The following is a 55,564-nucleotide window of genomic DNA, read 5'->3' on the forward strand; positions in this document are numbered from 1 at the left end:
ATGTCGAGACTTTGCTCTCGCCCGCGCTGCAGCCCGAAACCCGATTAGCTGCAAAGCTTTTAGCGAGTGGTCTGCCGGCATGTCCGGGTGTGGTATCTGGTAAGGCCTACACCGACGTCGACGAGGCCCTTGACGCCGCCGACGAGGGGGAAGACGTCATCTTGGTACGAGTGGCGACGAATCCCGATGACGTACAGGGGATGTTGGCCGCCCGAGGGATTGTCACCGAGATCGGCGGAGCGACGTCGCATGCCGCGGTAGTGAGCCGCGAGATAGGTCGACCGGCTGTGGTGGGGTGTGGTGCCGGTGTGGCCGCAGCCCTGGCGGGCAAGCTGATCACCGTCGACGGTGACGAAGGGGAAGTGCGCGAGGGCGTCCTGGAACGCACCGCCTGGTCCGAGACGGACTCACCCGATCTGGCCGAGCTCGCCGAGATTGCCCGGGGTATCAGCCCGATCCGTGCCCACGCGAGTGGCGACCTCCCGATCCTCGCCGACGCGTCCGCCGCGGCGGTCGCCGACGCTCTCGCCGCCGGGCAGGTGGATGTCGTGTCGCCCCACCCGCTGACCACCATGCTGATTGCGCTGCGAATGAACGAGGACAAGAAGGGTCTGGCGAATGTCTGAATTGACTGTGTTGCAGGCAGTCCGGCTCAAGGGCCGGATCGGAGAAGAGGATCTGATCGCCACTCTGGACGAAGACCCCTCCGACGTGGCGTCGACGCTAACGCAGTTGACCGAGGCTGGGCTACTGCTTGCGGCCAAGACGCTCCGGGTCAGTCCCGAGGGGCGCGAGCGGCTCAATCTGCTTCTGGCAGAAGAGCGCTCGAATATCGACCAAGACGTATTGGCCAGGTCGTACGACGATTTCCGAACCGTCAACAACGAGTTCAAAGCTCTCGTGTCGGACTGGCAGATCAAGGATGGCCAACCCAACCCGCACGACGATGCCGACTACGACGCCGCGGTGCTGGACCGCCTCGACGACGTGCACGCTCAGGTGTCGCCCATCGTCGACGCCGTCACCACGCTGGTGCCCAGGCTCGGTGCGTACGGCAAGAAGCTGACAGCGGCCCTCGGCAAGGTCAAGGCCGGCGACACGGCTTGGCTGGCCCGGCCGATCATCGACTCCTACCACACGGTCTGGTTCGAACTGCACGAAGAGCTGATCGCTGCCTCGGGTCTTACTCGGGAAGACGAAGCCAGGGCAGGGCACGCGAGTTAGCCAGGACCCCAACGCTTGATGTCCAGGCCAAGAGTTTAATCTAGAATAAAATCTTTGGTTGAGAGGTGATGGACGTGAGCTCTAGGTTGACCGACGAAGAGACCCTGCTGGTCGAGACGGTCCGTGCCTTCATCGATCGCGACGTCAAACCGACGGTCCGCGATGTCGAACACGCCAACGAGTATCCCGAAAAGTGGATCGAGCAGATGAAGCAGATCGGGATCTACGGTCTGGCCGTCCCCGAGGAGTACGGCGGCTCGCCGGTGTCGATGGGCTGCTATGTGTTGGTGACCCAGGAATTGGCGCGCGGCTGGATGAGCCTGGCCGGCGCGATGGGTGGGCACACCGTGGTGGCCAAATTGCTGACGCTGTTCGGGACCGACGAGCAGAAGAACGCCTATCTCCCGGCGATGGCGTCCGGCGAACTTCGCGCGACCATGGCGCTCACCGAGCCCGGTGGCGGCTCGGACCTGCAGAACATGACGACCACCGCGGTTGCCGACGGTGACGACCTGGTGATCACCGGCGCAAAGACCTGGATCTCGAATGCGCGCCGCTCGGGACTGATTGCCCTGCTGTGCAAGACGGACCCAAAGGCCACGCCGAAGCATGCCGGCATCTCCATTGTGTTGGCGGAACACGGCCCCGGCCTGACGGTTTCGCGCGATCTGCCCAAGCTGGGCTACAAGGGTGTGGAGAGTTGCGAGTTGTCCTTCGATGAGTACCGCATCGGCAAATCGGCGATTCTGGGCGGCTCGCCAGGCAAGGGATTTGCGCAGATGATGAAGGGCCTGGAGACCGGTCGGATCCAGGTCGCTTCGCGGGCGCTCGGTGTGGCGACCGCGGCCCTGGAGGATGCGCTTGCCTATGCGCAACAGCGGGAGAGCTTTGGTAAGCCGATCTGGAAGCACCAAGCGGTAGGCAACTACTTGGCGGAGATGGCTACCAAGCTCACGGCGGCCCGCCAGCTCACCCTGTACGCCGCCGAGCGCTATGACAGCGGCGAACGTTCGGACATGGAAGCCGGTATGGCCAAGCTCTTCTCCTCGGAGGTCGCGATGGAGATCGCGCTGGATGCGGTGCGGATCCACGGAGGGTACGGCTATTCCACAGAGTTCGACGTCGAACGCTACTTCCGTGATGCGCCATTGATGATCGTCGGTGAAGGCACCAACGAGATTCAGCGCAACGTGATCGCCGGCCAGCTCGTCGCCCGTGGTGGCATCTGAGGAGTTGGCAGTCCGGCGCCAAAAATTTTGGAATTTGGCGTCTCATAACCACTTGAATCCCCAGGGCCGGTCGATATCATTTGATGTGGTGACTGGTTTGAACCAACGTTTGCTTCGTCGGGGTGTGCTCATTGGTCGCACCTGACGTAGCCAAGACATCGCATAGACGCACGATTCAGAAGGCGTGTGTCTGGGCCGGCCCGGCCATGGGCGCACTGTTTGTCGTCGGTTTCGTGGTTGCGGGCTTCTTCCCGCCCCCGTCGCCGAACCAGAGCGCTGTGCAGGTGGCGGCCATGATCGATGCGCATCGCACCGCGATCCGCGTCGGCATCGTGATCTGCCTGGCATCGTGTCCGTTACTGATGCCGTTCCTGGCGTCCTTCACGATGCAGATGCTGCGGATCGAGGGGCTACGCCCCGTCCTGGCGTATACACAACTGGCGTTGGGGGCATTGGCGACCGTCGAATTCGTTATCCCCTACGTCTTTATGCTCGTATCGACCTACCGGGCCGACCAGCACCCAGACGTCACCCGGGCCCTGTATGACATCAGCTGGTTTTTCTTTCTCGGTGTCGTTTCGACGTTTGTGCTGCAGCTGGCGATCTTCGGTATCGCCGTCCTGATCGACCAACGATCGAAGCCGATCTTCCCGCGTTGGCTCGGGTACGTAAACCTCTGGCTGGCCCTCACCTTCACACCTGCCAGCTTCCTCGTGTTCTTCAAGACGGGTCCCTTGGCGTGGAACGGGCTCCTAGTGTGGTGGCTCCCCGTGTGCTCTTTTCTGCTGTGGTTCCTGCCCAACTTCGTTTTCCTGCTGCGCGCCATCGACGCCGATGACGACGATGACGAGACGCGATTGCAGCGACTAGACCGCCAGGTGGCCAGCCTCTGCGAGCGCCTCGACGCGCTTTCGCCCGGTATCCGAACCGGGCCCTAGCTCAGGCACCAGGTTTTCACCGCCCGGCACCCAGGGCCTTGAGACCGGCCCGTGCGCGCTCTGCGGCGGTAGCGGTGAGGAAGGCGGGCTGTCGGTTGGCTTGGCGTGCGCGTTGGCCTGCTCCGCGAACTCGGTGGCCACGACGTCGAACCAGATGCCGTGCCTATCGCGGAGCTCGGAGGCCGATTCCTGACGACGCCCCGGTGATCGATATCGACGAATTAGGTTTGGGTGCAGTAATACTCGGCGAAAGTAGGGACGTGTCGACGTCGCTGTCGTCATGACGCTTCGATTGCGGCACTAGCGTATGCGGTACGCGGCAGGTGTGGTGCGTTGCCACGATTCAAGAAAACGGTACTACGGCGCGGCACGCTCGTGATAGATTTTAATTTTAGTAAAAAAATTGCCGATCAGCCCACTGGCGGGAGGAGCAGCAAGGCGATGACCGTTATCGACATCACCGAAGCTTGGGGGCCGTTGGCTGAACCCATTCATTCGGACGCTGCGGGACCGACAGATCCGGTTTGGAAAGACAACGCCTACCTATCCTTCTGGGACATCGGAAACGAGGTGTTCGGCAGCTTCCACGTTTCGACCTCACCGAATGGCACCGGTGCGCGACGTGCCCGGTGCAGTATCTCGGTCCCGGGCAATGCCTTGGAGATCATCGAGGACCTGCCACCCGGCAGCTTCGCGAGTGAGTCGATCGACTTTGGGCTGAGCGGCGTGATCTCGGTGCGTCACCCCCGGTTGCGGGCCGATTTGGTCAACACCCCGCTGTTTGTCGCGGCCGATTACGCGGTGGGCGGGGTAGTCCTCGAGTTGGTTCCCGGTAAACCGTTGCAACATTTTCAACAGGCCTGCGAGTTGAGGGGCACGCTGATGCTGGACGGAACCGAGTCGCCCGTGCAGGCGCGCGGTATGCGGGATCGAACCTGGGGCTTCCGTGACGAATCCGCCCAATGGATCGAATACGCCGGTCTGGTGGCGGTCATCGACGACACCTTCATCACGGTGATGAAGTTTCTGGGTGCCGATGGCACACTGCGATCCGACGGATTCGTGATCGACGCGGACCGATCCCGTACGATCTCCGACGTCACCTTTGGGCGCAATGCCGCCGGACAGTTCCGGCTGGCCCGTCTGCGCGACAGTGAGGGGGCGCCCGGCTGGTCACGCTCTCGTCACGGCTGGCCGGATTCTTCGTTCCGATGGGCGCCGACTCCGAGGGACCCTCGTTTGGCACCTATGACGACTTTATGGTGCTGGACAGCGAGAACAGTTCGGGCGCTGGCTTTTTCGAGCAGGGCATCCTGCATCGGGTGTTCTGATCGCTAGCCGATGAGTAGCCGACGAGTCGTTGCACAGCAACTAGATAATCCCGAGATCGATCCGTCGCTGACTTGGACCACTGGTAATGTCGCCGAGGCCTTCCCCGGTGTGTTCACCACGTGGGGTTACACGTTCATCGAAGAGCCGATGGAGATGGCATTCCGGAAGATGTTCGTCCGGTTGGGCGTGTACAAAGCCGAAGAAATCTATCTCCCCGATCGTGCGGACGACATGTGCTGGACGTTGTTCGACGGCCGAGCCGCCGCGAACATCAACAAGTTTCGTGACATTGCGGGTCTGCTCCCGGGAACCTCGGCGTCCGCGACCGAACAGCAGCTATTCGGTTACGTACGCCCCGATACCGTCGACAACAATTCACGCAGCCGGTACCCGGCGATCGCCGCGAAGGCGCCGCTGCTGGTGGCCACGCTGCCGCGCAGCCACGACAGAATGGTCGCAGCCCTGCGCACTTGGCGGCTCGACGCGCTCGCACGCCTGGACGGACTCGACCGGCCGGGATGTCTGGCATTGGTCGACGATGCGCGGCACCGGTTCGAAAAGATCATGATCCTGCACTTGGTGGTGGCATTGGTCAGTTCGGGGCTGGCCGAGCGGGTGAAGGCGACGCTGGACAGGCTCGGTCTGTCCGAACTAGAGGCCGCGGTGCTATCCGGAGTCGGCGCTGACGAGAATCAAGTCGCGGCCGACCTATGGGCGCTGGCGTACGACCGGATTACGTTGCGCGGCTTCACGGATCGACATGGCTATCACGGACGCGACGAGGGCCAGCTGGCCGGCGTCTCGTGGCGCGAGGACCCGTCTCCGGTCTTGGCGCGGCTGGATGATTACCGATCGATCGACGCCAACCATCCGCGGGCCCCACACCAGCGCAGCGCTCAACAGTTGGCGGCGCGGCAGCAGGCGATGGCGCGAGTCAGGGCCACCCAGAACCCACCGGCCTACGCAAGATGCGCCGTTATCCACCCACAGAGCGCCTCGCAGATGCGGCAGTAGGTGTGCGCATGCGTCACGGTCATGGTGCGCCTCCGGATCCTAGATCAATTACGAGACTTGGGGCTTCTTATTGACACTTCTTCGGTCTCCGTTTCGTGTGGCCAGGAACTTCAATGCCAAATCGTTGAACTGGTCCGGTAATTCGACCATCGGGCTATGCCCCGAGCCGGAGAAAACAGCGAGTTCGCAGTCGCGCAGCTTATCGTGCATTTGGTGCGCGGACGAAGGAGGCACAACGACGTCGTGCCCGCCCCATACGAGTAGTACCGGGCAGGTGATCGATTCGGGCACCGTGGTGTGCACCGAGCGCGCGGCGGCGGGGATGGCGTCGACCGAGCCCGGCCCACCGAATACCGGCATGGTGACGGCCGCCAGCTCCGGCGACATCACCCGGGGATCGCGGAAGGCCGCGCCAAGTGCTACCCGCCGAACCCACATCTTGGTGGCCAACGCCCGGCGAACGAAGCGTCGTCGCAAGATCGCCGAGCACAGCCGCAGCACCACGAGAATCACGGCCAGCCGTTGCTCCGACATTGGCACACCGCCGGAGTCGACCAGAATCAGGCTGCACGTGCGCCTTGGGTCGGCTTTGAACATTTCTATCGCGACCAGACCACCCATCGAATGCCCTGAGACCGTTGCTGATTCGATGCCGAGATCGATGAGTAGATCGAGCACCGTGCGCGCATGCGTGGCCATTTCGGCCGGCGCCGGCAACGGCTCGGATTCGCCGAAGCCAGGTAGGTCGACGGCGATCACTCGATGCCGTTGTGATAGTGCAGGAATGTTCTCGAGCCACCATTGCCAACTTGAAGCCATGCCGTGTAACAGAACTACGGCCGGCCCGGTGCCGTAGTCGAGGTATTGCAACCGCAGGCCGTTGATCACGCGATTCGCGATCGACGGAGTCCAGTCGATGTCGGTCCAGTGCGGGACACCCATCTCCCGGCTGGCCGGTGACGACGTCACCACCGCAGCCTGTTCCGGCGGCGCCCACTAAACCTCATGGCGCTAGGTTAACTCATGCCGGGTTCTTCGAACAGGGTTCAGTGTCGATCGGTGGTCGGATGACGGCGACGAACCACCTGGATGCCCACCATCGTCATCACCAGGTCGCCGTGTTGATCCACCATCTCGTACCGGCAGTGCACGTCGGCCTTGCGAGGACCCATTTTGACTTCGAGGACCTGCAGCGATCCGGTCAGTACCGAGCCGGGACGGACCGGATGTGGCAGCCGCATCCGGTCGAACCCCTTGCCCGCTACCAACGCGAGCCGGGCCATGAATTTGGGCGACGAGATACTCGCGAACAACGACAGGGTGTGCATGCCGCTGGCGATCACGTCCCCGAACGGGGATTCGGTTCCGTCGACATGGATCGGAAGCGGGTCGAATTGACTTGCGAATTCGATGATTTCATCGCGACTTACTTCGACGTGACCCAGGTCCATCCAGTCTCCGACCGCGAGATCTTCCGCGTAGAGCGTCTGATGGGGCGTCATGGACGCAAGATCGCGGCCCTCGTGGCGCGGCAAGCTCATCCGATCAGGGTAGAGGGTGGTGTAACAGATCGTTCGCGCGACTCTGGCCCGTCGCCGGCTTCAACGGCAGCTGGAAATCCTGCCAATTTAGTACCAAACATTGTTAGGATAGCGGCACCGCAGTCCACCGAAAGGACCGTCGATGACGACGCAGACCGATTTGGGCGTGAGCGACTCGCTTCGCGGACCCGGCTTCATCGAAGTCCGCTGTCCCGCCGATGGACGGGTGGTCGGCACCGTGCCGGACATGACGTGGGCGCAGGTGCACGAAATCGCTCGGCAACTGCGGGCCGCGCAACCGGAATGGGAGGATCTGGGACCGCACGGTCGGGCCAAACATGTTCTGCGGCTTCTGGACTGGGTTTTCGACAACGAGAAATGGTTGCTCGGCCTAATGCAGGAAGAGACAGGCAAGTCGTGGGGTGACGCCCAGGTCGAGACCGCCGTGGTGGTCGACGCGGTCAACTACTTCACGAAGCATGCGGCGGAATTCCTCGCTGACCGCACCGTAGCGCGTTCGGGCGCCATGGCGTTGACCAAGAACCTGCGCGTCTTCCATCGCCCACACCAGCTCGTGGGTGTGATCACCCCGTGGAACGGCCCGCTGGCCACCCCAGCCATCGATGGCATCCCGGCGTTGATGGCCGGTGCGGCCGTGATGTTCAAGCCGTCCGAGGTGACGCCGCTGACCTGGGCCGAGGTGACCCGCGGCTGGCTGGAAGAGATCAAAGGGCCGCCGGTGCTGGCGTGCGTGACGGGCGGCGGCGCCGCCGGAGCAGCGGTAGTCGACGAGGTGGACATGATCCAGTTCACCGGATCGACGGCCACCGGCCGCAAGATCGCCGCAAGAGCGGGGGAGCGGCTGATCCCGTGCGGCCTGGAACTCGGCGGCAAGGACGCGATGATCGTCCTCGACGATGCCGATATCGACCGCGCGACGAGCGGCGCGGTGTGGGGCGGTCTGTGGAACTGCGGCCAGATCTGCGTGTCGGTCGAGCGAATCTACGTGCAGGACAAGGTCTACGACGAATTCATGGCCAAGCTGACCGAGAAAGTCGCCGCACTGCGCCAGGGCATGGATCGTGACGGCAGCTTCGAGACCGACATCGGGGCGATGGCCACCGAGAACCAGGTGCGCATCGTCGAGCGTCATGCCGCCGATGCGCTGCGGGCCGGCGCGCGCCGTGACCGGCGGTATGCGGGGTAACGGCGGGACGTTCTTCCAGCCCACGGTGCTAACAGACGTCGACCATTCGATGGCGTGCATGCGCGAGGAAACGTTCGGTCCGACGCTGCCGGTGATGCGGGTGCGGGACGACGACGAGGCGATTCGGCTCGCCAACGACTCGCCGTACGGCCTGGCCGCCAGCGTGTTCAGCGGGAACAAGGAACGGGCCGACCGGGTCGCGCGCCGGCTGGAAACCGGCGCGGTCAACATCAACAGCGTGCTGACCGCGACGATGCTGCTGACCCTGCCGATGGGCGGGTGGAAATCGTCTGGGATGGGCGGTCGCAACGGCGGTGCCGCGGGACTGCTCAAGTTCTGCCGGCAGCAGGCGGTCGTGACCGAGCGATTCAATCTGCGATCCGAACCGCATTGGTATCCGTATCTGCCGCGGATGAGCCGACTTCAGGCCCGGTTGGTGCGGATCACCGGCGCGCACGACTGGCGGCGACGGCTGGGCCGCAAGGGCAAGAACAGCAAGAGGTGAATGACGTTGTCTCGGGTGACCATCGACCCGGCGAAATGCCAGGGCCACGGTCGGTGCGTGCTCATCGCGCCGACGTACTTCGACATGGATGACGCCGGCTTTGGGACGGTAGCGCGTGACGATGTCGAGGAGGCGGACATGGCCGACATCGACGAGGCGGTGCTGAGCTGCCCGGAGCACGCGATCACTTCGAGTGAGTAGCGGTGTCTAGCCAGACGCTGCGACGGTCCGATCGGCGATCAATGAATTGACTTCATCGTCGCTGAAGCCCGACTCCCGCAGCACATCTCGGGTGTCCGCACCCGTTGCTCGGGGGGCCGGGCCGGTGCGTCCCGGGGTACGGGATAGCCGCGGGGCGGGGCACGCGGTCACCGAACCATCCGGCGCGGCGACGATTGTGGAGCGTGCCCGCAGGTGAGGGTCGTCGGCGAGTTCGTCGAGTTCGAGCACCGGTGCTCCGCACCCGTCGACATCGGCGAACACCGCGGTCCAGTGGGCTCGCGGCTTGGTCGCGAAAACCGCCGCGATTCTTTCGCGCAATTGGGGCCAGTGCGCCGGATCAAGCTGAGCGGTGATATCGACGTCGTCGATCCCAAGGGCGCCAAGGAAATTCGCGTAGAACTTGGGCTCGATGGCGCTGACCGTGAAGAACCGCCGTCGGCGCAGGGATAGGGGCCGTAGAACGGCGCGGATCCGGGCAGGATGTGGCGGCCGCGGCCGGCCCAGATGCCCGCGTTGAATTCGGCGAGGTTGGTGAGGTTGAGCAGCGCCGAACCGTCAGCGATCGACGCATCGATGACCTGGCCCCGGCCGGTGACGGTGCGCTCGTAGATCGCCATCACTATTCCCAGCGCGGCGAACAGCGAGCCGCCGGCGAGATCGCCCAGCATGGCCAACGGCGGTATCGGACGGTCGTCCCCGATCACTCCGAGGGTGCCCGCGATCGCCGCGTAGTTGATGTCGTGTCCGGCTCTGTCGCGGTAGGGACCGTCTTGTCCCCAGCCGGTCAGCCGCGTGTAGATGAGCCTCGGATTGCGTTCGCACAGCACGTCCGGGCCCAGGCCGCGGCGTTCCATCGTGCCGGGGCGGTTGCTCTCCAGCAGGACATCGGCGGCGTCGGCAAGTCGCGCGATGACCTCGGCCCCGCCCGGCGCCCGCAGATCCACCACGACCGACCGTTTACCCCGCGAGAGCGACTTGGCCGGATCGAAGGGGTGTGGCGGGGCCGGCCGCTCGACCGCAATCACGTCGGCCCCGAAGTCGGCAAGCAGCATCGAACAGAAGGGGCCGGGACCCAACGCGCTCAGGTCCAGCACGCGCACACCGGTCAGCGGCGGCACACCGGTTTCCGTGCCGCTCGACGATAGAAGCTGGACCACCCGGTCAAGATACCAAACATAGTTTGTTTACGGCACCGTAATTGGCGGTTCCTGACGACGTATCGCCACGCAGCCAGGCCAGCTATGGGCATGCCATTCAGCGGATCCGATCGAACAGGCGAACGACGATGAGAGGAGATGATTAAACCAAATGATGATCGTCAAATACTGAATGATGTCCTATGCTGACAGCCATGACCATGCAAACCTTGATCCAGCTCAGCAAGGGCAAGACGAGCAGACAGGCCCACCGCAATCTGCCCGGCACGGGTACCAACGGCGAACTCCTCAAGGACGACGAGCTCACCCGGCGGGGCTTCGACGGCCGCGAGGCGGTGTTGTACCGCTCCAATGACCCGACGGTCTTCCGCACCGAGGGCCGGTTCAAGTCGACCAGCGCGATGCTTGGCGATATCAAGCCGGACGACCTCACCGATCCTCGCGGCAATCCGCAACGGCTTTACTACAACGCCGACGCCACCATCTGGCTGTCGCGCCGGGCCGAGCCCATGCCGTTCTACCGGCGCAACGTCGACGGCGACGAATGCTGGTTTGTCCATCGGGGATCCGGAACGGTTGAAACGGAATTCGGCCCGATCAGTTACGGCCAGGGCGATTACGTCGTCATTCCCAAGGCAATCACGCACCGATTCGTGGTCGACGCCGGCGAGACCATGTTGTTCGGTATCGAGACGGTTGGCGAACTGCGGGCACCCAACTACGTGGGGTTGGGGCGCCATGCTCCCTTCGACCCCGACGTCATCCGCGTGCCCGAACCCGCCGACATCGTCTCGGATCGGGACGAATACGAGATCAGGGTCAAATACGACCACGAGTACTCGTCGATCTATGTCGATCATCACCCCTGCGACGTGCAGGGCTGGAAGGGCGACTACTTTCCGTTCGCGTTCAACATCGCCGACTGGAACGTGATCATGTCGGACAGCCTGCACCTGCCGCCGTCGATGCACTGCTTTTTGGTTGCCGACGGCATCAACATCATCAACTTGCTTCCGCGCCCGTCCGAGGGAGTCCAGGGAGTCGAGCGCATCCCGTGGTTCCACCGCAATGCCGACTATGACGAGATCGCCTTGATCCACGGCGGAAAATCACTCGGACGCCCGCTCAAATCTGGCCTGGTGAGCCACGATCCGCAAGGAATCCACCACGGCTTCCCCGATCGCGCGCGCATCAAATCCCGTCGCGAATGGGACGAACACTCGAGGATCGAGTGGGAGATCATCATGGTTGAGGCGGCGCGGCCGCTGAAGTTGGACCCCGTCCTGCAGGCCTGAGGGCAGGGGCCATACCAGCGTTGCGTAGGTCGGGTCGGGTGTTGGACGTGATCCACTTCATATGGCATGCTGGCCAATTAAATACCAAACACTGTTTGATAACCTATGCCCCGAGATTCTGGAGCCGTCTCGATGACCTCTTCCGCCGTTGACCGCACCCTCGCCGCGCTGCTCCCCACGTTCGACCTCTTCGACCCCGAACACGAGAACTGGAAGTACGACGCGTTTGCCTACGCCCGCGAACACTGCCCGGTCGTGCGCACCGAGACCGAATTGACCGGTCCGATGTGGATGGTTACCCGGTACGCCGACGTTCGCCAAGTTCTCGAGGATCCGGAAACGTTCTCCTCGCAGGGAGGTTCGCCCGCACCCACCCCGATCGGCCTGGGCCCGCTGGATTCGGATCCGCCGCTGCACACCGGATTTCGCAAGCTGCTCAACCCTTACCTGTCCCGCAAGTACGCACTGACGTTCGAGAGCGAGATGCGCGCCGTCGCGCGCGAGCTGATCGGCGGGTTCGTCGACAAGGGCAAGGTGGAACTCCTCGGCGAGTTCGCCGGACCTTTCGTGTCTCGGGTGCTGGCGTCGGTGGTCTTCAAGGAAACCGACATGGCGAAAATGGAGCGGGCCAAAGAGGTCGTCTTCGCCGTGACCGAGGACGGCACCGAACAAGATTTCATGAACCTCGGCATGCTCGCCGCTGAATACCTGGGCGCGGCCACCGAGAATCCACCCGAGGAAGACGGAATCCTGCGGTCGCTGGTCACCGGCACGGTTGACGGCAAGCCGCTGGAAACACACGAGGCGCTCGGTGCCATCTGCGTCCTGTTCCTCGGTGGGCTGGACACCACGCGCTCCGCGATCGGCACCATCGCAATGAACATCGCTCTGCAGCCCGAACTTGAAGCCCGCGTGCGAGATCCGCGTTGGGTGCGCAACGACATGGACGAGTTCATCCGGCATGCTTCCCCGGTGGCCAGCTTCGGGCGCACTGTCACCCGCGACACCGAGGTCGGCGGCTGCCCCATGCGCAAGGGCGACCGGGTGCTGGTGCGGTTCGACTCGGCCAACCGGGACGAAGAGAAGTTCCCCGGCGCCGACCAGCTCCAGTTCGACCCGCCGCGCGGCGGAAACGCAGGCTTCGGTCTGGGCATCCACCGATGCGTCGGTATGCACCTGGCCCGGGTCGAGATCGCCATCGCGTTCGAAGAACTGCTGGCTCGCATCACCAACCTGAAATTCGACGGAGATCCGGCCGACCTCAAGTGGGCTCCCGGTATCGCCAACTGTCCCGACCGCGTCCCGCTGACCTTCGAAAAGGTCTGAGCGGTAGCTTATTTCGGCGGCTCTCGATTGGAGAAATAGATGACCGGACGGGTAGCCGGCAAGGTTGCGTTGATCACCGGTGCGGCGCGCGGGCAGGGGCGTAGCCATGCGCTGCGTCTTGCCGCGGAGGGCGCCGACATCATCGCGCTCGATATCTGCAGACAGATCGAGTCCGTGCCTTATTCGCTGGCGACGCCCGAGGATCTCGAGGAGACCGGCCGCCAGGTCAAAGAGCTCGGCCAGAACGTGGTGACCCGAGAGGTCGACGTCCGAGACGGTGAGGCGCTGACCTCGGCGGTGAACGACGGTGTGAGCCAACTCGGGCGACTCGACATTGTGGTGGCCAACGCCGGCATCATGTCAATCGGTCCGTCGTTCGAATTGTCTGAGCAGACCTGGTCGCAGGTGGTCGACATCAACCTGTCCGGGGTGTGGCGAACGACGAAAGCCGCGGTGCCGCACCTGATTGCCGGAGGCAACGGTGGATCGATCGTGCTCACCAGCAGCATCGCCGGGTTAATCGGGCAGCCTGGACTCGCGCATTATGTCGCGGCCAAGCACGGGGTGGTCGGGTTGATGAAGACGCTGGCACTCGAGCTGGCCCCGTTGAGCATCCGGGTCAACACCGTCAACCCGACGTGTGTCGATACCGACATGATCATGAACGAAGCGACTTATCGGATCTTCTTGCCCGACGATCCGCATCCGACGCGGGACAAGTTCGCCGTTCCGGCCGGGGAGATGAACGCCTTGCCGGTGCCGTGGATCGAAAGCGGCGACGTGAGCAACGCGGTGTTATTCCTAGCCAGCGACGAGGCCCGCTACATCACCGGCATCTCGTTGCCTGTCGATGCCGGCGCGGTGGCCAAGTGATACGCGATGGCGCTCGATGTGACCGCAAAGGGGTTGAAGGACAGCGTGTCTCACAGAGTTGACGGAGTCTTTGACGTATTGGTGATCGGCGCGGGAGCCGGTGGAATGGCGGCCGCGGCGCGCCTGAACCGCCTTGGGTATCGGACCCTGCTTGCGGAGAGCCGGGATCGAGTCGGAGGCCGCGCCTCCACGGTCGAGATCGAGGGGTTCCGGGTCAACACCGGTGCGTTGATCATCGAGACTGGTGGCGAGAACGGGAAGCTGTTCGAGGACCTGGGGCTGTCGATGGGGACCAGGTTGCCTACGCAGCCGCTTGTGTTGCGCCTTGGCAAACGAGACGTCCCGGTGATGAACGGAATCCCTGGCGCGGTATTGCAGACGTCGGTATCGCTGCTGGGCATCACCGCCCGCCGATTTCCCCGGCTGCGACCTGCGCCGCACCGCACCCTCGCGGACGTGACGGCCCGCCGCGGCCCGTTCGTTCGTGGCCTGCTGCGCAATCTGACCAGCGCCTTGTTCGCGGCCGAGCCCACCGACGTGGAAGCCGCATTGCTATTCGACTACCTCACCAAGCCGAAGGCCTTGGACACCTACGCGATGCACCCCGAAGGCAGCATCGGCCCGTGGCGGGTGTTGGCCGATGACTTCGAGCGCACCGGCGGGGTGCTGTGGCTGAATGCTGAGGTCAGACAGCTGACATTCGATGACGCCGGTCGGGTCGACGGCGCAATCGTGCGTCGCGACAACGCCGACGTGTCCGTCGCGGTGCGCGCAGTCGTCAGCAATGCCGGCCCCGTCGCGACCGTGCGCATGTGTGGTGAGGACAACCTGCCCCCCGGCTACGCGGACCGGATCCGCGCGCAGTCGGCACCGAGCACCCTGATCACGGTGAATTTCGCCAGCAGGCGACCGCTTACCACGGTGCCAGGCGTGGTGTTCTTCGGTCCGACCCGGCGACTGGCCTACGCGGCGAATCTGACCGAGACGTGTCCCGAGATGGCGCCACCGGGATGGCATCTGTACGCGGGCGCCAGCACGCCGCACCCCGCTACCGGCGCCTTTGACGAAGCCGCCGAGATTGACATGTTGAAAGCCGATCTCGCCGAACACTTCCCGGGCTTCGAAACGGCGAAGATTCTGTCGATACAAATCTGTGCGGGGGAGGACTGGCCGGCCCAGCGGGCCATCGCCGGTCGTGACCTCCCGCAGACCACCCCGATTCCCAACCTGTTCAACGTCGGCGACGGAGTGCGGGAATGGGCAACGGCGGGCCAGAGTGGTTGCGTGCACTCGGCCCGGTTGGTCGTCGAACGCGTTGCGTCGCTGGTCCCGGTGCTGGCTAAGCGGGTCGACGGTGTGGTTTGATGGCAAGAACCAATTACTGTTTGGTTAATCGATCGCGAGTGGAGAGGCGATGAAGACCCTGGTCATCGGTGGCAGCGGATCCACGGGTGTGCCGGTGCTGGAGGGTCTGCTGCGTCGGGGACACGACGTGACGATGCTGCATCGCGGCGTGCACGAACCCGACGGATTGCCCGATGTCCCGCACATCCACGCGGACCCGCACTTCCCCGAATCCCTGACCGAGGCGACCGGTGAAGCGCGCTACGACCTGGTGCTGGCGATGTACGGGCGGGTCGCGACCATCGCCGAGGTGTTCGCCGGCCGGTGTGGTCACCTGATCAGCGTCGGCGGCGTACCGGCCTATCGTGGCTGCTTACAGGCTGCGCGGGTACACCCCTACGGCATGGCGCTCAACGCCCGCGAGGACGGGCCGCTGTCCGATAGCGTTGAGCCGGTTCCGAAGTTCGCCAAGTTGATTCGAGCCGCCGAACGTGCCGTGCTCGACCGGGCCGAAGCCGGCGCGTACCGGGGCACGGTGATCCGCTATCCGGCGATCTATGGCCCCCGCAACCTGGTGCCCTGGGAGTGGTCGGTGATGCGCCGGGTGCGTGACGGCAGGCGCCGGATGATCTTGCCCGACAACGGATTGTGGATCATCTCGCGGTGCGCGGGCCGCAACGCCGCCGAAGTGGTGCTTAGCGCGGTGGACCATCCCGACATGGCGAACGGGCAGGCCTACAACGCCGCTGATGACGACCAGTTCACCGTGCGGCAGTGGGCCGAGACCGTAGCCGACATCATGGGGGCCGACATCGAATTCGTCGGGGTCCCGCGAGAGATGGCGCCGTCCGCGCTCATCGAGCTGCTGCCGCCGAGCGGCGATCCGCACATTCTGCTGGACAACAACAAGGCCAAGCGGGAGCTCGGCTATGCCCAGGCGGTACCCGCCCGGGTCGCAATGGTCGAGGCGGTCGAGTGGCTCAGCGCCAATCCGGTGACGCCCGTGGACTATCCGCTGTATCCGGCGCGCTTCGACTACGACGCCGAAGACCGGCTCATCGATGCGTATCTGCAGGCGGTGCGATGGGTGCGAGAACAGGCTCCGGACGAAGCGCCCGAGGTACGACACCCGATGCCGCATCCCAAGACCGTGTCCGTCGGCCGCGATGCAGCCGGTCGGTGAAGCAATGATCAGCAGGCCTTAGGAGGGCATGGTGAGCCGTATGTGGCGCCGATTCCAAGATCTGGTTGGTGTCGAGTACCCCGTCATGCAGGACGGCATGGGCCCCTCGCCCGCGACGCACCTCGCGGCCGCGGTGTCGGCGGCAGGCGGCCTGGGCACGGTGAGTTGTCCTAGCATCGTCAACACCTCAGAAGAATTCCTGCGCAAAGGCTTTCGTGGCGCCATCGAGTACGTCGCCGCGCACACCGATCGGCCTTTTGCGGTCAACGTCCCCGTCGGGCGCACTCCCGACGGAGAGCTACTGCTGGTTAGCCGGACCTGTATCGACGAGGCGATATCGGTCAAGCGGGACGGCGGCCGGGTAGGCGAGCAGTTGCGCGCGATCGTGACGTCGGCGGGTTTCGCCGGCGAATTCGGCTCCGCCATCCGCGAATCCGGTCTCGTGCACATGGCCAAGGTCGGCTCGGTGCGACACGCACTGAAGGCCGCCGAGTACGGCGCGAACGTCATCATCGCATCGGGCTACGAGATGGGCGGGCATACCCACGCCAAGGGTGTGCACACAATGGTGTTGGCACCACAGGTGATTGGTGCCCTCGATATCCCGGTCGTTGTCTCCGGCGGCATCTGCGACGGGCGCGGGTTGGCCGCGGTGTTGGCGATGGGAGCGGCCGCGGCGGCAATGGGAACCCGCTTCATCGCCACCCAGGAGCACCAATGGCATCAGGCCTATAAGCAACGCATCGTCGACGCGAAAGAGTGGGACGACGTTGTCTACGGCGGCATCTACGCGCCGATCCGCGGACTGCGCAACGACGCGATTGCCGCGCTGGACAAGGCGCGAGAGACGCTGTCACCCCAGGAGTTTCAGGCTTGGGAAGAGGAACAGATCCGCGTGGCCCAGCGCGATGGGGATGTCGAGCCCGGCCTTCTGGTTGCCGGGCAGGTGTCCGCCGCGATCGACGACATCCCCACCGTCGCCGAGCTGGTCACCCGCATCGTCGCCGAGGCACACGAACTGCTGGCCGCTTCGGCGTCGGTCCTGGAAGAGCCGGCGTGTCCATAACCGAGACCGTCGATGCCGACGGGGTCGCCGAGCTGGTGGTGGACCACCCGCCCGCCAATGCCTACACCATCGGCGATCTGGCCCGGCTCACCGAGTTGCTGTGCAGCTATGAGCATCGCGAAGAGGTGCGAGTTGTCATGTTACGGGCCGAGGGCAACGGGTTCTGCGCGGGTGGTGATCTCAAGGAAGTCCAGTCCCTGCCAGGGTTTGGGGGAATCCTCGGCCAAGCCAGGGGCTCGCAGGATTCCAGCCTGGCCATCGCCGAGTGCGCGGTACCCGTGATCGGCTGCATCCATGGTTACTGCGTGGGCGTGGGCGTGTTGCTGGCCGGGACTTGTGACGTCCTCATTGGCTGTGCTGCAACAAAATTCGTTCTCGCCGAGCTAGACAATGGAGCCACCACCGGGGGTGTGCAGGCGCTCGGCCTGCTACCCGAGAAGCGAATTCGCACCGCGATGTTCACCTGCGAACCGGTCGACATCTCCGAGCTTTACGCCTACGGCAGCGTCTACCACGTGGAACCGACCGTGGCCGCGACGGTGGACAGGGCTAGGGAGATCGCCGCGACGATTGCGAAAAAGACGCCTCGGGTGGTGCGGGCGTTGAAACGGTCGCTGAACAACACCGCCGCTCGTGACCTACGCACGCTGTATCGACAGGAGCTCAGCTACACCTTCGAACTCAATATGCTCGGCGACGCTTCGGCTGCCCGGCAGACCTTCCTGGATCGGACTCGCGCGGGCTATCTGGACGGCGACTAAACAATCGCAGGATCAGGCCGTTGCCGCCGGTTCCAGCCGGACCGGTAGCGCCGCGGCGAAACCGGCGAGCACGCGCGAGCCCGGAGTGAACGTGGCGGGCATCGCCAGATAACCGTTGACCAGTGGGATTGTCGGATACCGGCGGACTTGCTCACGGTCGATCACGTAATCGGGCATCCGCGCAAGGACCTCGCCGAGCAGAACAGTCAGCTCCATCGGCGCCAGGAACGATCCGAGGCAGCGATGCACGCCGAACCCGAACGACAAGTGCTTGCCACTGTTCTCGCGGTCCAGCAGCACCTCATCGGGGTGCGCAAAGACGGCGGGATCCAGGTTGGCGCCACCGATTGCGCAATACACTCGATCACCCGGCGTGAATTGATGGCCCTGGATCTCAACGGGTTTGGCGACCGTGCGCGCTACCCCGGTACCAGGCGGGAAGTAGCGCAGCATTTCGTCGATCGCCGTCGGAATCCGGGCGGGGTCGGCGATCAGCGTCTCGCGGTCGCTGGGATGTTCGCCCAGGTAACCGAACATGTGCGCGATGAGCGCGGTCGAGGTGTCGATACCGCCGTTGAGCAGCATGAACAACAGTTCGGTCACCATGTCGTCGTCGAGCGGCTCGCCGTCGACCTCACCGGTCAGCAACGCGTCGACCAGATCGCCGCGTTCGCCTGCGATCGCTCGCCGCTCGACCACGGTGGCTCGCACGTCCTCGACGAGCGCCACCAGGTCGCGCGCCGAACCCTTCTCCCGGTACACGGCTTTGTGCAAGGTCGTGGCGTATTGCTCCCACTTGTCCAGTGACAGGCCGAAGTAGTCGAGCGATACCATCGCGGGCAGTGGATTCGCGATCTGGTCCACGAAATCGACACTGCCGGAGCCGATGACGCGGTCGATCGTCCAGGACACGATCTCCTGCATCCGCGGGCGGTAGGCGTCGATCGCCTTGCGCGACAACAGCGGGGCCAGCAACTTGCGGTAGGCCTGGGATACCGGCGGGTCCATCTCCATCATTCCCATGCGAACGGGGTTGGTAGGCACCGTCGCACCGCCCCTCACGACGTCGTCGGCGAAGGGCAGGTCGCGACCGCTGACAAATGTCTCGGGGTCGGCCAGCACCCTTTTGATGTCGTCGTAGCGGGTCAGTACCGCGAAACCGTCGTGCCGGTCGCTGTGGGCGACGGGGCAGTGCTGTCGCATGCCTTCATACATGTCGCGCCAATGCTCGGCGAAGTATTGCGAGTGATGGTCGAACTGATCCACTAGTGCTCTCCCGATCCGGATGGCGACGGTCGCCACGGTACCAAACGTCGTTTGGTATAGCAAGGTTGCCCCCACGGGTGACAGCGGCGTTGGGCGCCTTTCTTCTTCTGCTGTACCGAGATTGCGCGGCATTTTCAACCAAACGGCATATGGTTATGATGAGCGGACCCCCGCTGTGCCGCACGAAACGTTGAAGGGGATCCGCGATGAGTATCAAGCACCATGCGACCGACGTTGTGCACTATCACTCGCGTCGCCGGCCGGATCGGCCGGCGATCGAGGACGTCCGCTCCGGTGCGGTGTTCACGTGGCGCGAACTCGAGGATCGGGTGGCCGGTTTGGCCGGGGCGCTCGCCGACGACCTTGGCATCGGTCGTGGTGACCGGGTCGCGGTGCTGTCCGTCAATCACCCCTGGGTGTTGATTCTGCAGTTCGCGTGCATGCGCATCGGGGCGATGTTGGTTCCGCTGAATTTTCGGCTGGCGCAGCCCGAGCTCGAATTCTGCTGCGCGGACTCCGAACCAGCCGTGCTGGTCCACGACGCGGTCTGGGCGGAGACGGCCGCGCGCGTAGCCGCCGCCGCGCGGGTTCCCCGGCTGGCGTCTTTCGGTGTCGAGGATGCCGCATGTGACATCGTCGCCGCCGCGGAGCGTTCGGCACCCCGCAGCGCGGCGCCGGTCGTCGCGGTCACCGATCCAGTCCAGTTGATCTACACTTCGGGCACCACGGGACGCCCGAAGGCGGCGATCTGTACGCACCGGATGCTGCACTACCAGATGCTGAATTCGCTCGACCCTTATGAATTGACCTCCGCCAGCCGGTATCTGGCAGTCTTGCCGTTTTTTCACGCCGCGGGTCTGAACAGCATGACGAACCCCATCTTGGCCCTGGGCAGCACGGTGTCGGTGCTACCGGCATTCGACCCGGCTGAGGTAGTGGGCTTGCTCAGTGACGCGGCGAAGGGATTCACACACTTCTCCGGAGCGCCCGTGATGTATCAGGTCATGGCCAGGGTCCCGGGGTTCGCCGAGGCGGACTTCGGTCACATTCGACACGGTCAGGTCGGTGGCGGGTTTTTGAATTACGACGTAACCAAGGCTTTTTTCGAGCGCGGTTGGCCGCTGAGTCCCGGATACGGTGCGACGGAAATGGGGCCCATCGTCAGTGTGATACGGCCTTCGGACACGCTCCGGAAATTCGGCTCGTGCGGTGATCCAGTGCAGTACACCAATATTCGCATTGTCGGGAGCGACGGCCGGGACGTCGAAGTGGGCGAGGCGGGGGAGCTGTGGGCCAACGGACCGGCGGTAACGGCGGGCTATTGGCGCCGGGACTCCGATGATGACGCGGCGTTTCACGGTGATTGGTTTCGTACCGGTGATGCGGTCAAGCGCGACGAAGATGTTTTCTTGACGATGGTCGACCGCTTCAAGGACATGTACAAGTCGGGTGGGGAAAACGTCTATCCGGCGGAGGTGGAGCGCGTGCTCCAGGAGCATGCCGACATCGCCGACGCCGCCGTTATCCCGATCGCCGACGAGCGCTGGGGTGAGGTCGGACGGGCGTTGATCGTCCTGAATCCCGCCGCTGACCTGGACTGCGACGCGCTGGCCGAGTACTGCCGCGGGCGGTTGGCGCGGTACAAGGTGCCAGCGGAGTTCGTGGCGGTGGAGCCGTTTGAGCGCAATGTGACCGGCAAGCTGCCCAAGGCCGATTTGAAGAAGCGGTACGGGTCGCCCACGTCGAGTGTCTCCGCGCAATGAGTGTCGGCCACCCGGGCGCGCGGTGTTTGGTTAATCTGAAACCACACATCCCCGGAAGGCGAACGGCATGGTAAGGCCCAAGGTCGCGTTGATTTCGCGGCGCAAGGTTCTCGAGGCGGCGCTCACCATCATCGACGAAGACGGTCTGGCGGGCCTGAGCATCCGCCGGCTGGCCGACGTGCTCGGTGTGAACGGCGCGTCGCTCTACCATCACTTCGAAAACAAAGACGAAATTCTGTTTGGTGCAACGGAATTAGCGCTCAGCAAGGTTCGCACGCCGGAGAAGTCGGACGACGACTGGCGGCACTGGCTGTCTCAAAACGCGCGCAATCTCCGCAATGCGCTGCTCGAACACCCCGGACTGGTGCCCCTGGTTGTGTCCAAACGCTCGCTCGGGATGGGCTTTCGGATGCTGGACACGTCGGCGGAACGGTTGATGGCCGAGGGCGTACCCAGCGCGGCGGTGATGCCTCTGCTCGACGCGCTCGAATTGTTCGCCATTGGGAGCGCCCTGCATGACACCCAAGGCTATTCGCCTGAAAATCAGCACGACGTCGACTCCGACAAGTACCCGGCGTTGGCCAAGGCGATGTCGGAGAGCGGTCTGTCCTCTGAAGAGATCTTCGATCTCGTGACCTCGAGCATCCTGGACGCTGTCGACGCCGCGATCAAGGTGCGCCAGGCCAGGTGGCTGCCGGCGGCCCAGGCCGACGGCGAAACTAACGGCCGCGGAAGGCTGGCTTAGCCTCTGGCCCATGCGCGAGGAGCGTTTCGACGCCAATCGCGGCATCTTCGCTGCCGAGCACCGGTCCTGCCAGGTCGGGGGTGGCGGCGTCGGCGGCCGCGGTCCCGCGATCGCGGGCGAGCGCGATGATTTGCTTGGCGATTCCGGTGGCCATCGTCGGTCCCGCCGCGAGCTCCGCGGCGAATTCGCGTGCTCGGGCCAGCAACTCGGGTCCCGGAAGCACCCTGTCGACAACACCCCAGTCGTTCAGCACCGACGAGCCATAGGTGCGCCCGGTGACGACCATCTCTGTTGCGTGCGCTACTCCCGCGCGTGCCACCAGACGTTGGGTGCCCCAGGCGGCGGGCGTGATGCCTACCCGCGCCTCGACAAGTCCCATGCTCGCTTCCGCGGCCGCCCAGATGAAGTCGCACGCCAATGTCAGCTCGAGGCCGATGGTGAGATTCAATCCGTGTACCACGGCGACGGTGGGCAGCGGCAACTGCTCGATCCGCTGAATCAGGCCCAGCAGGCGGCGACTGAACGCGGGTGCCGGCCGCCGCGTCCATAGCGGTGAATTGCTGCGCCTGCACCCCGGCGCAGAAAACCTTGCCTTCGGCCCGCAGGATCAGCGCACGCACGCCGTCCGGAAGATCGTCCAGGACGGCGTCGTACGCGTCGGCGACTTCGGGGGTGAATAAGTTGAGTGCTGGCGCGGCCCATACGATCTCGGCCACGTCGCCGTCGCGGTCCAGCCGAAGATCGCCGTGCCGGATGGTCATGTGCGGAGCGTACTGACGTCCGACGCAGTTAATCAAGCACTGTTTGTATAACCGGGCCCGGTGGCAATGGGGTCTCAGCGGGGGAATTGCCCGTCGTCGACCTTGACGATGGTCCCGGTGACGAACTCCGATGCCGGCGCGGCCAGGTAGAGCAGCGTGCTGTCGAGTTGGGCCGGATCGCCGATGCGCTTACGCGGCAGGTCGTCGGTGAAATCGCCGACCCGTGCGATCCGGCCTTCCATCATCTCGGTCATGAATGCGCCGGGCGCGATCGCGTTGACGTTGATCCCGTAGCGGACCCACTCGACAGCGAGCACCTCGGTCATCCGGTTGATGGCCGCTTTGGTCACCGAGTAGAGCGCGGCCCCGTCGCCCTGGTAGTGATATGCGCCCATCGACGAAAGGTTGATGATCCGCCCCGGTGACTTGGCGGCGATCAGGCGCCGGGCCACCTCGCGGGTCAGCACGAACGGTCCGCGCAGGTTCGTATCGATGACGGCATCGATTAACTCCAGCGACATCCGATGTGCCCGTTGGGCATCGGGGATCGCGGCATTGTTGACCAGCGTGGTTATCGTCCCGAATTCCTGCTCGGCGCGATCTAGCGCGTCACCCAACCCGGCGGGCCGCGACATGTCCATCGTCACCGCCATACAACGCTGCCCGCGTTCGTTGATCTCCCTGGCGACCTGCTGCAGGCGCTCGAGGCGGCGGCCGGTCACCACTACGGCCGCGCCGGCGTCGGCGAGCACCTCCGCGAAGCGGTGGCCGAGTCCGGCGCTGGCGCCCGTCACCAACGCCACTTGGCCACTTAGGTCGACCGGGTCGTGCGCACGCGGAAATCTGTTGGGCGGGTTCATGATGGGCACCATTGCCATTTCTCTCGTCGTGCTGGGGCCGAGCGGGCTACCCCGAGGCGCCAGCCTAGTGGCTTTAGGTTACTGTCTTCCTTTGCGGCCCGGGTGGTCATTTGAGACGTCCAAACTCAAAATGTTAGGGTGGCGTCCGTGCGCCACTCGGAGACGGGCCCGCGGGCATGACAGACACTGCCTCTATGACGGAACATGATCTGCGAGCCGACGTCGATGCGACGCAGCGGCTCGCCGCGCTGCGTCAACAGGTGCGTGAGCTGACCTCTTCCTGGCTGGCTGAGGGTCGCTACACGCCCCGCAGCGACTGCTGGCTGCGCTCCTTCGATCTTGATTTCAGTCGGGCGCTCGCTGAGCATGGGCTCATCGGCATCACCTGGCCGGTGGAATTCGGCGGCGGCGGGCTCGACGCTCGCTCGCGCCTTGTCGTCACCGAGGAGCTGCTCCGTGCCGGAGCGCCCGTCGCGGCGCACTGGATCGCCGATCGTCAGATTGGTCCGGCCATCTTGCGCCACGGCACCCCTGAGCTGCAAAAAGAATTGCTGCCGGGCATCATCCGCGCCGACTACATCTTCTGTTTGGGCATGAGTGAGCCGGAGGCCGGCTCGGATCTGGCGGCGGTGCGCACCATCGCGAAGAAGGTTGACGGCGGTTGGTCGGTTACCGGCCGCAAGATTTGGACCAGTGTTGCGCATCGCGCGACGCACGCCTATCTGTTGGCTCGCACCGATGCCAGCGGCAAAAAGCACGAAGGCCTGTCGGAATTCGTCGTGGACATGTCCACTGCCGGGATCGAGGTTTCGCCGATAGTCGACATGTCGGGCGAGCACCATTTCAACGAGGTCACTTTCACCGATGTCTTTGTTCCTCAGGATCGTCTGCTGGGGACCGAGGGAAACGGCTGGCGTCAGGTCGTCGAGCAGCTGTCATTCGAACGCGGCGGTCCCGAGCGGGTGTTGAGCACGTATCCGCTCCTGGCCGAAACGATCGGTCATCTGCGCAAGACCTCTGATGATCGTCACGATGTGGAGCTCGGCGCGCTGGTCGCGCGTCTGGCCACGCTGCGGCGACAATGCTGGGAGATCGCCAACGCCATGGATGCTGGGCGCGCGCCTGTCGTGGAGGCGGCGAGTTTGAAGTATCTCGGCACGGAGTTCGAGAACGACGTGATCGAATTCGCCCGACGAGTGGGGCTGCCGACCTCGCGCACCGATCCATTGGCGGAGGCGCTTTTGGCCTCACCCGGGTTCACCCTTCGCGGCGGCGCCTCCGACGTCCTGCTTTCGATCGTGACAAAAAGCGAGACCAAGCCATGAGTGAATTCGCCCGCGAATTGACGGATCTCATCAGGAACCTCGCAGCCGACGCCGGGGATGCGGGCTCGGTATGGGGCCAGGTGTGCGAGCTCGGCCTCGCCGGAATCGGAATGCCCGAAGACAAAGGCGGTTCGGGCGGTAGCCTGGCCGACCTGGTGGTCGTCGTTCGGGAGTTGGCACGCGCCGGGCTGAGTACCCCGATCGTCGAGGCGTCGACGACCTCGTATTCCGCGGACGCGGCGGTGGCCGGTGAGAGTTTCGACACGATCGTCGTAGCTCCGGACCTGGATGTCCCGTCAAAAGCCGTCACCGCCAACTTTATTCAAGTCCCCTTCGCCGACCGGGCCGACGGGCTGGTGATCGTGACCGCATCCTCGGTGGTGAGCGTACGGCTGGCGGGGGAATCGGTCACCGTAGAGCCCGGCCACGACATCGCCGGGCTGCCCGACGCGCGGGTGAGCCTGGCCGGCGCGTCCGTCGCACATCTATCAGGCGGACCCGGCGCCGCGCAGGTCCTCAACCGACTGGCGCTCGCACGGTCGGCCTCCCTGCTCGGGACTGCTTGGGGGGCTTACGAACTCACCCGTAAGTATGTGACAGAGCGCGAGCAGTTCGGTGCGCCGCTGGTGAAGATCCCCGCCGTGTCGACCGCGCTGGCGCAAATGGCCGTGCGTACCAGGTTCGCCCAGTCGGCGCTCGACCGGGCAACGGCGGCATGCGCGGATGTTCACACACCCGAGACACGCAGGTTCGGCGCGGTGTCGGCGGCTCGCATCACCGCGGCCACCGCGGCGACCCTGGTGGCACGGACCTCGCACCAACTGCACGGGGCAGTGGGCATCACCGCCGAGTACGGCCTGCATCGCTACACCAGCAAGTTGTGGGCACTGCGAGACGCCGACCAGTCGGAATTCGCCTACAGCCGCCGACTCGGGGCACGGGTGCGAGACGAAGGCGAAATTGAGCTGTGGGAAAGCATCTCGGCATGACCGGCCGCGTTGCCGGCGACACTTCAGGAGGCAAGCAATGACTGACACCGTCCTGGTCGAGACCGCGGATCGGATCATGGTGATCACGATCAACCGTCCGCAAGCCAAGAACGCGATTGACAGCTCGGTCGCAGCCGGTATCGCCGCCGCGATCGACGAGCTCGAGACGCGCGACGACCTCACGGCGGCCATTCTGACGGGTGCCGATGGAACATTCTGTGCCGGAATGGATCTCAAGGCTTTCCTCAGAGGTGAGTCGCCTTCCATCCCGGGTCGCGGGTTTGCCGGGCTTACCGAAAGTCCGCCGACGAAACCGTTGATCGCGGCGGTAGAGGGCTGGGCGCTGGCGGGTGGCTGTGAACTGGTCCTGAGTGCGGACATAGTGGTGGCCAGCACGGCTGCCAAATTCGGTCTGCCGGAAGTCAAACGGGGTCTGGTCGCCGCGGCCGGGGGGTTGCTGCGGCTCCCGAAGGCGTTGCCCTACTCCCTGGCGATGTTGACCGCGTTGACGGGCGAACCGATCACGGCTCAGGACGCCGAGCGCCATGGGCTCGTCGCCGCGCTCACCGAGCCAGGCGAAGCACTGGCCACGGCGCGCGAAGTCGCGACCAAGATCGCCGCGAATGGACCACTGGCCGTCAAGGCGACCAAGAAGATCCTTGCGCATCAAAGCAACTGGACCGATCTCCCCGCGTTCGAGTGGCAGCTTGCAATCACCTCGGAGGTGCGGAAGTCGGCCGACGCCAAGGAGGGGGCGCTGGCCTTTGCGGAGAAGCGCGCCCCACAGTGGCAGGGCAAGTAGGGATTCCTAACCCCCGCTTTGGCCGACACGCGGTTGGCCGGGCCCGCCCTGCCTGGTGTCAGACTGTGTGAAAGTGCTCTGCCCACCGGTGGGCCCATTGGGATCTTGGGTCAGATCAATGTCGTGGTCAAGGTCGGGCATCATGGGTACCATCCGACAGATCGGATTGAACATCGAGTGACAGGGATCGTCGCCGGGATCCGCATCGGCGGGAACCGCGAAATTGAGACCGGTCACCACCGTGCCCAACACAACGATCGCGGCCTTCCGCAAGGTGGGCATGATGCCATCCTCCCCGTCGTCTCAGTAGCAGGCCGACCTTCTCTATGAGATCGCGCCAGTATATTGAGACGCTAAATCTCACACAACCCCCGATGTGCGAGCTATGTCGATGTGGTTTCGCGTGCTAGCGACTCGTGGCTGGGAGCCTCCGCGCCGGCCTGAGCGTCGCGCGCTTCGGAGTTGATGGCCTTGATCAGCCAGGTCGTCGTGACGATGAATAGTGCCGTGAACACCGTTGCGGGCATCCAGAAAACGAACAGGCCATTCCAGGCGAATGGGCCGGATTTGAAGAACGGAAGCACGGTCGCCGGTGTGAACATCAGTTCTACCCAGATGAGGAAATAGGCCAGCCAGCGCGGGAATAACGGCTGCGGCCTCGGATCCGACAGGATCGCGAAGGCGAACGAGAAGAACTGGGGCATGAACGGCGTCCACGGCATCACCAGAATGATCCAGCTCATGTCGTTGAACAGCAACGTCAGCTCGGGGGAGCGGTCGGGACGAAACGCGGTGACCGCGAATAAGAGCGCCGGCAGCAGAAACGTCACGCACCCGAACGCCCCGCCGACCAGTTGCGCGTTGACGACAGTGGGATGCACCCCGGGGATCCGCCGAATCTGCCCGGAGATCACGGCGGTGAACCACACGTAGAACATCGAGCTCAAGAAGATGAGCCCGGCGCCCAACCGGATGCCGGCGGTGTGGGCCTGGTAGTGAGCGACAATCTGGGCCGCGGACATGCCCGGGGACAGGGGCGGTATGAATCCGGCGGAGACAAAGCCGCCGAAGAACAGCAGCAGGCAGATGATGGCGCTGAACGCGCAGAACCGCTGAAAAGCCATCTGAGCGTTCATATTTACTGTCCTCGATTACCAATGAAGCTTGTCGTTGCGCCAGTGGGTGCCGGCAAGTCAAGCAGCTTCGCCACCAGCTGACTTGCCGGATTGCTCTGTGCCATCGGGGAGTCCGGCGGCAGTAGTCCGGCGCCGATCATCATGTGCGCGGCGCGGCACATCAGGATGGACAGCCGGGTGCCGGCCAGGACTTCGTAGTAGTCGAGGTTGCGCAGCGTGTGACCGGTCGTCCGCTGGTAGTAATCGATGGTTTCGGCGTGGTCGGGGATACCCTCCGGCAAGGGGAGACCGACACCCTCGGTGTGGTGGCGCATCAAGAACAACCACCAGCCGAGCTCTTGTTCGCGGCTGGCCAATACCAACATCTCCCAGTCGAGCACACCCACGGGGGCAAGCTCGTCGGAGAAGATGATGTTGCCCACCCGGGCGTCGCCCCAGTTCAGCACCTTTTGTTCGGCGCCGGCAGGACGGTTCTCGTCGAGCCAGCGCAGGGCCGCTTCGATCGTCGGGTTCGGCTCGCCCTCGGCGGCCCACTCGAATGTGTGTCGCCACTTAGCCAGGCCCGCGTCGAGCCCGCTGTGGTTCTCGGGGGTGTCGAGGAAGTCCAGCCCCACGGTGCGCCAATCGACATCGTGGATCTGAGCCAGCACGTCGAGGCTGTTGTGCCACATCTGGCGTCGCTGATCCGGTGTCAGATCCAACACCCAGCCGGCCGCGGTGAAGGGCGGATCGTCGGCGGGGATGCGACCGTCGATCCGTTGCATCACCAGGAACGGCGAACCGAAGACGGACGGATTCTCCTCGAAGTAGTACACCTGAGGCACCGGTACCGGCGAATGGTCGGCTAACGCCTTGATGACGGCCGCTTCCTTGCTCAGGTCATAGTCGGGAAACACGCCAGGCCCGTCGGGTTGCACCCGGGCAACCATGCCGCGGGTCTGTTCACCATCGGCATCACGCCAGCTCGCCGTGAAAAGTACGGTCTCATTGGATAACCCGCCTGCTCCGGGGACCTGGACGTCGGTCACGGTGATGTCCTGTGCATCGGGATGCTTCGAGGACAGCCAATCAGCGAGCCGCTTCGCGGCCAACTCGGTGTCGATAACGTTTTTCAGGGCCATCGCTTTCTCCTCTTTCAGTCAATGTGTCGATGAGACAACGCGTTATGAGTGCGAGGCCGCCAACGCTCGGCGATTCATCATTTGCTGGTATTTGTCGAACCAAATCTCTTGATACGTGGAGTGAGTGGTTCGGCCGTGCTCGTCGGTCCAGCGGTACACGCTGTCGTGGAACGATGTGCTGGGCCAGGCCGGCAGGGGTGCGCACGCGATCGCTTCACCCTGGAACCGATATACCTCGCCGTGCTCGTCCTCGGCGGTGATCTCTTGGCGCATGGGGAGGTGAATGCGCGGGTGATACTCGAAGACGTTGCGCCGCACCCATTTGATCGATCGGGTCTCCTCGCCACGCTGAATCCAGGCGTAGTGATGTGAAGGGCGATCCCCGACCTCATACAGCCCGGCCCAGGCGGGGTCGGTATCCAACGGTTCGAAACTGATTTGGTTGAAGATGAGGTCGGGGCCGAAGTACATCGGTGACCAGCCGACGGGCGGAACCGGTACCGCACCACGGCGTTCCACCCGGATCTGGCGCCAGGAGCGGTCGCGCGGTGCATAGCAGTCCACCGGATAGGTTGTGCCCTCCAACACCAATTCGCCGGTCATGTGCATGAACTGCTCGGTGCCGCCCGGTTCGCGTGCCACGTCGTGATGGTCTTCCTCGCCCGGCATCACATGTCCCCGGGCCAGCAGCGGAGTCACCGCTTCGGCGACCACGTCGACGGAGGCAGCCCCGTCTGCGCTGCGATAAGTGATCCGTGCGGTCCGGCCCGGGTCGATGAAATCGATCGTCAGCCCGTTGTCGGTGGTAATCGTGCTGCCTTCGATCCGCGGCCACGGCATTGTGATCTCGTAGTCGAGGAAAGCCATATCGGTGTGTTCGACATTGTCGGTGCCCTGGAAGATGCAGACGCCACCCTGCGACAGCGGAAAAGCTGGCTGGTAGCGCACGTAAAGGAACGCACCGATTGCCGCTTCGGGAACGGAGAAACCGAAGTAGTGGGTGTGGATCAGATGCGGATCCCATTGCTCGCCGGCGGCCGGCATCGGCAACAGCAGGTCGGTGTCACCGGAATGTGTGCCAAGTGCCATGCGTGGTTCGCTCCTATGCCTTGACGGTTTGGGGAGGTGCCGAGTCCGTGGGCGATCCCGAGAATGCTTTGGGCTTGTGCCACAACGTCTCCGACTCCGGGTGTGTCGGCTCGTCGCGACCGCGCATCGTCACATCGCCGCTCCGTCAGCTGTGAGCCAGTTCACCCCCGTGGGGTTAAACTAACAAAATATGAATATGATTTCAAGGGTGAAACTTAATTCATTCGGTAATAATCCGGGTGTGAAGTCCGAGCTCGAAGGCAAGGCGACGACGCGCGTCGAGCGCCAGCGGCTGCGCACGCGGCGTCTGCTGCTGGACGCCGGCCGGACGCTGATTGCGGCCAAAGGGGTTGCGAGCCTGCGCATCCAGGACATCACCGAAGAGGCTGACGTCGCGTTGGGCTCGTTCTACAACTACTTCCAGTCCAAGGAAGACCTCCTCGAGGCGGTGATCACCGAGAGCCTGTCCGACTTGACGTCGGCGATCATCACCAATGTCGAGGACGGCACCGACCCGGCCGAGGTGGTGGCGCTGGCGAATCTGCGCGTCATCCGGCTCGCCTACGACGAACCCGACTTCGCCCGGTTGATCGTCAACATCGGACACTCCGAGGAGCTGTTCGGCGACGCCGTCCACAACCCCGCACGCATCGCGGTCGAGCGCGGAATCGAAAGTGGCCGGTTCGTTGTCGCCGACATCGAGGTCTTGCTCACCGCGGTGATCGGCGGCGCCTTCGCCCTCATTCGAGAAATACTCAACGGCCGTCACGGTGCGAACGCGCATCATGCTTTCGCGCGCCACGTGCTTGCCTCGCTCGGGTTGCCCGCCCGTGAAGCCGAAGCGATTGTGCGAGCGGCGTCCGACCGCGAATAATCCGCTGCCCACTCCCAGCGACTTATGCTGGGCCGCCAGCGGATCCGTAGATCAGTCGCCAACCGACCTCCGAGATCGACCGTGCGAATTCCTCGTCGGCCGAAGCGGGGGCGCTGGCGACGTGCTGGGCGGTAAGCCGCTCGAATCCGTAGACGATGAACTTCGCGACCATGTCTGCATCGAGGTCGTTGGGGACCGAGCCCTCCCGCTGCCCGTTGCTGATCCGGTCTCTCATCGCGGTGACGACCGCCTTCATTCTGTCGTCCCAGATTGCGGCTAGTGCGGGTTGGTAGGCGGCAGCTTCGAAATATGCCCCCAGCAGCGGTGCGTGTTCGCGCCACACGTGCACCGTGTTCCAGTCGGCGGCCATGGATTCGCGTCCGCCTGCGCCCGCGGCCCAGGCGCATGCGGTATCGAACAGATCTGCCGTCGCGTCGGCGACGACCCTGCGCAACAGATCGGTCTTGTCAGCGAAGTTCTTGTAAAACGCCGATCGCGCGACACCGGCTTCCTCGCAGATCCGTTGAACTCCGAGGCTGGTGACGCTCTCCCCGGCCGATAGGCAGCGCACGGTCGCGTCGATGACGTCGCGGGTAACACCATTGCTTTTGACTACGTGACCGACCCAAATCTATCCGCGGGGCGATTCAACGCCGTCATCGACCAGATCGAGGCCGGCGGAATCCCCAAAGATCGCTTGCACCACCTGCTTTACACCGACCTGGTCGACGATCCGATTGCCGCGATCGCGGCGATGTACGGTGCGTTCGGTCTGGAACTGACTCAAGCCGGTCGGGACGCGATGCAGCACTACGTCGATGCGAACCCACGGGGTGCCAGGCCGGTGCATAAGCTGAATCTTGGTACCGAAGAGATGAATTCACGCGATCGGATCGCCTTCGCGCGGTATCAGGAATACTTCTCAATTCCCTTCGAGTAGGCGGGAATTGAGGCTTATCAGCTAGTCATTTACCGTTGGCAAACCCTCTAGCGGTGCAGCAGCGTCTCACTGCCGGGGGTGATGCCGCGCCAGCGTTTATAGGCGTGCACGAAAGCCGAGCTGCTGCCATAACCGAGCCGATGTGCGATCTGACTGACTGCAATGCCGTCGGCAATCAGCGCCTCGGCGCGACTTTGGCGGACTTCGTCGACGAGCTCACGGAAGGACGTGCCCTCCAATTCGAGGCGCCTGCGCAGGGTGCGCGTCGACAAAAAAAGATCAGAAGCCACATCGCGCATCGCGGGGACGGTGTCGGCGGCGCGTGCCAGTCGTTCCCGGACCCTGCCGGCGGTACCGACAAGGGATTCACGCCGTGCCAACAGGTCGTTGCACTGGCGCTCACATTCACGCATCGCGTCGATATCGACCTCGCGAGGACGATCAAGAACGGCGTTGCCGAATCCGATGCTGTTGGTGGGCTGACTGAACCGTGGGGTGACGCCGAAGTGCGACCGGTACCGGTCCGCGTCGCAACCCGCGGCGAACGCGAGGTCGATCACGCCGACGGTGATGTCATCGCTGATGTCGCGAAGCGTTGACCATACTGTAGCGATGCAGTGGTCGGCAGCGAACCGTCGGACTTCCGGGGGCAGATGCGACGTGCTCACGACGATGCTGCCGTAGTCTGGTCCAGCCACAAATTCGGCCTCGGCGAGGATGAACGCCAAATCCTGGTAGCGCAGGGCGATCGCAATTGTTTCTCGCAGCGTCGGAGCGCTCATGCAGGCGAAGCCGAACATGCCGAACATCTCGATCGAGTACTGTGCGCCCGCGGTGAGTCCGATGCCAGGCTCGAGGTGCCGGACCAGGTTGGCCGCGATCGTAAGTTCTTGGGCTACGGAGACCTCCGCGAACGGGCCGTCGAGCTGGTCGAGGATCAGATCGGTTCCGCTGAGGCACTCGAGCGGCGTCAGTCCGTGGTCTCTACCAACCCGGAGCAGCAGCCGAGCGCTGCGCGCGCTGCGTGGAAGCAAACGGTTGTTCACATTGGCAGCGTAACGCCGGTGATCGCAGTCGTGGCCGAAAATCTCAATCGTAAGGCTGCGGCGAGCATTGAATGGGGCCTCGACACCGTCATAGCCTCGAGGTCTGACAGGCCCAATCGCGTGCGGCGGCACCGATATTGACAAAAAGGTGGGTGAGGTGGAGTCCAACAAAGACGTCGTGATTCGCTGGCTGAACGCTGTCGCGGAGGGCGACGGCGCGGCGCTGAAAGCGTTATGCACCAAGGACATCGTGCACGAGATCATGGGGACCAGCGTGGTCTCCCGGCAACTAAGCCGGGATGACCTTGTCGCACTGGCGGGAAGCTTGTTCCAGATCACCAAGAGCGGCATCCAGTTCACCATCCTGAATGCGACCGCTGAACACGATCGAGTATCCGCTCAGTTCACCGGGACCAGCGAGCTGGTGACCGGAGTTCCCTACAACAACGTCTACCACCTGCTGTTTCGCCTCCGCGACGGCAGGATCTGCGAGGGCTGGGAGTATTGCGACACCAAACTCGTTGATGAGGTGCTCGGCCCGTTGCTCGCGCGGGAGCCTCAGTGATGCCACTGCAGCAGCTGACGCCGGAGAGAGCTGACACCGTGTCTTCCGACAGCAACCTTGCACTGGTCACCTCTATGTACGAGGCGGTCAAGCACGGCGACCTCGACACCTTTGTCGCCGCATTGTCTCCCGACATCGTCGTGATCGAGCCTGCCTTTCTACCCTACGGGGGCACCTACCGGGGAGTTGACAAGTTTTTGTCACTGTTCGGCGACCTCGCCGCGACGTTTGACGTCGCCGGCCTGAGCGTGGACCGGGTCATCGCCGACGGCGAGACGGTGCTGGGTTTTCTCCGAATGCCATTGGCCGACCAGAAGAGCGTCCTTGATGTCATCGAGCAGTCGACCATCCGGGACGGCAGGGTGACCGAGATGCGGATCTTCGTCCATGACCTCGGAGCACTGTCCCCTCGCTGTTGACGAGGGAGATCACGGACGCCAACCACGCGGCCTCGGGGCGTGAGAGTGCCGACTTTGAGACGTCTAACGCCGAACGCGTCCTGCTGCGATGAAGGGATATGGCGATGAAGGCTTGGCAGATGGTGGGATTCGGCGAGCCGTTGCAATGTGTTGAGTTGCCGGATCCCACGCCCGGTAAGGGCGAAGTGCTAATCGATATCCGGGCGGCGGGTCTGTGCCACAGCGACGTCGCGATGGCCGCCGGAATCCTAAAACCCTTCCCCCACAAGCTACCGATCGTGTTGGGTCACGAAATCGCGGGCGTCATCGCAGCGGTCGGTGACGGTGCGACCGAGTACGCGGTGGGTGATCGCGTAGGTGTGTACCAGCTGGTCGACGGTCATGGCGACACCCGTGACGGAGGATTTGCCCAACGAACGGTTGCTTCGGTCGAGGCGCTTGTCGCGATCCCGGACGGCACCTCCTACGTTCAGGCGGCCGTGGGCACGGATGCGGGTATGACCTCTTATCACGCGGTGATCTCGGCGGGGGGAGTGCGTGCGGGAACCAAACTGGGGATCATCGGCCTGGGCGGTCTGGGCACGATCGGTGCCCGGGTCGGGACCATCACAGGGGCAACGGTTTACGGTGCCGATCCGCAGCCCGTCGCTCGGCAGCGCGGCTATGATGCGGGGATTGTCGAGGCCTTTGACGACGTATCCGAATTCAACGGTCTCAACCTCGATGTCGTCATAGATTTCGCTGGTTTCGGGACGACGACTGCCGTCGCGATCGAAGTGATCAAGCCGGGCGGACGCATTGTCCAGGTCGGACTGGGTGTCGCCGAGGCAACGATTAATACGCTGGCTTTAGTGTCCAAGCAGGTCGAACTGATCGGCAGTCTCGGTGGTGACGCCCACGACATCGCCGCTGTCTATGATCTTTTCGCTTCGGGGCAGTTGGTGACGCCTCTCGTCGAGATCACCTTCGACGATTTGCCTCGTGCACTCCGACAGCTCGACGACGGAACTGCCCCGGGACGTTTCGTTATCTGTCACTGACGGAACGCCGTCCCGAACGGTTTTAGTTGCCATGTAGCGGCAAAATCGAAATACGCTCCGCCGCAAAGCTTGGATGCTGGGAGGCGGTGGTTGCGGACAAGCAGGTGGTGTTAACGTTCGTTCATGAACCTGGACAACAGGCCTAGGGCGATCGTCGTGGGCGCCGGGGTCGCCGGGCTGGCCGCCGCCCATCGGTTGCAGCAAGACGGCGCCTCGGTGACGGTACTGGAAGCGGCGGATCAGGTGGGCGGCACGACTGCGTCAATCCACCGCGACGGGTACATCGTCAACGTTGGAGCCACCGTGCTGGCCGGTTCCTATCAGGCGATGCTCGACATCGCGCAGGAGGTAGGAGTCGGCGACGCGGTGATCACTCCGCCCGCGGTCATCGGCGTGTACCGCGACGGTGTGGTCCACGAGATCAGGGGCGGCGGCCCCGGTGGCATCGTGGACTTTGTCCGCACACCGCTGCTCTCGGTGAGAAGCAAGCTCGCGCTGGCCAAGGCTGTCCCAGATCTGCTCCGGGCCCGCGCCAAGGTGGGTTACACCGACGCCGCCGCGCGCGCCGAACTCGACACGGAAACCGTTGCCCAGTACTGCGATCGGCTGCTCAACCCCGAGATCCGTGATCACCTCCTCGATCCGGTGCTCGGCGGCATCTTCGTGGTCGAAGGCCGAGAGTTGTCCATTGCCGATCTCTGGTTCACGATCTGGAAAGTTCTCTTGGGTGGGCTGCTCGGCTACCGCGGCGGGATGGAATTCTTCGCCAAGGCAGTCGCGGCGCGTCTGGACGTCAGGACGGGTGCCACGGTCACCAATATCGTTCGCACCGAACGAGGCGCGCAGGTCCAGTGGGAAGACGTCGCGGGCCGCCACGACGACGAGGTCGACGGCGTCGTGGTGACCCCATCCGCGCCGCAAGCGGCTGAGATTTTCCCCGAAATAGAGTCGGCAGTGCAAAGTACGATGCTCGACCGCATCGAGCAGGCCAATCTCCTTTCGATCCGGCTCGGCCTGTCCCGGCGTCCGGCGCGAAAGGCGCTGCTGGTTGTTGCGGGGACGGGCCAGCTCGGAGGACTGGCCACCATCAGCTACGAGCACAGCCTGTCGCCGGGCGCCGCACCGGAAGGCAAGGGGCTCATCGGTTTACTGCCCTACCACGAATGGGTCACACCGCGGCTCGGACTCTCCGACGACCAGCTGCTGGCCGAAATACTGCCCGACTTGGAACGCGTCGAGCCGGGTATCAGCGGGCATATCGAATTCGCCGAGATCACACGATGGACGCCGGGGGCCATCAAGCTGACCCACGGTACCCAGCGTGCGATCGCCGACATCAACCGCTGGATCGATCCGCGGGACCGAGTCCAGCTTGCGGGCGACTATGTCGGTATGCCGTCGGTCAACGGTAGCGTCGTCTCCGGAGAGAATGCGGCGCGCCGCCTCGCCGCCACGCTGGCACTAAGGCCTGCGTTGACCGGTCGCTGAGTCGGGGATGCGATGCATTCGCACGGTTTGAGGTCGGTAGTGCCGCAAGGCGTTTCGTTATCTGTCCCTGATCAGCGAAGCGGGCCTGGCCGACCCCCCGAGAATACGGCGAGAATGCGTGGCTACGCCACCGACTCGACCAGGTCGCCTAGGTGGTGCATGTAGATCCGCAACTCGACAGCCCGTTCATCCTCGAAAACGGCATGCTCGATGAATTCGACGACGGACTTCCCGCTGGCGGTCGGGACCCGACAGATCGCACAGACGTGCGCGCCGTCGACCATGATGCGCTCGATCTGCAGGCCGGAAAGGTTGAACCGAACGGCAAACTCCGCGAAAAGTCGTTGCAGACCATCAAGTCCCTGATAGCGGCCGCCGTATGGCAGGTAATCCGGCTCCACGATAGCTACCGACGGTGAAACGTATGACATAAAGGTCTCGAGGTCACCGCGCGTGACCGAACCGTACATGGCTTCAGCGGCTTCTCTCGTCCGCTCAGTCAATTCTGTTATCGTGCTGCTCATCTGCGCTCCTTCATTGTCTAATTCAATCGAGGTAGAAGGCGACGGATGTGGGGGCATAAGGATGGTCGCCCAGTGGGCCCGGGTAGAAGAACACGCCGTTGCGAGCCATCCATCCCGCGAGCTTTGGATATCTGGCCCAGTAGCTTGCGATGGCGCGTTCGGTCGCGGCCTTGTCGAGGAATTCGTAGCGCGGCTGATGGTATGTCTTTCCGGCGATTTCGATGCTGACCGCCGGCGAAGCCTTGAGATTCTTATACCACTGGGCGCGGGTGCCGTAGGCGATGATGTAGACCAGCCGACCCTGTTGGATGCTACCGTCGGCGGTTTCAATGATCACGGTGTGGTGAGCACCGGACTTGCGACCCCGGTGGGTGATCATCGCGAATCGGCTTCCTAAGAGCCGGCCCATCCCCAATTTGAAGATCCACGTCGGTATTCGGTTGATTGCCCACAACAACCGACCGGGTTCCTGCTGGATGTGGGTTATGTGGGAGCTATCGGCGGTATGCGCCATCGATCACACCTCCTTGGATGGTCAGGTGGTGGCGGAACTTACGGCTGCATGTTCATCCAGGGCCAAGGGGGTCACACCGAGCCTCGTCCGAATCTCGGATGCCAATCCGTGCCATTTCAGCGCGTGCTGTGGGTCGGCGCTTGCAGCAAAATTGAAGAGCGAGATCTCGGTGATGCCGGCTTCGACAAAGCTCTGCAGCCGAGCCGCGACTCGCGCCGGCGATCCCCAGACACAGGCGTGGTCCAGGATCTCGTCGGGCACGCGTTCGACGAGTTGGCTGGCCTGCATCGCGGTGACCTTGTTGATATCCATGTCTTTGGCCCAGTTGAAGTCACCGAACGGGTGATCGTAGCCCCACTTCTTCCATGCGTCACTGCCTGCGATGGATGCACCGATCACACCCAGCCAGCCCACGGGAGGCCTGCGTGCCATTTCCCACGCTTGGTCATCTGTCTCGCCGATCGACGCGAAAACCTGTGCGACGAAACGCAAGTCATCTGGATCTCGTCCCGCCATCGCGGCGGCGGCCTTGACGACGCTTATCGTATCCGCGAGTAAACCGACGTCGTCCATTACCCCGCCGGGTAAAAAGGTCAGCCAGCCGTCGCATTGCGCACCCGCAAGTTCCAGCAGCCTCTTTGCGCCGCCAACAATCAACAGTTCGGGATTTCGGCCGTTGAACTGTGGGATCGGAAAGACGGCGTTGGTCAGCGGCCAGAACTCGGACGGACGGGAGATCGGTTTACCGCCTGATTCCCAGAGCGCTTTGAACACCCGAATCGACTCTTCCAGTTTGCCAATCGGTTTGGTGCGGGTTTCGCCGTAGGGCTCGAACTGCTTGGCTTCGCCGGATTCAAGAGCGAATGTCATACGGCCGCCGGATAGGTGCTGCAGCGTCGCCATCTCCTGCGCCATGAGCGCGGGGCTGCGGCGCAGTGGGTCAACAACTGCCAGCATGATGTCGATCTCGCGCGTGAGAGCTGCTGTCGCCGCACACATTTCGAACGAGCCATACCACACGTCGGAGTACATTCCGGTGGGTGCGGTCGGGTCTGTGTCGGCGACCGGCACCTGCAGCAGACCGGTGGGATGGGCGCCGCTGAGCTGGTCGGGATAGTTGATGAAATCCCAGCCGAGCGCCTCGGCACGTTCCGCTGCGGCCAGCGCTTCGCGGGCTGGCGGGAACATCCGGCCACAGAGGCCGACTTTGAGCTGCCTTTTCATACCGGGGAGAGCCCTTTCTCAGCGTACCGCTGTCGCGGCGCGGGCGGAATCGAGCCTAAAATCCCGCTTCCAGTGGAACTGTGGCGCGTCGGCGACCATCACTCCGGCAGGAGCGTCGATGACCGAAGCGATCGCCTGGACAGCGGGTATGGCGGTGCCGAGCATCGAAGGATGCGTTGGATTGTCTGGGTGAACCGCGTCGCCGCGTGGGGTCCCGGACAGTTCCGCGCACAGTTGGAAGCTCGGTCGTCCATCGATCTGGATCTTCCAGACATCGTCGCCGTGACCCAGTGCTTCTTCGGGCCGCATCGCGTCGGTGGCGTACCAATTGACTTGGGTACTCAGGGTGGGGCCATTCGTGCAGTAGGCGGTCCACCGGAATCGCACCAATGCGACCGTGCCGGCCTTCAAAGTGAACAGGTCCGGAATCTCGATATCCACCGGTGTTGATATGTGATCGTCGTCGCGCTCGAGTCGCTCGATCGTCAGGCCCATGTGATGTGCTGCGTAGTAGAGGCTTTGGGTCAGGTAGTTGTTCACGGTGCCCGCTACCGCGTCGACCATTTCCGGTTGGGTGGCTTCCATGCCGAATCCCATGATGGTGAGGAATTCTGCGCCGCTAGTGATGTGCTCGATGTTGACATACTCGGAGAGCGAGATTCGCTCCACCGCATTGCACAGCCCCGTCGCGGTCAGCGCCACGCGCTCGAACAGAAACCCGGGGTTGATACCCGTACCGAACAGCGTCGCGCCTCCCTTCTTGGCTGCTGCGTCGAGTCGCTCGAACGCCGCGTCGCCGCGGCGGTGCGGATATTGGTAAGGCAGCACGGTGATGACGTTAATGCCGTGTTCTAGCAACATGACGAGATCGCTGTCGGCAGCGAAGTCGCCGAAGTCGCGTGGGGCGTGGATGATGCATTCGGGTTGTGTGGCCAGGAATTCGGCGAGGTTGGTGCTGACGCTAACCCCGACGGGCGCCATCCCCGCGAGCTTACCGGCATCCGTGCCGTGTTTGGCTGTGTTGTAAGCGAATACGGACACCAGATCGGTTTCGGGAAGGTGGATGAGTTCGCGTATCGCGGCGACACCGACCGTTCCCGGGCCCCAGACCGCGATTCGATACGGCGGGCGCAGGTCATTACCACTCATGCCAGCGAACGTTAGTTATACGCGGTTCTGGGCTCAATCGTCTGCGGGGCCAAACAATTGATCGTTTCGGCCGTCAGACAACGAGGCAGCGGTCATGCGTTTGAACGCGCCGCGCGTTCGTCCGTTGCCGCCTCGTCGCGAATGGCGCGCAGCAGAACGACGGTCATCACGATGTACCAGATGCCAAAGACAGCGGCGGGTATCCAGAACCCGATCACTCCGGTCCATGCGAACGGGCCCGTCTTGAAGAAGATGATCATGCTCGCCGGAAGCAGCAACAGTGCGACCCAGAGGTTGAAGAACCCGAGCCAACGCGGGAACACCGGCGTTGTGCTGCGGTCGTGGAAGATCGCAACAACGAGTGCGCCGAGCTGGCCGAAGATCGGTGGCCACGGCAGGATCAACATCACGTAGGACAGGTCGTTGACGAGCTTCGTCAGCTCCGCCGGGCGCTCGGGGCGAAACAACCCACCGATGAACAGCAGCATCGGGATGATCAACACGACGGTGACGATGATCCCGGAAGCGAACTGCAGAATTGCCAAACTGGGCACACGCAACTCGGTTCGCCGGATTTGCATGCTGATCGCGAAGAAGAACGGGATCGTCAAGAAGATGCCGATCAATGCCAGCAGCGCGCCGAGCCGGTGGGCGTTGACGGTCTCACCGTAGGCCGCGGCCACCTGCTGGGCTTGCCACGACGGTGGTATGAGCGGAATGAAACCGCCCATCAAACCCCAACCGCCGAACAACAGAACCACGAACGCCGGACCACACCACGTGCAGAAGGTCTGGATCTTGCGCGACAATTCGATGTCGCGCAGCAGCTCGTCGGGTGCCGTCATTGCTTCCTTTGGTCGCGGATCGCCGTCTGCGCGGCGAGCTTGCCCGGCAGGGCGCACACTCCGCCCACGGGGTGGGTGCCCGCGCCACTGAGATAGAGCCCCTGCACCGGCGTCCGATAGCCGCCCAGGCCGGCCGCGGGCTTCAGTGGCCCGAACCGGGTGATCAGCGGGTCGACGTGATAGACGTTGCCCGCCGGAGCGTTGAACCTCTCTTCGAGGTCGGGTCCACCGAGCACGGCCCGATCGATCTCGAGCTTGTCGAGTCCCTGGTAATGCTGCGCAGTATCCCGCAATACGGCGTCGCCGACCTTGTCGCGGACGTCGTCCCATGGCTCTTCCGGTGTCGCCGGGATGACGCCCGACCACAGCCACAAATTGTCACGTCCCTCGGGGGCCTGGGTGGGGTCCACCGCGGTCGGGATAATGGCACAGCTGACCGGCACCGGGTCTGGCCATTGCCCGCGCACAACGGCGTTCCAAGCGTCGTCCTGTTCCTTCAGGGTGTGCCAGGCAATGAGGTACTTGCGCAGGTCCAGTCCGTCACCGCGCCAATCTTCGTGCTTCTTCATCGTCACTTGGCCCTCGAGGGCGACGTTGATCTTCAGCGAAGTCGCGTGTGTCTTGCGAATCGGAATGTCCTTGGCGCGCGCCGAAAGTTTCGTATCCAGCGTGCCCTCCGGCAGCAGTTCGTTGAGCGTCACGACCGGATTGCAGGTCGTCAGGACACCCTTGCGTGCCGCGACGAAGCGACCGGATTCCAGCTGCACGCCGGTCACCCGGTCGTTGGACACGGCAAGCCGCTGCACTCGGGTGTTGGTATGCACCGTGCCGCCCAGCGCAGTGAGGCAGCGATGCAGGGCAGCGAGCAGCGCGCCGGCGCCGCCGACCGGCATCGCATTCGCAACCTTTTGCACGACACCGAGATAGATCATCGCCCATGCGGTCGCGTCCAGACGCATCTGCGAGAAGGCCGCCATGGCTGCCAGTGCGCCCTTGGGCAATTCGGTTTCGAAGGTCTCCTCGAGGAATTCGGTGTGCGACGCGGTGATCATGTTGCGCAAGCCGGCGATCTTCTTGAGGTGGCGGGCGGCGCCGAATAACGAGCCGGCCATCTCGCGATTGAACGGGCGCAGTGGATGCGACTTCATGTAGGCCACGACCACGTCCATGATCGGGTCCAGCGCGTTAGCCATGTCCAGCCACGCTCGGGCGTCTTTAGGTGAAAAGCGCCGCAGTTCGTCGGCGGTGCGGCTGGCGTCCTTCCAGATGGCGAGCGAACTTCCGTCCGGCGCCAACTGAATGTGCGCGGGGTCCACCGAGATTCGTCGTAGCCCGTATTTGTGGAGTTGGAGATCCTCGGCCACTCCGGAGAGCTGGAAAATCCCGGTCAGCTGGATGGCGCCCTCGTTGAAGTAGTGACCCGGAGCCTTCGACAGGGTGGCGTTGGTGGAGGTCATCCCGCCCACGGTGGGCGACGCTTCCACGACGGCCACCCGAAATCCGGCCCGGGCCAGGTAACACGCGGCGGTCAACCCGTTGTGTCCGGCCCCGATGATCAAGTAGTCGGCATCGGTGGGCAGATTATTTTCCGTCATACCTGTGATCCTGATCGAACTCGATTGCAAAATCAAGATTGAGATGACGATCGAATACGATACTGCTGTCGTGACACTTCCCGCTGCCCCGATGGGGCGCCGCGATCGGCGAAAGGCCGAAGCTCGGCAACGGCTCCTGAACGCAGCCCATCGGCTGATTGCCGAGAACGGGGTGGCGGACCTTCGAATCGGCGATGTCACCGATCTTGCCGATCTGGGCTTCGGCACCTTTTACACCTACTTCCCGTCCAAGGACGCGCTCATCGAGGCGGTCGTCGCCGATCTGCTCGCCAGCCTGGCCGCTCGGATTGGTTCCGACGCACTCGAGTTCAGCGATCCCGCCGAGGCCGCCTCGGCGTCCTATCGGCGTTTCCTGCGCTTCAGCCGAGACGAGCCCGAATTGGCGCGGGTGCTCGTCGAACTCGACCGGGTCAACGCGATCTTCGAGGACGCGGTGACGCCGTGGGCGATGGAGACGCTGTCCCGCGGCCGTAAATCCGGCCGATTCACGATCGACGATCTGGAGCTTGCCCTGACATCGATCGTGGGTGCGGCGCTGGCCGCCATCCGGTCGATCCTCGCCGGCCGCCTGCCCCCGGGTCCCAAGACCGAGTCCCGCGGCGCGGAGATGATGCTGCGCGGCTTCGGCGTCGACCCCGAGTCCGCGCGGGAGATTGCGCGACGGAAACTGCCGTAGCTTCCATCCGCAGCAAGACCACCCCTGGCGTACGCGGAGTGACGCTCAGAATCGTTCCACAACAAGGCATTTCATCACACCCGGCGTTCGGCGGACAACCGCGGCGGTGCAGTCGGCAGCTCCCCTGATCGGCGTGTGCCGACGTCAAGCGCACTGAATTCTAATTCATTATTGAAAAGAGTTTCAGCGAGGACTAGTTTGATAGGCACCGAATGGTCCCGGGGAATTCCGTCTGCCTGAACGGGGTCGATCGATAGCCCGACCTGAAGGAGCCGCCCTCATGGCACTACAACACGACTTTGGCCACGAGACTGTCCGTGCGGCCAGGAAATCCGCGAGTGTGGCCGAGCCGTTGAACGCGTCCGTAGTTTCGGGCTTCGGGGCTCAGCGAACGTTCCAACGCGCGTGCGCTTTTAGCGGCATCATCTGCCCGTTGTTGTTCTTTGGTGGACTGATGCTGTCCGGGTTCCTACCGCCGCTGCGGCCGGGCGCGTCGGCGATTGAGATCGCTGCGCACTACCAACAACATGCGACCGGAATCCGGTTCGGTGCGGCGTTGATCCTGTTGGCGTCGATGTTCTACATCGCTTACTCGGGAGCGATCTACGGACAAATCCGCCGCATCCCTGGTGCTGGCCACACCGCGGCGGGCGTGGCACTGGCCGGCGGAGCGGTGGCCTCGGTGACATTCATGATTCCTCCGATGTTGTGGGCGGTCACCGCGTTTCGTCCCGAGCGCGCGGCGGAGACCACCCAGGCGCTGAACGACATGGCCTGGTTCATCGTGGTGATGCCGTGGGCGCCGTTCATGGCGCAGAACTTCGCGTTCGCCTTCGCCATCCTCACCGATTCGCAACGCAGGCCACTGTTTCCGCGTTGGCTTGGCTACCTCAACATCTGGGCCACTCTGGTCTACACCCCGGCCATCGTGTTGCAGTTCTTCAAGGATGGTCCGTTCGCGTGGAACGGTGTCTTCGTCTTCTGGTTGCCGGCGGTGGTCTTCGGTATTCAGTTCGTGGCGAATACCGTCTGGCTGCTGAAAGCGGGGAGCTCCTCAACCGTTACCGTCGACGACTCGATCGCCCGCGATAGCGCCTGACGGCAATGGGGGACGCGCGGCTGCAGCGGATCGGGATCTGGTGCGGGCCCGCCATGGCGATTGTGACCCTGGTCGGTGCTGTCCTGCTCGGCCGGTTCATTCAGCCCTTCATGAGCCCGTCGGACACCGTGGCCGTGTTGGCGGCGAAGTATGCCGAACACACCACTGGCGTTCGCATCGGTGCAATTGTCTCGGCCATTGGTCTCGCCCTCATCGGCCCGTTTGGCGGCGCGATCGCGGCGCAGACACGGCCGGCGGAGGGTGCGCGCCCCTTTCTCACCTATGTCCAGGTCGTCTCCGTCGCGGTCGCGAGTGTTTTTGTCGTGCTGGCATGCACGATATGGGCGCTCACCGCGTTTCGTCCCGGTGACTACCCGCCCGAGATTGTGCGATACAGCAACGATCTGGCCTACTTTCTCTTCATCTTCACCTGGCCGCCCTTCACGGTCTGGTTTATCGCGATCGCACTCGCCGCGTTCAAGGATCCCGACGAAGCGCCATTCCCGCGGTGGTCCGGATATCTGTGCATCTGGCTCGCGATGCAAATCTCGGCGGGCGCGTTGATCGCCTTCTTCAAGACAGGGCCGTTCGCTTACAACGGGCTTTTCGCCCTGTACCTTCCGGTCATACTCTTCTTCGTCTGGGTGGTCGCGATGACCTTTGCGATGTTGCGGACCTATCCGGCCGGCGGTAGGCGACCGTGCGGGAGATCGCTCGGCGACAACCACTGCGGTGCGCCCGACCGAGCCTGCGTTACCGTCGACGATCGCGCGGTTTCAGATCGCGACCTCCGGCCGGCGTCCGCAGTCATTAATGGTGCAAGGGATTCCGACTTTCCGGGTCGCGTTGCCGCCCGCGGCTGGACACCGTTCCCGGCGTCGGACGGCGCGGGGTCAGAAATCGTCGGCTCGGCATTCGCCTCCTGTAGTGCCGACAATGGCTTGTTTCGCACCCGAAATCAGATTCCCAGTGCACCGAATGTGTCCAGGTCAACGACGGCAGCGACGTGCCGTTCGGCCATGACCGAAACCCGGTCAATAGGTTGCATTTCCGGCGGTGTCAGAGCCCAGAACGTTCCGTGCAGGCTGCTGCGTCGGTAGGCTTCGAAGGCTTTTTCATACGACAAGTCAGGTCCGCCGTGGGCCTTCAGGTTCTTGAGATAGCCGCGTAACAGTTCTTCCTGGTGTTCTCGGCGATCGGCGATCTCGAGAGCACCGACGAGGAAGTACGCGACGTCATAGCTCCAGGGGCCCAGACAGGGACATTGCCAGTCGAGAAAACCGGGAGCGCCAGAGGTGTCGAGGAAGGTGTTGCCGACGTGGGCATCGCCATGCGCGAGACAGAGATGCTGGCTGTCGTCCCATGCCCATAGGGTCGAAAATGCCAGGCGGAATCCCGCTGCGTCGGGAAGGTGGGCAGACAGCGCAGTAAGTTCGGGCACCAAACGCTGTCGCTGCACGTGTTCGGTGGAAAACAGTACGGGTGCCGCGCCGCGCACCGAGGTTGATCCCACGGCCAAACCGAGGCCTTGTGCGTCAGCTGCCGTGTTCCAGGTTGCGGCATGCCACTTGGCCTGTTGCTCGAGGCCCGCGGCGACGGCATCAGGTGTCCAAGGCTGGGTCGGCTCGCCGAATGTATACCCGGTGTTGCGCAGGTTCTCGAGGATCACGATGCCTTGGGAGCGGCTATTGTCGATGGCAGCGTAGTAGCAGGTCGGCAGCCGCAATGTGGTGCGCGCGGCGATGTTGCCGTAGAAGATCGCTTCCAACACATAGGCTTCGGCGACTCCGAAGGCGCGGACCTGTTCGCCGAAGCCGCCTTTGACGCAGATACTGGAAGGGCCGTCGGCGTCTGGGTCGACGTAGGTCACGTCAAAGAAAAGTTTTGTTCCGGTGCCTCGGATCGCGCCGGACGGCGCCAGCGCGGCGATGGTATGTCCCAGTGCCTGACTGAGGAATTCGGGTGTCAGGTCTTCCTCGGCCATGGGCAGGGTAGCTTCTCGCCGCAATTTTGCCGTCATGCGTGCTCCTTGTCGTGGGATTTTTTCCCGGAGCCGTTGGCCCGTCCAAGCCTCACCGACCGCCGCGCTACTACGATGGCTGCACTCGTACCGTGCCCGTGTCGCCGTCGACGGTCACTCGGTCGCCGGTGCGCAGCCGCCGGCTGCCGTCCACAGTGTTTATTACGCAAGGGATTCCGAGTTCACGTGCGACGATGGCGCCGTGCGACAGCGACCCGCCGATGTCGATCACCACCGCCGCGGCAACCGACAGTAGCGGGGCCCACGAGGGGTCGGTGATTCGGCACACCAGGATGTCGCCGGGTTCGAAATCGTCGGCCTGGTCGCTGTCGGCATCGTGGATGACGCGCACTATTCCTTCGACTGTCCCGGGGCTGACCCCCATGCCCGAGACCTCGTCGACACGCTCATCCGACGGCTCGACGCCTTCCAGCGAGACCGGTGTGGGATTGCCTTGCCAGATCGGCGGCAGGTCCAGGCCGCGGTATCGGGTGTAAAGGGCTCGACGTTCGGCGATGATGTCGCCGCGCTCAGCCCGCGGGTCGGCTAGCAGTTCATCGAGGGTCAGAAAGAACACGTCTTCGGCATCGTCGAGCACGCCTTCGTCGGCCAACGACGCGCCGATAGTCCGGGCGCCGGCTCGCATCCCGTCCATCGCCAACAGGAAGCCGGCCTTGCCAACCTCGCGACCCAGCACGAACCGGCGCGTCAACGCGAGCATCGGGGCGACCACCGGACGCTGCGACCGCGAAAGGCTTTCCCGCAGTTGGTGTTCGGCGCTTGTCCTGGAAAGCCGGGTGGACTCCGCGTTGGCCAGCGGATCGGCGCCCGACTTGCGGTACGACTCGGCTAGGGCTCGGATCGGGGTGAGGTCCTCCCGCCAGGAGCGGCTCGACACGTCGCCCTCACCGCGGCCATGGTAGCCATGACGGCGCACGAACTCGGGCTCCGTAAGCCGCCCGCCGGCCAGCTCGCGTACGTCGGCGACGACGGCGGACTCCTCCATGCCGCCGTCGCATCCGATCGGCTCACCGGCCTATCTTCCGCTGTTCTCCGAACTGGCCCGCACCGGACTTCACGTGATCGGCTACGCCAACCGCTATTCGGTCGGCGACTCCGCGCTGCAAATGGAAAACCACCTGGTCGACCTTGGCGCCTGCGTGCGAGACGCCCGCGAACGACTCGGCTATCACCGGGTCGTGCTGGCCGGCTGGAGCGGTGGGGGATCGCCGATGATGGGGTACCAGGCGGAAGCTGAGAAGCCCACGATTACCCAGACCGCGGCCGGGGAACCGTCGTCGCTGGCCGAGACCGCGCTGCCGGCGGCCGACGCGGTGATGTTGCTGGCGGCGCCGCGCAGCCGACACCGCTTGCTGACCGAATTTCTCGACGCCTCGATCACCGACGAACTGCAGCCCGAGCGCAACCGGGACGCCGAATTCGACCTGTACGACCCGGCGAATCCCAATCAGCCGCCGTATTCGGCCGACTTCTTGGCCGCTTACCGCGACCGGCAACGCGAACGCAATCGCCGAATCACGGCGTTGGCGCAGCAGAAGCTGCAGGACTTCCGCGACGCCGGCCGGCCCCAGGCCGAGCACGCGTTCGTGGTCCACGGAACGATGGCCGACCCGCGTTGGCTGGATCCCACGATCGAACCGAATGGGCGCCGCCGCGGTGGAGCTATCTGGGGGACCCCGAGGTGGCCAACACCAGCCCCGGCGCGCTGATGCGGTTCACCACCGCACGTAGTTGGCTGTCGCAGTGGGGCCTCGACACGGCGCAGGTGGACGCGGGCGACGCCGCACCGAGGGTTTCGGTGCCGGTGCTCATGGTCGTCAACGGTTGCGACGACGCGGTGCCGACCAGCCATCAGGCGCAGGTGTTCGAGGCTATCGGTCACCAAGACAAAGAGCGGGTCGACCTACCGGATCCCAACCATTACTTCACCGGCACGGACCAACGTTCGCATCTGTCCGGGGCCGCCGACAACGTGTACGACTGGCTGCATCGCCACGGTTTCGATGTGAATTGACCACTCCGACAAGAAGATAGCCGGCCTCCCGCGCCGTTCGATAACCCAACAAAGATTGATATCCGGCACAGAAGGAGCCCGACATGAAGCTGAGTCTGATGACGCTGGGTGACGTGGTGGCCGATCCGGTCACCGGGTTCACCGCCACGGCCGCCGAACGACACCGGGCGATCGTCGAGGCGGCCGCGGTCGCCGACGAAGCGGGATTCGAGGGCGTTCATATCGGTGAACACCATGGGCTGGAGTACACGACGTCCGCGCCACCAGTGGTCCTGGCGGCGATCGGAGAACGCACGTCGCGGTTGCGGCTGTCGACCGCGGTGACGCTGGCGGCGAACTTGGACCCGATCCGGGTCGCCGAGGACTATGCAACGGTCGATGCCCTCTCGGGTGGACGCTGCGAAGTCGTCGTGGGTCGCGGCGATTTCTTCGTGTCCACCTACACGCTGTTCGGGCAGCGGCTGGAGGACTCGCACGAGTTGTTCGCGCAGAACGTCGAGCTGCTCGCCGAGTTGTGGGCCGGTAAGGAGGTCAGTTGGGCAGGTTCCCGCCACCGGCCCCCGATCAGCGAATTCGTCCTTCAGCCCGTTCCGGTCGGGGCGATGCCGCTGTGGGTTGGCGGGGGAGCGTCGGAATCGTCGACGGACCTGGCCGCGCGACTGGGCCTGGATCTGATGCTGCCCTCGGCGTTCGGTAACCCACAGATGTTCAAGCCGGTGGTCGAGAGCTACCGCGAGAAGTTCGCCTCGTATGGCCACCCGCGCGAGCCCCGCATCGGCGCCTGCTGGCATGTCAACGTCGCCAAGACGAGCCAGGCGGCACGCGAGCGGTGGGAACCGCGCTACCGGGCCTACTTCGAATTGATGAGCACCGTGATTCCCCGGGTAAACCCCGACCCGCCGCCCTTCGTCACCAAGCCATTCGATTTCGAGTTCCTCACCACCCGAGGACCCGCGATCGTCGGCAGCCCGGCGGAGGTGGCTGAACGGCTCAACGCCTGGTCGGATGTGCTGACCAGCGACACCAACTTGATTTACCTCGATATGGGCGGCCAGCCTGCGAACGAATACCGCGACATGGTCGAGCTCATTGGCTCCGAGGTTATCCCGCAGTTGGCCTAACGCTGGGAGGTTGACACCGAGTACGTATGCATTGTCTATGCGTTGTTGACCCTCCGCCGACCTGCTGTTTAATCTTGATTCAAAGATAGGGAGGTGGTTGTCGTGGCGTCCGTATCGACGCTTCGGCGAGGCGGTCCGCGCGGGGGTGCGACGGCCGCATAGCCGTCCCGCTGCGGTGGGGTAACGGTATGGGCCGCAATCGCTGTCGTATGGCTCTTGATCGCGCTCCAGGCACTGGCGCGATGGATAACTTCGGATGATTTCGCGCCGGCGCCACTGGTGGGCCAGGATCGGATGCCGTTGTGGAATTTGGTGTCATTGCGCATCTTCGAGGGACTCAGCATGGCCCTGCTGGTGTACCTGATTTGGGCTTACGTCGTGACGCCCTGGCGTCGCACCGGTTCCTTGAGCCTCGACGGCAAGTTCGTCCTGGGTGGCGTGGCGGCCTTCGTCGCGGACGCCTTCCTGAACTGCTATACGTACTTGTTCGCGTGGAATGCGCACAACGTCAATATGGGCGTCTGGACCGCGTATCTGCCGTTCCACAACCCGGCGGCCTCGTCGCGCTACGCGGAGTCGCTGCTGTGGGGACCGCCGATGTACGTGTACTTCTGCGCGGGCGTGGCAATCGTCGGCTGCCCGGCCTATTTCGCGCTGCGCTCACGTTGGCCCCAGCTTTCCAATGTGTCGCTGCTGGCCATTGTGTGGGTCGGCGAGTTCGCGTTCGACTTCGTCGTAGAGAACCTGGCCATCCGGTTGACCCACGGGTACGCCTACGCCCAAACCTACGGACCGTTCACGCTCTGGGCGGGCAGCCAATTCCAATTCCCGCTCTACGAGTCGTTCCTGGTTGCCACGCTCGGGCTGCTGTACACCTGGATGCGTCTGCAGGCCGTGACCTCCCCGGATGGACTGTCGCCCGTCGAGCGCGGATTCCAGCGGTGGAGCCCGGCGCTTCAGTCGACGGTACGCACCTTGGCGGCCATCGGATTCTGCTGTGCCGCAACTATTTTGATCTATCACCTGCCGTTCAACTGGCTGGGCATCATCGGAGGATCGAAGGCGCACCTGCCGACATACCTGCTACCTGGCTAAGCCTTACTCTCGTCGATTCGGGACTATTCGACTGAAACAGAGTCTGTGCGCGATGAATTGACGTCGCCGGAGCTAGACTGGCGCTTCCAGACGAAGCAGCGAGGACTCTGTTACAGATGCCAACGGTGACGCGTAGGTCGAAGCAAAGCCGGGCGGAACGCCGTGAGGCGATCGGCAACCGGCTATTCGCGATAGTGGAACGCCTGCTTGCGGAAGGTGCGGTTTTTTCCGAGATCAGCGTCGAGCAGTTGATCACCGAGGCCGACATTGCCCGTTCGACCTTCTACGTATATTTCGTAGACAAAGGCGCGCTCATGATCGAGCTGATGGAGCGCGTCACGAAGGCGGTTGGTGATGCGGCGAACGACTGGTTTCATTTGCCGCCTGCGGCCACCCGCGCCGATCTGCGCAAGGCGCTCGCTCGTTTGGCGGCCGCGTATCGCCAGCACGGTCGCATGATGTCGGCGGTCATTGAGGCTGCGGCCTACGATCCCCGGGTGCAGGAGGAATACGCCGCGGTCATGGCACGCCGATGCGAGGACATGAACCGCAACTTCATTCCCCAGCAGCGCGACGGATACATCCGTAGTGATATTGATCTAGCAGCCGTGACCCCGTGGCTGGCCTGGATGTTCGAGAGAGGCCTCAACCAATTGATCGGGCAGGACGGCGCCATGAGCGAATCCGCGCTCGATGGTGCCACTTCGGTCATTTGGCAGACGTTGTATGAAGGCACTCGCTGAGAAATCGCGACCGCGGCGGAACCGGGCCGACAGTCGTCAACCCGGCAGCGCGGCCGCCACCCCGTGTTCTGCGGCCGGTACGGCTGGCATGAGCACAGCCCTGCGACCCAGAATGATCATCAGGACGAACCATACCGTGAAACTGGTCAACGGTATCCACCAGACGAGGAGCCCGTTCCACGCGAACGGACCGTTCTTGGCGAAGAACGCGATGACCGCCGGAACGAACGAAAGACTCACCCAGAACTGAAGATAGGCCACCCAGCGTGGGAATGCGGGCTGCGGTCGCCGGTCCTTGAGGATCGCGATACCTAATGTGATGTATTGCAGCATGAACGGTGCGATCGGCGTGATGAAGAGCAGCTAGCCCAAATCACTGAGCGCCTGGGTGATCTCGGGATTCCGTTCGGGGCGGAACGCGGCGGCCGTCCACAAGAACGCGGGCAACATAAACGTCAACATGGAGACGATTCCCGCCGCCAGTTGAGTTGCGGCCCAGAAGAACGACTTTCCTTCAATATCCTTGATGAGCGAGGAGAGCGTGACCGTCCACGGCAAGTACAAGACAGCCCCGAGGCTCATGAGTACCATGCCGACGCGGATCGGCACGGATCTTTCGTGAAAGAGCTGCGCAACCTGCTGTGCGGTCAACGAGGGAGACAGTGGCGGCACCCATTGAGCGAACCCCATATATCCCACAGCCCATACCACGAAGAATGCGGCGGCACTCCATACGCCAATCACGCGTGAGTTGACGTTCATGCCAAGCAATCTCCTTTGATTCGGATCGGCCAATCGCCCGTCAGTCCCAGGCGAATTGCAGGTGCTCTGGGCGGTGGAAGATCATGCCCTGCTGTACCCGGATCTCCTGTTGCGGTGCGAGGCGCAGGTTCGGTAGCCGCGTAATCGCGGTCTCGATGGCCACTCGCATGTCGAGCCTGGCCACCCACTTCCCGATGCAGTTGTGCGGTCCGAGACCGAAATGCACGCTCTTGCGCATTTCGGCGGCGTCGCGGTCGATGTTGAATTTCGCGGGATCCTCGAACTCGCTGTCGTCGTTGTTAGCCGATTGTACGAGCAGAAAGAGGTTGGTGCCCTTCGGGATTTGATGGCCGCGGATCTCGACATCCTTTTTGACCCGACGCACGATGCCGCGTGCCGGGGTCAGTCGTCGCAGCGACTCCTCCACGACTTTGGGCACCAATGACAAGTCGGACCGGACGCGGTTGAGCAGTTCGCGATCCTCGCAGAGTTTGTAGAGGGCAAAGCCGATACCGCCTGCGCTGGTCTCGAATCCGGCGATGACGAGTTGTCCGACGACGCCGAGGATTTCGCGGTCGGTCAAGCTTTTTTCGGTATCCTCTTGGGCAAGGATCAGGCCGCTGATCAGATCGTCGCTTGGCGACCTGCGACGCTGTGTAATCGCATCCATAAGGTAGTCGCTGAAGTCGACCTGCTCACGCGCCAAATACAACCGGCGCTGCTCGGAGATGGTCGGGACGAACAGTTCGGTGATGCCCAGCGTCCACTCGTGAAATTTCTGGTGGTCCTCGGCCGGCACCCCGAGGATTCTGATCAGGACGTGGACGGGCATCGGGGTCGCGAAGCGGTCCATCAGGTCACCGTGCCCCTCGGGCTGGATCGCGTCGAGGAGGCCGTCAGCGGCTTCCTTGATAGCACCCTCGCGCGCCCGCACCGCGTTCGGCGTCAACGCCTTGGTCGCCAATTTTCGGATACGGGTGTGTTGCGGCGGATCGGTGTTGACCAGTGCGGGTTGCCAGGGCGCATAGCCGTGCGGCAGGGCGCTTTTGAGCTCATCGGGCACCTCGCCGACGAGGTCGTCGGGCATGCAGCCGAAGTGGTCGACGTCCTGAATGATCGGCAGGATGTCGTCGTATCGACTCAGGACCCACGCGTCGACCTCGGGAACGTGCATGATTGGCGCGTGTCGTCGCAACTGCGCGAAGAGTTCGCAGGTGTCCCACGTACTGCGGAACGCGTCCATCATCGACGGTCTAGCCTGAGCGGTCTCGGTCATGAAGTGTGCCTTTCGTTTCAGATCAGGCCGGCTGCCGCGGGTGCGTCAAGGTCGAGCGCCATCTCGGCGTAGCGGCGGATTTGGTCGACGATCAGCTGGTCGCCGCGTTCCGTCGATGCCACCTGACCCGCCATGCCCACGAACAGCAGGACGCCATACATGGCGCCGTTGCGGTAGCTGTCCCAGCAAGCGTCGAAGCCGAAATCTGCCACGCCCCAACTCAACAGGTGTTCGTGGTACTCGGCGATCAGGTCGCGTTCCGCCGTGCGTCGATCCTCGGTCGTAAGGGCTGATCCAAGGTAGTAAGCCGGGTCCACACCGGGCGGGCCGAGTCGGACTGTCTGGAAGTCGATCACCGCAGCGCGCTGGCTACCTGGATCGATCGAGAACATGATGTTGTCGCTGCGGAAGTCGCCGTGCTGCACCACTGTTGGTGCTTTCCAGCTGCGCACCCACGCTCCCGCATGCGGGATGACACGCTCGAACAGCGTGACGTGAGCCGGGTCCAGCTGGTCGCCGAATCGGGCGAGAAACGGTGGTAGCCCGGCGGGCAACGCATCGAAAACCCCGATCGTTCGGGCGGGGTCGGCGATCCAGTCTAGAGTCGATAGTCTGCTCGAATTCCACAGTGGTGCTTGAAATGTCGCCAGTTCCCTGAGCGCACGTGCGCATTCGTCGACGTTGCTTGGCCTTAACACGTCGCCGGCTTGGAACTCGCTGCTCAAGTCCTCCAGGACCAGCGTGAACCTCTTGACGTCATCGGAGAGCTCCGCGAGGTAACACCTCGGCAGCCCCATGTCGGGGACAAGAGGAGCGATGTCCTGGTAGAAGCGGGTTTCCAGTTCGTACATGCTCATCGCATGGGCGACACCAAGGCTGCCGGCATCGTCTGTTGGGAATTTCACCAGCAGAGATTCCGGAGACGATCCCGGCCTTGCGTAGCTCAGCACCGCGCGAACCATGCGGGCCATGAGGCCACCCGATACCGGCTCCAGGGCCACCTCCGACAGGTCGGTCGCGGCCGAATGGCCCGTGCCGGCCAGTACCCGTCTGAACCAATCCACATTCAGCTCTTCGATATTGGCAACGGGAGGAACTTGGACATCGGCGTGTGTCGTCCGGTCACGCGGCAGCGAGCCGGCGTTCATCCGCGGCCTCCCCATCTGATGACAGACACCGCCTGCGGTAGTCGTGCCCAGAGATTCACGGAGGCACGCACTTGTATCGAACATCGCATTCGAACATGATGTACGACTAGGGGTATGGTGTCAATCACAATGCGCGCTCGGCGGGAACGAGGCGTGGACCGCAACGAGGAGGAAGAACGTGGGCTGGACCGACACAATCGACATTTCTGACGAGCAATTCCACCCTCGTAGCGATGATCCATATTGGAGCGAGAACAGCCTGCTCGGCTTCAACGTGCCCGAGCGGAACCTCTCGGGGTTCATTTACTTCTACTGGCGACCGAATATGAATCTGGTGGTTGCCGGCCCGGCCGTGTGGGACCACTCTGGCGAGGACGTATACAACTGCTTGTACTACGGCTGGGACCAACACTTGGCGATCCCGAACGGGACCGAAATGTTCAACTTCGAACTCTCAAACTCTCTGAGCTGCCGCATGATCGAGGCCCAACAGGAATACCGGTTCCGGTATGACCGCCATGGTGTGAAATTCGATCTGACGTGGACGGCCATGGCGGAGCCGCATTACATGAAGTTGGCGAAGGGTCGGGATGAGGACGCCGGCATCAAGAACTGGGTTAAGAAAGACGGCGACTTCTCCGTTGGTCACTACGAGCAATCGGGCTGGTTCACCGGAGATCTCGAGATCGATGGGGAACGAATCAAGATCGACTGCGGGGCGCTGCGTGACCGCGGCTGGGGACCCCGTCACGCCGATGTGGCCGACCCGTTGCGCGCCGGCTGGCCGTACGTCTTCGCGGGTCCGGAAAGCGCATGGCATCTCTATGACCCGCAGACTTCGCTCACGTTCGATGAGGACCCGATCGAAGGCACCACGGAAACGGTCACGACGGGCTTCTACGTCCGCGACGGCATCAAGGCCCGAATTTTGGGGGGCACCCGGCGTGCGGAACGCGGTCGAGACGGCCGGGTGCTCACCCAAGTGATCGACGCCGTGGACGAGCTCGGTCGGGAGCTGCACGCAGAGGGGCAGAGCCTGAATTGGCTCAAATGGTCCATCAACAGCGACATCCTCAACTGGTGGTCGCTGGTGCGGTGGCAGTACGACGGTCAGACCGTCTACGGCAACGACCAGGACTTCATGTCCTTCAGGCACTATCGGCGCTATTGGCGCCGGCTCCTCGCTGAGGACCCAGGGTTGCTGAATTGCTTTCCGGTATCCGCCGACTATCCACCCTACGGCGCGCGATGAACACCGGAATGTGCGAAAG

Annotated in this window: 57 protein-coding genes and 2 pseudogenes (1 of these 59 running past the window's edge); 34 read left to right on the forward strand and 25 right to left on the reverse strand. The window is 63.6% G+C overall.

Translation table 11 applies throughout. The annotated features are described in order from the left end of the window. The 6 genes from G6N54_RS28810 to G6N54_RS28835 all read left to right on the forward strand — a co-directional run. Positions 1–626: the final stretch of a pyruvate, phosphate dikinase gene (locus G6N54_RS28810; RefSeq protein ID WP_163794164.1), read on the forward strand. The gene continues 1,003 nt to the left of window position 1, outside the view; the window shows 626 of its 1,629 coding nt (coding positions 1,004–1,629); its start codon lies beyond the left edge, outside the window; the stop codon is at positions 624–626. Continuing rightward, a complete protein-coding gene (locus G6N54_RS28815; protein ID WP_163794167.1) occupies positions 619–1,224 on the forward strand; it encodes a MarR family transcriptional regulator in 606 nt (201 codons plus the stop codon). Before G6N54_RS28810 ends, G6N54_RS28815 begins: the two co-directional genes overlap by 8 nt. Positions 1,225–1,292: 68 nt before the next feature. After that, positions 1,293–2,453, forward strand: coding sequence for an acyl-CoA dehydrogenase family protein (locus G6N54_RS28820; RefSeq protein WP_163794169.1), 1,161 nt, complete (start codon positions 1,293–1,295; stop codon positions 2,451–2,453). Positions 2,454–2,584: 131 nt separating this feature from the next. Beyond that, positions 2,585–3,391: a hypothetical protein gene (locus G6N54_RS28825; RefSeq protein WP_163794172.1), complete on the forward strand. Its 807-nt coding sequence runs from the start codon at positions 2,585–2,587 to the stop codon at positions 3,389–3,391. Between the two features lie 333 nt (positions 3,392–3,724). Continuing rightward, entirely contained in the window at positions 3,725–4,729 is a 1,005-nt protein-coding gene (locus tag G6N54_RS28830; protein WP_232073129.1) for a hypothetical protein, read from the forward strand. 3 nt (positions 4,730–4,732) lie between these two features. After that, positions 4,733–5,737, forward strand: coding sequence for a hypothetical protein (locus G6N54_RS28835; RefSeq protein ID WP_163794174.1), 1,005 nt, complete (start codon positions 4,733–4,735; stop codon positions 5,735–5,737). A 48-nt stretch (positions 5,738–5,785) separates the two neighbouring features. On the opposite strand, the gene G6N54_RS28840 is transcribed toward G6N54_RS28835, so the two are convergent. Further along, entirely contained in the window at positions 5,786–6,706 is a 921-nt protein-coding gene (locus tag G6N54_RS28840) for an alpha/beta fold hydrolase (protein ID WP_163794176.1), read from the reverse strand. Positions 6,707–6,783: 77 nt separating this feature from the next. After that, the gene (locus tag G6N54_RS28845) at positions 6,784–7,278 is read right to left on the reverse strand and encodes a MaoC/PaaZ C-terminal domain-containing protein (protein WP_163794178.1); all 495 of its coding nucleotides are present in this window, start codon (positions 7,276–7,278) and stop codon (positions 6,784–6,786) included. Between the two features lie 142 nt (positions 7,279–7,420). Here G6N54_RS28845 and G6N54_RS28850 point away from each other — a divergent pair. Both G6N54_RS28850 and G6N54_RS28855 read left to right on the forward strand, forming a co-directional pair. Next, positions 7,421–8,990, forward strand: a pseudogene (locus G6N54_RS28850) (aldehyde dehydrogenase family protein). Continuing rightward, positions 8,991–9,191 (forward strand): ferredoxin, encoded by a 201-nt coding sequence (locus G6N54_RS28855; protein ID WP_163794179.1) that lies wholly within the window; start codon positions 8,991–8,993, stop codon positions 9,189–9,191. 6 nt (positions 9,192–9,197) lie between these two features. Here the strand turns inward: G6N54_RS28855 and G6N54_RS31225 are convergent, their stop codons facing one another. Then, positions 9,198–9,731 (reverse strand): CoA transferase, encoded by a 534-nt coding sequence (locus G6N54_RS31225; RefSeq protein ID WP_332107616.1) that lies wholly within the window; start codon positions 9,729–9,731, stop codon positions 9,198–9,200. After that, positions 9,704–10,264 (reverse strand): annotated as a pseudogene (locus tag G6N54_RS31230) (CoA transferase); the annotation flags it as partial. The gene G6N54_RS31225 and the pseudogene G6N54_RS31230, both read right to left, overlap by 28 nt. A 287-nt stretch (positions 10,265–10,551) precedes the next feature. Here G6N54_RS31230 and G6N54_RS28865 point away from each other — a divergent pair. The 7 genes from G6N54_RS28865 to G6N54_RS28895 all read left to right on the forward strand — a co-directional run bounded on the left by G6N54_RS28865 (position 10,552) and on the right by G6N54_RS28895 (position 18,217). Continuing rightward, positions 10,552–11,664, forward strand: coding sequence for a homogentisate 1,2-dioxygenase (locus tag G6N54_RS28865; RefSeq protein WP_163794181.1), 1,113 nt, complete (start codon positions 10,552–10,554; stop codon positions 11,662–11,664). Positions 11,665–11,796: 132 nt separating this feature from the next. Continuing rightward, entirely contained in the window at positions 11,797–12,990 is a 1,194-nt protein-coding gene (locus G6N54_RS28870) for a cytochrome P450 (protein ID WP_163794183.1), read from the forward strand. Between the two features lie 39 nt (positions 12,991–13,029). Then, entirely contained in the window at positions 13,030–13,863 is an 834-nt protein-coding gene (locus G6N54_RS28875; RefSeq protein ID WP_163794185.1) for a mycofactocin-coupled SDR family oxidoreductase, read from the forward strand. 45 nt (positions 13,864–13,908) lie between these two features. Beyond that, complete coding sequence (locus tag G6N54_RS28880; RefSeq protein WP_232073132.1) at positions 13,909–15,228, forward strand: FAD-dependent oxidoreductase; 1,320 nt, start codon at positions 13,909–13,911, stop codon at positions 15,226–15,228. A gap of 49 nt (positions 15,229–15,277) precedes the next feature. Beyond that, a complete protein-coding gene (locus G6N54_RS28885) occupies positions 15,278–16,390 on the forward strand; it encodes a Rossmann-fold NAD(P)-binding domain-containing protein (RefSeq protein ID WP_163794188.1) in 1,113 nt (370 codons plus the stop codon). A 40-nt stretch (positions 16,391–16,430) separates the two neighbouring features. Beyond that, positions 16,431–17,456, forward strand: coding sequence for an NAD(P)H-dependent flavin oxidoreductase (locus G6N54_RS28890; RefSeq protein WP_232073837.1), 1,026 nt, complete (start codon positions 16,431–16,433; stop codon positions 17,454–17,456). Continuing rightward, on the forward strand, positions 17,447–18,217 hold the full coding sequence (locus G6N54_RS28895; protein WP_163794192.1) for an enoyl-CoA hydratase-related protein: 771 nt from the start codon (positions 17,447–17,449) through the stop codon (positions 18,215–18,217). The genes G6N54_RS28890 and G6N54_RS28895 overlap by 10 nt, the downstream gene beginning before the upstream one ends. A gap of 12 nt (positions 18,218–18,229) precedes the next feature. Here G6N54_RS28895 and G6N54_RS28900 read toward each other — a convergent pair whose 3' ends face one another. Next, positions 18,230–19,483, reverse strand: coding sequence for a cytochrome P450 (locus tag G6N54_RS28900; RefSeq protein ID WP_163794194.1), 1,254 nt, complete (start codon positions 19,481–19,483; stop codon positions 18,230–18,232). 206 nt (positions 19,484–19,689) lie between these two features. On the opposite strand from G6N54_RS28900, the gene G6N54_RS28905 reads away from it, so the two are divergent. Both G6N54_RS28905 and G6N54_RS28910 read left to right on the forward strand, forming a co-directional pair. Next, a complete protein-coding gene (locus G6N54_RS28905; protein ID WP_163794197.1) occupies positions 19,690–21,246 on the forward strand; it encodes an AMP-binding protein in 1,557 nt (518 codons plus the stop codon). A gap of 67 nt (positions 21,247–21,313) precedes the next feature. Beyond that, the gene (locus G6N54_RS28910) at positions 21,314–21,991 is read left to right on the forward strand and encodes a TetR/AcrR family transcriptional regulator (RefSeq protein WP_163794199.1); all 678 of its coding nucleotides are present in this window, start codon (positions 21,314–21,316) and stop codon (positions 21,989–21,991) included. Here the strand turns inward: G6N54_RS28910 and G6N54_RS30895 are convergent. Then, on the reverse strand, positions 21,966–22,472 hold the full coding sequence (locus tag G6N54_RS30895; RefSeq protein WP_232073134.1) for an enoyl-CoA hydratase/isomerase family protein: 507 nt from the start codon (positions 22,470–22,472) through the stop codon (positions 21,966–21,968). The genes G6N54_RS28910 and G6N54_RS30895 overlap by 26 nt on opposite strands. 354 nt (positions 22,473–22,826) lie before the next feature. Then, positions 22,827–23,630, reverse strand: a complete 804-nt coding sequence (locus G6N54_RS28920) for an SDR family NAD(P)-dependent oxidoreductase (RefSeq protein WP_232073142.1) — start codon at positions 23,628–23,630, stop codon at positions 22,827–22,829. Between the two features lie 158 nt (positions 23,631–23,788). Here G6N54_RS28920 and G6N54_RS28925 point away from each other — a divergent pair, with 158 nt between their 5' ends. Genes G6N54_RS28925 through G6N54_RS28935 form a run of 3 tightly spaced genes read left to right on the forward strand, consistent with a single transcriptional unit; the run spans position 23,789 to position 26,728 of the window. Next, positions 23,789–24,937 carry an acyl-CoA dehydrogenase family protein gene (locus tag G6N54_RS28925; protein WP_232073144.1) on the forward strand — a complete coding sequence of 383 codons (1,149 nt, stop codon included), beginning with the start codon at positions 23,789–23,791 and terminating at the stop codon, positions 24,935–24,937. Next, a complete protein-coding gene (locus tag G6N54_RS28930) occupies positions 24,934–25,926 on the forward strand; it encodes an acyl-CoA dehydrogenase family protein (RefSeq protein ID WP_163794201.1) in 993 nt (330 codons plus the stop codon). Before G6N54_RS28925 ends, G6N54_RS28930 begins: the two co-directional genes overlap by 4 nt. A 37-nt stretch (positions 25,927–25,963) precedes the next feature. Further along, complete coding sequence (locus G6N54_RS28935; RefSeq protein ID WP_163794202.1) at positions 25,964–26,728, forward strand: crotonase/enoyl-CoA hydratase family protein; 765 nt, start codon at positions 25,964–25,966, stop codon at positions 26,726–26,728. A 6-nt stretch (positions 26,729–26,734) separates the two neighbouring features. Here the strand turns inward: G6N54_RS28935 and G6N54_RS28940 are convergent, their stop codons facing one another. The 4 genes from G6N54_RS28940 to G6N54_RS28955 form a co-directional block, all read right to left on the reverse strand. Next, positions 26,735–27,010 (reverse strand): hypothetical protein, encoded by a 276-nt coding sequence (locus G6N54_RS28940; RefSeq protein ID WP_163794204.1) that lies wholly within the window; start codon positions 27,008–27,010, stop codon positions 26,735–26,737. 101 nt (positions 27,011–27,111) lie between these two features. Continuing rightward, positions 27,112–27,864 (reverse strand): hypothetical protein, encoded by a 753-nt coding sequence (locus G6N54_RS28945; protein WP_163794206.1) that lies wholly within the window; start codon positions 27,862–27,864, stop codon positions 27,112–27,114. A gap of 2 nt (positions 27,865–27,866) precedes the next feature. Then, positions 27,867–28,985, reverse strand: coding sequence for a phosphotransferase family protein (locus tag G6N54_RS28950; protein WP_163794209.1), 1,119 nt, complete (start codon positions 28,983–28,985; stop codon positions 27,867–27,869). 42 nt (positions 28,986–29,027) lie between these two features. Further along, a complete protein-coding gene (locus tag G6N54_RS28955; protein ID WP_163794211.1) occupies positions 29,028–30,074 on the reverse strand; it encodes a DUF7064 domain-containing protein in 1,047 nt (348 codons plus the stop codon). Between the two features lie 241 nt (positions 30,075–30,315). On the opposite strand from G6N54_RS28955, the gene G6N54_RS28960 reads away from it, so the two are divergent. Further along, positions 30,316–30,948, forward strand: a complete 633-nt coding sequence (locus G6N54_RS28960; protein ID WP_232073838.1) for a TetR/AcrR family transcriptional regulator — start codon at positions 30,316–30,318, stop codon at positions 30,946–30,948. A 22-nt stretch (positions 30,949–30,970) separates the two neighbouring features. Here the strand turns inward: G6N54_RS28960 and G6N54_RS28965 are convergent, their stop codons facing one another. Continuing rightward, entirely contained in the window at positions 30,971–31,519 is a 549-nt protein-coding gene (locus tag G6N54_RS28965; RefSeq protein ID WP_163794215.1) for a TetR/AcrR family transcriptional regulator, read from the reverse strand. Between the two features lie 45 nt (positions 31,520–31,564). Between G6N54_RS28965 and G6N54_RS28970 the strand changes: the two genes are divergently transcribed. Next, on the forward strand, positions 31,565–31,888 hold the full coding sequence (locus G6N54_RS28970) for a sulfotransferase (RefSeq protein ID WP_163794218.1): 324 nt from the start codon (positions 31,565–31,567) through the stop codon (positions 31,886–31,888). Positions 31,889–31,935: 47 nt separating this feature from the next. On the opposite strand, the gene G6N54_RS28975 is transcribed toward G6N54_RS28970, so the two are convergent. Further along, positions 31,936–33,066, reverse strand: coding sequence for an AraC family transcriptional regulator (locus G6N54_RS28975; protein WP_163794220.1), 1,131 nt, complete (start codon positions 33,064–33,066; stop codon positions 31,936–31,938). 25 nt (positions 33,067–33,091) lie between these two features. Between G6N54_RS28975 and G6N54_RS28980 the strand changes: the two genes are divergently transcribed. The 4 genes from G6N54_RS28980 to G6N54_RS28995 all read left to right on the forward strand — a co-directional run bounded on the left by G6N54_RS28980 (position 33,092) and on the right by G6N54_RS28995 (position 36,446). Continuing rightward, positions 33,092–33,499, forward strand: a complete 408-nt coding sequence (locus tag G6N54_RS28980; protein WP_163794222.1) for a nuclear transport factor 2 family protein — start codon at positions 33,092–33,094, stop codon at positions 33,497–33,499. Continuing rightward, positions 33,499–33,918 carry a nuclear transport factor 2 family protein gene (locus G6N54_RS28985; protein WP_163794224.1) on the forward strand — a complete coding sequence of 140 codons (420 nt, stop codon included), beginning with the start codon at positions 33,499–33,501 and terminating at the stop codon, positions 33,916–33,918. The genes G6N54_RS28980 and G6N54_RS28985 overlap by 1 nt, the downstream gene beginning before the upstream one ends. A 119-nt stretch (positions 33,919–34,037) precedes the next feature. Further along, on the forward strand, positions 34,038–34,958 hold the full coding sequence (locus tag G6N54_RS28990; protein ID WP_264078300.1) for an alcohol dehydrogenase catalytic domain-containing protein: 921 nt from the start codon (positions 34,038–34,040) through the stop codon (positions 34,956–34,958). Positions 34,959–35,081: 123 nt separating this feature from the next. Continuing rightward, positions 35,082–36,446 (forward strand): protoporphyrinogen/coproporphyrinogen oxidase, encoded by a 1,365-nt coding sequence (locus G6N54_RS28995; protein ID WP_163794228.1) that lies wholly within the window; start codon positions 35,082–35,084, stop codon positions 36,444–36,446. 122 nt (positions 36,447–36,568) lie between these two features. Here the strand turns inward: G6N54_RS28995 and G6N54_RS29000 are convergent, their stop codons facing one another. The 6 genes from G6N54_RS29000 to G6N54_RS29025 all read right to left on the reverse strand — a co-directional run bounded on the left by G6N54_RS29000 (position 36,569) and on the right by G6N54_RS29025 (position 42,297). Beyond that, the gene (locus tag G6N54_RS29000) at positions 36,569–36,970 is read right to left on the reverse strand and encodes a nuclear transport factor 2 family protein (RefSeq protein WP_163794230.1); all 402 of its coding nucleotides are present in this window, start codon (positions 36,968–36,970) and stop codon (positions 36,569–36,571) included. 22 nt (positions 36,971–36,992) lie between these two features. Beyond that, positions 36,993–37,484 carry a nitroreductase family deazaflavin-dependent oxidoreductase gene (locus G6N54_RS29005; protein WP_163794232.1) on the reverse strand — a complete coding sequence of 164 codons (492 nt, stop codon included), beginning with the start codon at positions 37,482–37,484 and terminating at the stop codon, positions 36,993–36,995. A 21-nt stretch (positions 37,485–37,505) separates the two neighbouring features. Then, a complete protein-coding gene (locus G6N54_RS29010) occupies positions 37,506–38,708 on the reverse strand; it encodes an LLM class flavin-dependent oxidoreductase (protein WP_163794234.1) in 1,203 nt (400 codons plus the stop codon). Between the two features lie 18 nt (positions 38,709–38,726). Further along, positions 38,727–39,857 carry an NAD(P)H-dependent amine dehydrogenase family protein gene (locus tag G6N54_RS29015; protein WP_163794236.1) on the reverse strand — a complete coding sequence of 377 codons (1,131 nt, stop codon included), beginning with the start codon at positions 39,855–39,857 and terminating at the stop codon, positions 38,727–38,729. A 92-nt stretch (positions 39,858–39,949) separates the two neighbouring features. Continuing rightward, the gene (locus G6N54_RS29020; RefSeq protein WP_163794238.1) at positions 39,950–40,702 is read right to left on the reverse strand and encodes a hypothetical protein; all 753 of its coding nucleotides are present in this window, start codon (positions 40,700–40,702) and stop codon (positions 39,950–39,952) included. Next, the gene (locus G6N54_RS29025) at positions 40,699–42,297 is read right to left on the reverse strand and encodes a phytoene desaturase family protein (RefSeq protein ID WP_163794240.1); all 1,599 of its coding nucleotides are present in this window, start codon (positions 42,295–42,297) and stop codon (positions 40,699–40,701) included. The genes G6N54_RS29020 and G6N54_RS29025 overlap by 4 nt, the downstream gene beginning before the upstream one ends. A gap of 70 nt (positions 42,298–42,367) precedes the next feature. Here G6N54_RS29025 and G6N54_RS29030 point away from each other — a divergent pair, with 70 nt between their 5' ends. Together G6N54_RS29030 and G6N54_RS29035 are read left to right on the forward strand one after the other, a co-directional pair. Further along, entirely contained in the window at positions 42,368–42,994 is a 627-nt protein-coding gene (locus tag G6N54_RS29030) for a TetR/AcrR family transcriptional regulator (RefSeq protein ID WP_232073153.1), read from the forward strand. A 280-nt stretch (positions 42,995–43,274) separates the two neighbouring features. Then, entirely contained in the window at positions 43,275–44,093 is an 819-nt protein-coding gene (locus G6N54_RS29035; RefSeq protein WP_163794242.1) for a hypothetical protein, read from the forward strand. Positions 44,094–45,051: 958 nt separating this feature from the next. Here the strand turns inward: G6N54_RS29035 and G6N54_RS29040 are convergent. Together G6N54_RS29040 and G6N54_RS29045 are read right to left on the reverse strand one after the other, a co-directional pair. Beyond that, complete coding sequence (locus tag G6N54_RS29040) at positions 45,052–46,113, reverse strand: phosphotransferase (RefSeq protein WP_163794244.1); 1,062 nt, start codon at positions 46,111–46,113, stop codon at positions 45,052–45,054. Positions 46,114–46,183: 70 nt separating this feature from the next. Beyond that, a complete protein-coding gene (locus G6N54_RS29045; RefSeq protein ID WP_163794246.1) occupies positions 46,184–47,119 on the reverse strand; it encodes a PEP-utilizing enzyme in 936 nt (311 codons plus the stop codon). On the opposite strand from G6N54_RS29045, the gene G6N54_RS29050 reads away from it, so the two are divergent. From G6N54_RS29050 to G6N54_RS29065, 5 genes are all read left to right on the forward strand, one after another. Beyond that, positions 47,118–47,843: a hypothetical protein gene (locus G6N54_RS29050; RefSeq protein ID WP_232073155.1), complete on the forward strand. Its 726-nt coding sequence runs from the start codon at positions 47,118–47,120 to the stop codon at positions 47,841–47,843. The two genes, G6N54_RS29045 and G6N54_RS29050, sit on opposite strands and share 2 nt — an antisense overlap. Continuing rightward, the gene (locus tag G6N54_RS30900; RefSeq protein ID WP_232073157.1) at positions 47,816–48,148 is read left to right on the forward strand and encodes an alpha/beta hydrolase; all 333 of its coding nucleotides are present in this window, start codon (positions 47,816–47,818) and stop codon (positions 48,146–48,148) included. Before G6N54_RS29050 ends, G6N54_RS30900 begins: the two co-directional genes overlap by 28 nt. An 83-nt stretch (positions 48,149–48,231) precedes the next feature. Beyond that, positions 48,232–49,269 (forward strand): LLM class flavin-dependent oxidoreductase, encoded by a 1,038-nt coding sequence (locus G6N54_RS29055; protein WP_163794248.1) that lies wholly within the window; start codon positions 48,232–48,234, stop codon positions 49,267–49,269. A 216-nt stretch (positions 49,270–49,485) separates the two neighbouring features. Then, positions 49,486–50,364: a spirocyclase AveC family protein gene (locus G6N54_RS29060; protein WP_163794250.1), complete on the forward strand. Its 879-nt coding sequence runs from the start codon at positions 49,486–49,488 to the stop codon at positions 50,362–50,364. 116 nt (positions 50,365–50,480) lie between these two features. Beyond that, positions 50,481–51,107 (forward strand): TetR/AcrR family transcriptional regulator, encoded by a 627-nt coding sequence (locus G6N54_RS29065; RefSeq protein WP_163794252.1) that lies wholly within the window; start codon positions 50,481–50,483, stop codon positions 51,105–51,107. A gap of 36 nt (positions 51,108–51,143) precedes the next feature. Here G6N54_RS29065 and G6N54_RS29070 read toward each other — a convergent pair whose 3' ends face one another. The 4 genes from G6N54_RS29070 to G6N54_RS29085 are packed head-to-tail and all read right to left on the reverse strand — an operon-like array spanning position 51,144 to position 54,293. Next, the gene (locus G6N54_RS29070) at positions 51,144–51,440 is read right to left on the reverse strand and encodes a hypothetical protein (RefSeq protein WP_163794254.1); all 297 of its coding nucleotides are present in this window, start codon (positions 51,438–51,440) and stop codon (positions 51,144–51,146) included. Positions 51,441–51,470: 30 nt separating this feature from the next. After that, complete coding sequence (locus G6N54_RS29075; RefSeq protein WP_163794255.1) at positions 51,471–51,869, reverse strand: hypothetical protein; 399 nt, start codon at positions 51,867–51,869, stop codon at positions 51,471–51,473. A 40-nt stretch (positions 51,870–51,909) separates the two neighbouring features. After that, positions 51,910–53,145 carry a cytochrome P450 gene (locus G6N54_RS29080; RefSeq protein WP_232073159.1) on the reverse strand — a complete coding sequence of 412 codons (1,236 nt, stop codon included), beginning with the start codon at positions 53,143–53,145 and terminating at the stop codon, positions 51,910–51,912. A gap of 17 nt (positions 53,146–53,162) precedes the next feature. Then, the gene (locus G6N54_RS29085) at positions 53,163–54,293 is read right to left on the reverse strand and encodes a phosphotransferase (protein WP_163794257.1); all 1,131 of its coding nucleotides are present in this window, start codon (positions 54,291–54,293) and stop codon (positions 53,163–53,165) included. 178 nt (positions 54,294–54,471) lie between these two features. Here G6N54_RS29085 and G6N54_RS29090 point away from each other — a divergent pair, with 178 nt between their 5' ends. After that, positions 54,472–55,545 (forward strand): DUF7065 domain-containing protein, encoded by a 1,074-nt coding sequence (locus tag G6N54_RS29090; RefSeq protein WP_163794259.1) that lies wholly within the window; start codon positions 54,472–54,474, stop codon positions 55,543–55,545. Positions 55,546–55,564 lie beyond the last annotated feature (19 nt).

It is taken from the genome of Mycobacterium stomatepiae (assembly GCF_010731715.1).
Taxonomy (GTDB): Bacteria; Actinomycetota; Actinomycetes; order Mycobacteriales; family Mycobacteriaceae; genus Mycobacterium; species Mycobacterium stomatepiae.

What these genes read in the sequence shown, in the direction of transcription:
- G6N54_RS28815 (WP_163794167.1), top strand. Translation starts at nt 619, where the DNA reads ATGTCTGAATTGACTGTGTTGCAGGCAGTCCGGCTCAAGGGCCGGATC.
- G6N54_RS28820 (WP_163794169.1), top strand. Translation starts at nt 1,293, where the DNA reads ATGGACGTGAGCTCTAGGTTGACCGACGAAGAGACCCTGCTGGTCGAG.
- G6N54_RS28835 (WP_163794174.1), top strand. Translation starts at nt 4,733, where the DNA reads ATGAGTAGCCGACGAGTCGTTGCACAGCAACTAGATAATCCCGAGATC.
- G6N54_RS28845 (WP_163794178.1), bottom strand. Translation starts at nt 7,278, where the DNA reads ATGAGCTTGCCGCGCCACGAGGGCCGCGATCTTGCGTCCATGACGCCC.
- G6N54_RS28855 (WP_163794179.1), top strand. Translation starts at nt 8,991, where the DNA reads ATGACGTTGTCTCGGGTGACCATCGACCCGGCGAAATGCCAGGGCCAC.
- G6N54_RS28865 (WP_163794181.1), top strand. Translation starts at nt 10,552, where the DNA reads ATGCTGACAGCCATGACCATGCAAACCTTGATCCAGCTCAGCAAGGGC.
- G6N54_RS28870 (WP_163794183.1), top strand. Translation starts at nt 11,797, where the DNA reads ATGACCTCTTCCGCCGTTGACCGCACCCTCGCCGCGCTGCTCCCCACG.
- G6N54_RS28875 (WP_163794185.1), top strand. Translation starts at nt 13,030, where the DNA reads ATGACCGGACGGGTAGCCGGCAAGGTTGCGTTGATCACCGGTGCGGCG.
- G6N54_RS28885 (WP_163794188.1), top strand. Translation starts at nt 15,278, where the DNA reads ATGAAGACCCTGGTCATCGGTGGCAGCGGATCCACGGGTGTGCCGGTG.
- G6N54_RS28890 (WP_232073837.1), top strand. Translation starts at nt 16,431, where the DNA reads ATGTGGCGCCGATTCCAAGATCTGGTTGGTGTCGAGTACCCCGTCATG.
- G6N54_RS28905 (WP_163794197.1), top strand. Translation starts at nt 19,690, where the DNA reads ATGAGTATCAAGCACCATGCGACCGACGTTGTGCACTATCACTCGCGT.
- G6N54_RS28910 (WP_163794199.1), top strand. Translation starts at nt 21,314, where the DNA reads ATGGTAAGGCCCAAGGTCGCGTTGATTTCGCGGCGCAAGGTTCTCGAG.
- G6N54_RS28920 (WP_232073142.1), bottom strand. Translation starts at nt 23,630, where the DNA reads ATGGCAATGGTGCCCATCATGAACCCGCCCAACAGATTTCCGCGTGCG.
- G6N54_RS28925 (WP_232073144.1), top strand. Translation starts at nt 23,789, where the DNA reads ATGACAGACACTGCCTCTATGACGGAACATGATCTGCGAGCCGACGTC.
- G6N54_RS28930 (WP_163794201.1), top strand. Translation starts at nt 24,934, where the DNA reads ATGAGTGAATTCGCCCGCGAATTGACGGATCTCATCAGGAACCTCGCA.
- G6N54_RS28935 (WP_163794202.1), top strand. Translation starts at nt 25,964, where the DNA reads ATGACTGACACCGTCCTGGTCGAGACCGCGGATCGGATCATGGTGATC.
- G6N54_RS28940 (WP_163794204.1), bottom strand. Translation starts at nt 27,010, where the DNA reads ATGCCCACCTTGCGGAAGGCCGCGATCGTTGTGTTGGGCACGGTGGTG.
- G6N54_RS28945 (WP_163794206.1), bottom strand. Translation starts at nt 27,864, where the DNA reads ATGAACGCTCAGATGGCTTTTCAGCGGTTCTGCGCGTTCAGCGCCATC.
- G6N54_RS28950 (WP_163794209.1), bottom strand. Translation starts at nt 28,985, where the DNA reads ATGGCCCTGAAAAACGTTATCGACACCGAGTTGGCCGCGAAGCGGCTC.
- G6N54_RS28955 (WP_163794211.1), bottom strand. Translation starts at nt 30,074, where the DNA reads ATGGCACTTGGCACACATTCCGGTGACACCGACCTGCTGTTGCCGATG.
- G6N54_RS28985 (WP_163794224.1), top strand. Translation starts at nt 33,499, where the DNA reads ATGCCACTGCAGCAGCTGACGCCGGAGAGAGCTGACACCGTGTCTTCC.
- G6N54_RS28990 (WP_264078300.1), top strand. Translation starts at nt 34,038, where the DNA reads ATGGTGGGATTCGGCGAGCCGTTGCAATGTGTTGAGTTGCCGGATCCC.
- G6N54_RS28995 (WP_163794228.1), top strand. Translation starts at nt 35,082, where the DNA reads ATGAACCTGGACAACAGGCCTAGGGCGATCGTCGTGGGCGCCGGGGTC.
- G6N54_RS29000 (WP_163794230.1), bottom strand. Translation starts at nt 36,970, where the DNA reads ATGAGCAGCACGATAACAGAATTGACTGAGCGGACGAGAGAAGCCGCT.
- G6N54_RS29005 (WP_163794232.1), bottom strand. Translation starts at nt 37,484, where the DNA reads ATGGCGCATACCGCCGATAGCTCCCACATAACCCACATCCAGCAGGAA.
- G6N54_RS29010 (WP_163794234.1), bottom strand. Translation starts at nt 38,708, where the DNA reads ATGAAAAGGCAGCTCAAAGTCGGCCTCTGTGGCCGGATGTTCCCGCCA.
- G6N54_RS29015 (WP_163794236.1), bottom strand. Translation starts at nt 39,857, where the DNA reads ATGAGTGGTAATGACCTGCGCCCGCCGTATCGAATCGCGGTCTGGGGC.
- G6N54_RS29020 (WP_163794238.1), bottom strand. Translation starts at nt 40,702, where the DNA reads ATGACGGCACCCGACGAGCTGCTGCGCGACATCGAATTGTCGCGCAAG.
- G6N54_RS29025 (WP_163794240.1), bottom strand. Translation starts at nt 42,297, where the DNA reads ATGACGGAAAATAATCTGCCCACCGATGCCGACTACTTGATCATCGGG.
- G6N54_RS29035 (WP_163794242.1), top strand. Translation starts at nt 43,275, where the DNA reads ATGGCACTACAACACGACTTTGGCCACGAGACTGTCCGTGCGGCCAGG.
- G6N54_RS29040 (WP_163794244.1), bottom strand. Translation starts at nt 46,113, where the DNA reads ATGACGGCAAAATTGCGGCGAGAAGCTACCCTGCCCATGGCCGAGGAA.
- G6N54_RS29050 (WP_232073155.1), top strand. Translation starts at nt 47,118, where the DNA reads ATGCCGCCGTCGCATCCGATCGGCTCACCGGCCTATCTTCCGCTGTTC.
- G6N54_RS29045 (WP_163794246.1), bottom strand. Translation starts at nt 47,119, where the DNA reads ATGGAGGAGTCCGCCGTCGTCGCCGACGTACGCGAGCTGGCCGGCGGG.
- G6N54_RS29055 (WP_163794248.1), top strand. Translation starts at nt 48,232, where the DNA reads ATGAAGCTGAGTCTGATGACGCTGGGTGACGTGGTGGCCGATCCGGTC.
- G6N54_RS29065 (WP_163794252.1), top strand. Translation starts at nt 50,481, where the DNA reads ATGCCAACGGTGACGCGTAGGTCGAAGCAAAGCCGGGCGGAACGCCGT.
- G6N54_RS29070 (WP_163794254.1), bottom strand. Translation starts at nt 51,440, where the DNA reads ATGCTGCAATACATCACATTAGGTATCGCGATCCTCAAGGACCGGCGA.
- G6N54_RS29075 (WP_163794255.1), bottom strand. Translation starts at nt 51,869, where the DNA reads ATGAACGTCAACTCACGCGTGATTGGCGTATGGAGTGCCGCCGCATTC.
- G6N54_RS29080 (WP_232073159.1), bottom strand. Translation starts at nt 53,145, where the DNA reads ATGACCGAGACCGCTCAGGCTAGACCGTCGATGATGGACGCGTTCCGC.
- G6N54_RS29085 (WP_163794257.1), bottom strand. Translation starts at nt 54,293, where the DNA reads ATGAACGCCGGCTCGCTGCCGCGTGACCGGACGACACACGCCGATGTC.